Below are 52,954 nucleotides of genomic sequence, written 5' to 3'. Positions count from 1 at the left end.
GGCTAAGTTTTCCGTTGCAGTTTCCTGGGGTGGTGTAGTGATGAATTCTTCCCCTGCATACTCCCAAACAGGTACATCTGTATTATTGGTTGGATGTTCTTGAGGTATCGTCCGAACTACAAATTCTTCCCCTGTATATTCCCAAATGATTTCTTCGACATTTTCTGTGGAAACTTCATCAACTGCGTTTGCTGGCGGTTGTGCAGTTGCTGGAGGCGCTAATTCGTCATACTCCCACAACGATTCACCCAAGTTACGCAATAAATTTTGTCCCGGAGTATTTAACATCGGGTCACTTTCTTGAGTCTCCGCAATGGCTTGTTCCCATTCATCCGTATCTCGCGTTATTAATCGGATACCAATGTCATAAGAAAGTTCACCAACTTTGCCAATGTTGAGTTCCCCAAGTTGTACCAACTGCGTTGCTAACTGCTGATTAGGCGCAGGTGAGATTAACAATCTTTCACCAAAACTGAGCAACCAATCTATCCAACGCTCTGTACTAATCCGGTCTTCCATGCGTTGAAGATATCTGATAGCCCATTGTTGTCCCCGTCCTTGATGTACCCCTTCTAGCAGTTGGGTAAACAGAAGTTCCAAATCAGCATTAGTTAATTCAGGAGGTGGTTCTACCATCTCCTGTTCCCTAAAGGTTTTTAAAGTCTGTTTACTACCAGTGGGCTGGTTTGAATGTGTTTTAAGCCACTGCCATAGCTGCGTGAGCATCTGCACATACTCTGAAGGTTTTGTTTATCCTAGATTGTAGCGATCGTTATGTCAAAAAAGCCTAGATTTGCGTGAAACCCACTGCTATTAACGGGTTTATCTGGTAGATGTTTAGCAAAAATATACAAAACTTTGTTAGTTGTTATCCATTGACTCAAGCTGGCGCTTCATCTGAAGTTGAGTTATTAGGCATATAGTATTGATTCACCAACTCTTTGATAATTACTTCTGGATCGTCAGATTCAATTCCCAGTTGCTGAGAAATTTGCTGGCGTAAGTTGTGATCTTCCTGCATCATGCCAAATAACTGCTCTAAGGTGACAGTTTGATAATCTCCTTCTGAGCCATTGTCAACGGTTTCTGTGTCTTCTGGTTCTACGTAGTTTTCTAATGATGGGAATGTGCTGACAGCATCTGGCCCGTCATATTCCCAGATAGATTCACCCGAATTACCAGAATTACGGGTCAACAGCTGCATCCCAATTTCGTAAGCCTCATTACCAATTTCGCCGACACCTAAATCACCCAGTTGGACTAACCGCGCGGCTAACTCGTTATTTGGTGTAGGTGCTGCTAGTAATTTTTCGCCAAAGCGGCGTAACCACTCTATCCAACGTTCTGAAGAAACACGATGTTCAATATTGTGCAGCCATTTGAGCGCCCAAGCCTGTCCTCGCGCCTGATGTACTCCTTCTAAAAGTTCGGTGAACAGAAATTCTAAATCTGTATCACTCAGAGGCGGTGCTGACTCTTGTTGGACATTTACCTCGGCTTTTTTAGAAGTCGATTTTCTCCCAAACAAACTCTGGAAGAGGTTTTTGAGCCATTGAATTAACCGCTTGAGCATTTGTCGCACCATAAAGTGTATTGTCTACCCTAAGATTGTAGCGATCGCTCTGGACGATGGCGTTGGTGCAGTTAAGAAAATGTACATTCTGAAGTGTGAAGTCTGAAATCTTAAATTCAGACTTCACACTTCAGACTTCAGACTTCATATTTTTATAGTTCAAATGTACTATAATAAAAACAGACACGCTGCGTTTAAAATATGTGAACGCCAAGTTAGGCGTTTAATCTCAAATTTATTCTGAAAATGGACTGACATTTTCCTTCCATGCCTTACGAACCCCTGCACCACAAGTATCGTCCAAAAAGTTTTGCTGAACTAGTGGGGCAAGAGGCGATCGCTACCACCTTAATTAATGCTATCCGTACAGCTAAAATTGCCCCGGCTTATTTATTCACCGGGCCAAGAGGTACGGGTAAAACATCTAGTGCCAGAATTCTGGCTAAATCTCTCAATTGTCTCAAAAGTGACAATCCAACAGCCGAACCTTGTGGTGTTTGCGATGTCTGTCAGGGAATCACTAAAGGCTATTCTTTAGATGTAATTGAAATTGATGCTGCTAGTAATACTGGTGTCGATAATATCCGCGAACTCATCGAAAAAGCACAGTTCGCCCCAGTGCAGTGTCGGTATAAAGTGTATGTAATAGACGAGTGCCTCACAGGAGATTCTCTGATATTGACTGATGAGGGACTCTTCAGAATTGACGACCCCAAACTTAAAGGCAAGAAAGTTCTTAGTTATAACGACTTATCAGGTCAATGGGAGTTCAAAAAAGTCCTGAGATGGTTAGACCAGGGACAACGTCAGACTCTGGTCATCAAAACAACTAAGCGTGTAATTAAATGTACAGGTAATCATTTAATCAGAACAGAGCAGGGATGGATAGCAGCAAAGAACATAAAAGAAGGAGCGAAGATACTATCCCCTGTGAATGTGGCTGTGGAAACCTCATTTACAAATATGGAACGGATGGGCGCATCCGCCGATTTGCGAGAGGCCACCAGTTTAAAGGCAACAAATACGGACAAAAATCTTACGACCTGGAATCTATTCTTCAAGCAGCAGAAGCGTTACGACCCTTGTGTGCTTGTGGATGTGGAGAAAAACTCTCTATTCCTGACTATTTACAGCGTAAAGGCAGAGGAATCGCCAGTATACAATCTTATTGGCAAAGACACCCATACCAAAAAGGACACGGAATTTGGCAACTCAGAACAGAAAAATTTCTGGCAAATGCCGCTGTTCTACAACCAGAAACATTCGGACTTATTTACGGAACTTTGCTGGGAGATTGTGCCATCTCTTACCCCAACAAACACAGTAGATTTCCAAGATTGTGTTGGACACATGGTGAAAACCAGCGAGAATGGCTGGAATACAAAGCACATCGCCTTCAACAATTGTGTCCCAATCTGGGAATTACAGATAACAAAGGATATGGAAACATATCAGTTACCTGTAAGACCATGTGCCATCCTCAACTCAGGGATGTTTTTGAAATCGTCAAATCGAACAGCAACAGAAAAATTGTTTCGATGGACTGGCTTAATCGAATTACCCCAGAAGGACTTGCTTGGTGGTATTGTGACGATGGGTCGCTCAGTCTTACACCAGCAGGTAGCCCCCAAATTCAGTTACATACAGAAGGATTTTCAGAGCAAGAAAACCAACTTATTGCCAATTGGCTTACAAATATGGGATACCCAGCAAAAACAAGGTGTTACATCAGAAATAGTACAGGTAAGCAATACCACTATATTTGGATGGGCGCAAATAGCAGTAGAAAATGGCTGGCAGAACTCAAACAATATTCCATCCCCACAATGGATTACAAGTTTGGAAACGGTAGAATCTGTTCACCTCGATGGAATTGAGCGAGTTTATGATATTGAAGTAGCTGACAATCATAACTTTGTGGCAAATGGACTGTTAGTTCATAACTGTCACATGCTCAGTACTCAAGCATTTAATGCGTTACTAAAAACACTAGAAGAGCCACCAAGACACGTAGTTTTTGTTCTCGCCACTACAGACCCCCAGCGAGTTTTACCAACAATTATTTCTCGGTGTCAGCGGTTTGATTTTAGACGCATTCAACTAGAGGCGATGGTGAAGCATTTAAATGCGATCGCCTGGAAGGAAAGTATTGAGATTTCCGAAGAAGCTGTCACCTTAGTAGCGCAAATATCCCAAGGTGGTTTACGGGATGCGGAGAGTTTACTAGACCAACTAGCCTTGTTATCTGGGCAAGTCACACCCGATAGAGTGTGGGATTTAGTAGGTTCCGTCAGCGAACGAGACTTGTTAGCATTATTGGGTGCGATCGCTCAAGATAATCCAGAAGCAATTTTAGACTGTAGCCGTTACATTCTCGACCGGGGTAGAGAACCACTAACTATTCTGCAAAATCTCGCCAACCTCTACCGCGACTTACTCATTGCCAAAACCGCCCCCAATCGCCAAGATTTAGTAGTTTGTACTGAGCAAACTTGGGCAGCCTTAATTGAATTGGCACAAAATTTACATATCAGTACAATTTTGGCAGGACAACAACACCTGCGAACAGCCGAAGTTCAAATTAAAAATACGACTCAGCCGCGTTTGTGGTTAGAAGTGACATTACTCGGATTATTACCCAGTGCCAGTATTCAGCCAGCCGCTACAGTTGTTTTACCAAAAGTCAGCATACCCACACCACAAAATCATCATCACCCATCACCACCAGCAACCGCAAAACCTGCTCCCCCACCTTTAAACGCGCAACCCATCTCACCGCAGCCTTTACAACCAGTTACCGCAGAAGTAATACCTTCAAACCCGCAACCCATCTCTCCGTCACCGCCTGTACAATCAATTACGCCTGAACCTGTCGCCCCAGAAGTCACATCAGAAACTGCACAACCAGACTTAACAGAAATTTGGCAGCAAGTACTGAGTAATATTCAGTTACTTCCCCGCCGCGCATTGTTAGGGCAAATGTGCCATCTGATTGAGTTTGATGGTAATAGTGCGCGTGTAGGTGTAAAACCTGCATGGTACGACAAAGTTAAATCTGATCTCATTATGATTACAGAGGCTTTTCAGCAGACTGTAAATCGCAATGTTGAAGTGAGTCTCGAAAAAGCTACTGCTGCAACTTCTTCTACCGCCAGAAAAGAACCCTCAAACAACGGTTCTAATGGTATTCAGCCGCCTGGACTTCCTAAAAACAACAACCATCATCCAGCACCAGCACCACAGGCGTTTACACCTCCACCTATACAAGTACAGCAACCACCTGTTACACCTCCACCCGTCAAAACTGAATTTTCCGCAAATGGCAATGGTAATAGTAACGGTACTGCTAACATCCAATCACCCCCACAACCCACACAAAATTCTTCTGAGGAATGGGAAGAAGTGACAAGAGCCGCCCAACATTTAGCACAATTTTTCGATGGGCAAATTGTCCGTTTTGCCGATGATAGCTCAGATTTATCTGGCTCCATCATGCCATCTGATTGGGTAGATGAAGCAGAAGTAGATGATTAGAAGGAAAAGCAAAAAGTAAAAAGGCAAAAGAAAAAATTCTTTTGCCTTTTTACTTTATTCAATTTTATTTTTCTATTCGGCGCTACCAGAATGCACTGTCTTTACCCATTTCAGGCGCTTTGGTCTGATGGACATCCGCGCAGTGGTACTACTCATGACTACTAACCAGTGCAACATATATAATGTGCCGCGCAGGGTTTGTAGTAGTAACACTGGATAGGTAGCAACGGTGAATTTTTGCTCTTGGCGTATCCGCCGCAATCCGGCAAACATCCCAAAAACAGACATAGACACAGATAAGGTCGTGACTGGGCCTAGCAGTGGTAGGCGATGCCGAGTAATTGCCATTAATAAATCTGGAATGGCAGCTGTTGGCAAGATGTACATGGTAATCATAAACATGAGCATATCCCACGTTTTGCGGGTACCCATGCGGTTTTTCAAAATCAGATCCCAGTAATCTAAATAACGCTGATAGCCACCTTCTGCCCAACGGTTGCGCTGATGCCAAAGGGCGATCGCATTGGTAACACCTTCTTCTTGCACGGCTGGGGAGAATACGCACTCAATATCCCAGTTGTCCAAGTGCAAACGGAAGGTCATATCCAGATCATCGGTGATGGTTTCCTCATTCCATCCACCACAACTGTCTAAGGCTGTGCGTCGGACGAATTGACCGTTACCTCGTAGTTCGCCAATGCCACCTAAAGCAATGCGCTGCTGTTGGAACCAAGTGTCCAGTGCCATTTCTGCCATCTGTCCCTTAGTCCAAAAATTTTCTTTGGCGTTGGCGATCGCTTTACGCACCTGCACCGCGCCGACCTTTTCTCTTTGAAACAAAGGTACTATCTGGAGTAGCAAGTCTGATGGCACTTGAGCATCAGCATCAAACACAGCGATAATTTCGCCTTTTGTTTGTGGCAAAACCTGATTTAAGGCTCCCGACTTACCACCACCAGCTTGGGGTGAACGCCGCAAGACTTTGAGTTTTTTGTATTGTTGTGCCAGTTCTGCTAGGATTTGCGGTGTTTTATCGGTACTGTTATCGTCAATTATCCAGACTTCATATTGCCCATCTGGATATTCCAGACTGCAAAGACTCTTGACTAATTTACCAATTACCGCTTCCTCATTTTTTGCAGCTACCAACAAAGATACAGAGGGTAATTCGCCCTGCATTTCTTTTTGATAGCGGCGGGGTCTAGAAAATACCACTACTAGGGCATGAAGTCCCATAATTGTGGTCAATCCTAGGACAAATATATAAGCCCAAGAAGCCAAGTGTAGAGCGATCGTCCCACTCCAAACTATTGACAAAACCAGAGCAGCTTTACGTCTACGTCCTTGAAACCGAGATGGTTGAGACAAATTGTTTGCCTCAACTAGTGACTCTTCTGTAGCTGATAGGTCAACTAACAGAGAGTCAAGCGGGTCAAGCTCTTTGTATGAATCGTGTTCAGGCCAGGAATTCGCTGGCATAGGTTACTTAATGCAATACCAGTATTTTTCTACACCCATGAATAAGCTGGGAATTATTTAACGTCAAACATTAACTCTGCTATCTGTGTTTATCTGCTGCATCAGCAATATGTTGCCTTGGGATGGCAACTGTAGATTAAGCAAAGTAATCGCAAGATAGGCACAGCTTATAGTTGTGAGACATTGCAATCAGCGCGTTTATTACCTAAATAGTAGGTTTTTTGTCGCTACTGCCCAGCTTTGAGAAAAGCTAATGCAGCCTTATTGTAACCGAAATTTTAATATTTCTTAGTAGTAACTTTTGTTGTGCTATCACAAAGTCAAAACTAAAAAGACAAAATGCAAAGAATTGCTTATTTTTTGTTTACATAAATTAATATTCTTTTTGCGTCATAGCATATTCTTACCCCTCCACCTCAGATTGGTTCGTTTGTAGTGTGTATTACAGCTATTTTTTTGGGAATACTATTGACAACTACTAATATCCCCAGTTTCAACTAACTTGAGGAATATTCAACAATGTCTATTGAGCAACTACAGCCTGCTACTCAGCAGCAAGCAAGCGTTTATTTGCCTTATATTCAGGGTACAAAGCGAAATTTCTTGCCCTATGCCATCAGTCTCTATCAAAAAGGCATTGTCGAAGGGCATCGCAAAATAGAAGCCAGCGACAATATTCCCTTTGTGGCTTCCTGGAATGTCGCCACCCTACCTTCAGACTTGACACGCTGCCGAATGCAGTTTGATGGTAATGCTGATCTCAATTATGAAGTAATGATGGCCAGCTTTGAGTTTATTGGTTTTTTAATTGAATTAATGGACAACTATAAACGTTATCGTGTGACAGACTTTTCCCAATCCTTTTACCGCAAGTTACTGCGGATTGATGAATAAAACAATTCCCTAAAAGTCTAGGGTATAGGATAGCAAGGGAAATTGTTTTCCCTTGAACCTAGCTCAGGCATTGAATATTGCAAACATTGATGTATGTTATATTTCATAGATTTATCATCAAGCCTAAAACAGTTAAAGCATTATTTTAAATACCCAGTAGTTAATAACTTTATAGAATAAATACTGTAAATAAAATCTATTTTTTTAACCAAAAAAATGTTAATTCTCAAAAACTATGCTCACTAAGAGCGTAAGTCTTCTGCTGGAACAAACTAAAATTAGGAAACACCTAGCTGGGTTCTACTTCCTTTTGAATTTAGGAGTGCATGTGTGCCAAAATCTGCTAAACATCTTCTGATTGGCTCAACCGAAACTTACAGTGGAAAATCTGCAACAGTTTTGGGTTTGTCTTATCAGCTACAGCAAAAAGGGCTGGATATAGCCTACGGGAAACCGCTGGGAACTTGTTTGAGAACATCTGGCGGCACCATAGTTGAAGAAGATGTCCAGTTTATTGCTTCTAGCCTTAACCTAGCAGCAAACCGCATTGCGCCTACTATGCTGGCTTTAGATGAAGTCAGTGTCCAGAAACGTTTAAGCGGCGAAGATAACAATAATTATCGGCAGTTGCTAGTACAGCAATATTTGCAAGTTGCTCGTGGAGATTTAGTCTTACTGGAGGGGCCAGGCAATTTAACAGAAGGGCATTTATTTGACTTATCGACTTTACAAGTAGCAGAAGAATTAGATGCTGCTGTCTTGTTGGTAACTCGTTACAACTCGTTACTGTCCCTGGATGCTTTATTAGCGGCTAAACAGCGTGTAGGCGATCGCTTGGTTGGTGTTGTCCTCAATGATATTCCAGCCAAGGAATTAGAGATGGTCAAAAATCTTGTTCGTCCGTTTTTAGAACAGCAAGGTATGGCTGTACTAGGAACACTGCCGAAAAATGATTTACTGCGGAGTGTCAGCGTAGGTGAACTAGTAAACCAGTTAAACGCTGAAGTTCTCTGTCGCAGCGATCGCTTAGATTTGATGGTAGAAAGTCTGGCAATTGGCGCAATGAACGTCAATGCAGCCGTCAAGTATTTCCGCAAACGGCGTAACATGGCAGTAGTCACAGGAGGCGATCGGGTAGAAATTCAACAAGCAGCTTTAGAAACCTCAACCCAATGTCTGATCCTCACAGGACAATTACCACCACCGCAATTTATTCTCAGCCGTGCTGAAGAACTAGAAATTCCGATTTTATCTGTGGACTTAGATACCCTCACTACTGTAGAAATTGTTGACCGAACTTTTGGTCAAGTCCGCGTTCACGAACCAATTAAGGTGCAGTGCATCCGCCAGTTGATGAATGAGCATTTTGACATTGAGCGTTTGTTACTTAAACTTGGCTTAAGTCCAGCTACAGCCTTGTCCTAGCCGCACAAAATGACCCAAGATGCCAGTTAGCTATGCAGCTAAATGTTGTGTTTTTGTTTCAAAACTAGCATTCGTCATGGTACTCAGTTTCTTTCTTCAGCAAGCTTGCGGAGTTTATCCATCACTTCTGGTAACACTTTTTGAAATTTTCGACCTAATAGGTTGCTGAATAAAAAAGACAAAATTCCAGTGAAGGAAATCTCATGTGTAAAGAATGTCTCGCTTTGGTTTACGGTGAGATAACGTCTAACGTTGAGCTTGCACAAAGGCAACTGAGTGGTAAATGTATAGCTCTTTTTTGACTCGAATTCCGAGATAAAAAACACAGACACAGGGGCATTCTTGGGTTTTAGCTTTCCTCTAGCATAGAGGGTAAAATCTCCTTCAATAGATGCGAACTCTAGTTCTGTATCCCATTTCTGCCAGTTATTCACATCAACCCATATCTCCCAGATTTGTTCCGGTGTGGCATTGGTTTTGACTGTTTGACTGAATTTCATATTTTCCAACAATACGTAAATGTAGTAAATTTCGCATTCAGGTTACCTAACTCCCCCCAGAAGGAATAAGTCAAGAGTCCAAAAAAAGGCTGATTTTGACCATTGACAGTTGACTATTGAGAGAATTATCCAGCTACTTAGTTAAATAATTCAAAAATTGTAGCCATCTATGACTTCATCTAGCTTCTTACCTACACTCTGTTTGGTAAAATATCTAGGTCGTTAAATTCTAATTAATTCTATCTTTGAGCCAGTCAATAGACCTGATTAACCTCGATACATTAGCGCAAGAACTGGCGACAATTCAGCAAACAGGTTCTAAGCGAATCGCTTTGCTGGGTTCTCGTCATGTGCCGATTACGCATCAAAATCTGATTGAAATGATGACATACGCTTTGGTGTTATCAGGCAATCGGATTATTACCTCTGGGGCTACGGGAACGAATTCAGCCGCCATCAAGGGCGCAATGCGGGCTGATCCCAATTTGCTGACTGTGATTCTTCCCCAAAGCTTGGAACGCCAGCCTTTAGAATCTCGGCAGCAGTTAGAACAGGTAATGCACTTGGTCGAAAATCCGAGTAATGATAACCTGTCTCTGGCTGAAGCGAGTTACATCTGTAACAAAGAGATTGTCTCGCGTTGTCAGCAATTAATTTGTTTTGCTTTTCATGACAGTCGCACTCTGCTACAAACCTGTGGAGATGCGGAAGAACAAAGAAAAGTAGTAACTTTGTTTTACTTTGATTAGTCATTTATCCGTTGTCATTTGTCCTTTGTCATTTGCAATTTACTAATGACCAATGACCAATGACTAATGACTAATAACTATGGACTATTAACTAATGACTATTTTTTTGTACTGTATTGCAGCGGCGGCTGTACTGATTTATCTGCCGTTTTTGGTGGTGGGTTATGCCCGTGTCAGTGTGGGATATGATATATCCGCGCCTCGCGCTATGTTTGATAAATTGCCACCTTATGCTCAAAGAGCTACTTGGGCGCATCAAAATTCTTTTGAAACATTTATGATTTTTGCTGTCGCAGCACTGATGGCCTATATAACTCAGGTTAATTCTCCTGTGGCGATGGTGGCGGCGATCGCTTTTGTGGTGGCACGTTTGCTATACTCTATCTTCTATATTTTGAATATACCGCTTTTGCGATCGCTGATGTTTGCTATTGGTTCTCTTAGCTCTGCAACTCTCATCTGCTTCAGCATCATTCAAGCAAATAATTAAGAGTAGGGAAGAGGAAAGAGAATACCAATTACCCATTACCTCATCCACAATCCCAAATCCAACATTTTCTATGGCTTCAACTTACTCCTTTGACATTGTGAGCGATTTTGATCGACAAGAATTAGTTAACGCTGTTGATCAAGTTGTGCGAGATATTACCAGTCGATACGACCTGAAAGATACTAAAACTACGGTTGAGTTAGGTGAAACAACAGTTACTGTGAATACAGACAGTGAGTTTACTCTAGATTCTGTACACAACATTCTGCGAGAAAAAGCTGCCAAGCGTAATCTCTCTCAGAAAATTTTTGACTTTGGCAAAGTTGAATCTGCTAGTGGTAATCGTGTACGTCAAGAAATTACCCTCAAAAAAGGTATCAGCCAAGATATTGCCAAGCAAATTTCTAAATTGATTCGTGACGAATTTAAAAAGGTACAAGCTTCAATTCAAGGTGATGCTGTACGAGTTTCTGCAAAATCAAAAGATGATTTGCAAGTTGTCATTCAACGGCTAAAACAAGAAGACTATCCAGTTGCATTACAATTTACGAATTATCGTTAGAAAATACCTAAATCTAGTTAAAGAGTTTTTCCAATAAACTGCCAGTGAGTTCTTGTTCGTTGGCAGTTTATTTTATTTTCAACGCCAAGGTATGCGGAATTTTTTTCAAAAAATTAGGTACATATTCATGGGGAATTGGTATAAGAATTAATATTGTACTTTTTCTGCCGTCTCAGCGGATTCATCCACACTTCTAATTTGCTAAATACTTGGGAAGAAAGCAGTGTCAAACACAAGTAAACTAAAGCTATACCGGCATAGATTTCAAAGGCACGATAGTTCCCGGCGATAATCAATTGTCCTTTACGTAGCAATTCTTCAAAACCAATAACTGAAACCAAGCTGGTATCTTTTAATAAGCTAATAAATTCATTACCCAAAGGTGGAATCATCCGCCGGAAAGCTTGGGGAAAAATTACATAAACCATAGTTTCTGTTGCACTTAAACCAAGTGATTGCGCGGCTTCAGTTTGTCCTGGTTCAATTGATTGAATCCCGGCGCGGACAATTTCGGCAATATAGGCGGCGCTATTTAAACTTAAAGCGAGTACTCCTGCAACTAAGGGGTTAAAGTTCAAGGTAAAACCAAGTTGTTGAGCAAGTGCTGGTATGCCAAAATAAATCATAAAAATCTGTACCAGCAAAGGCGTTCCGCGAAAGAAATCTATATATGCTCTTGCTAACCAACGCACAGGTTTAATCAGAGAAAGGCGAACAATTCCTATTAGGGAACCACCAACTAAACCCAGCACAACAGAAAGAATTGTTAATTGCAGTGTTACTAATGCACCTTGTAATAGTAGGGGAAAAGCCCGCCAAATTACATTTAATGAGGTGAATAAATTAGCTTTATTTCCATTAGCCTGATTTTCAAAAGGAGACTTGGTAGGTAATGATGGTGGTTCTGCTTTAAACCATTTTTTGTAAATTTGGGAATACTCGCCATTTTTGAGAACTCTATCTAAACCATCATTAATGAGTGTTAAATTTGGCGAGTTTTTAGCAGTGACAATTCCGTAATATTCTTCTGTGAGTAATTGTTGAATAACTTTAATACCCTGGAGATTGCCAGTATTAATGGCATATAAAGTTACAGGTGCATCATTAATTACCGCATCCACATTCCCATTAACTAATTCTTGCAAGGCTAGAGGTGCAGAATCAAAACTGCGAATCTGCACGCCGGGAATACTTTTAGCTTTTTCTGCGCCAGTTGTCCCAATTTGGACGGCTAGTTTTTTATTCTTGAGACTATCCAAACTAGTAATATTTTGATTGTTGTTACGAACTGCGATCGCCAATCCCGCTTTAAAATAAGGACGGGAAAAATCAACTGTCTGGGCGCGTTCTTTAGTAATGGTGATGGAACTAATCGCCGCATCTATGGTTTTGGCTTGAACGGCGGGGATAATGCCATCAAAAGGTATGCTTTGAAAACTTACTTTAAAATTAGCAGCAGTGGCGATCGCATTCATTAAATCATAGGAAAAACCTTGCAATTTGCCGCCTGCGCCTTGAAACTCAAAGGGTGGAAACGCTGGTTCAGTTGCTACCCGCAGAGTTTTGCCAGTACTATCATTCACACTACACCCAGTTAGTAAGGCACAACTCAAACCAACCACCAACAACCAGCGCCACCAACGCCTAAAATTTAATCTAATCATCTTTATTTATAATGGGCTATGAAAAATTCTAACCCTATCATTATTTTTGAAAATATTGAAAAAAACTTTGGTTCCCTGAAAGTTCTCAAAGGAATCACAGGCGAAATTCAATCAGGGGAAGTTGTGGCGGTGATTGGTGCTTCTGGTTGTGGTAAAAGTACCTTACTGCGATGCTTCAACCGTTTAGAAAGGATTGATCATGGTTCTTTGGTAGTGAACGGGATGGAGTTATCTCAACCGAATTTCCAGACTCAACAACTGCGCCAACTGCGAACCCAAGTGGGAATGGTTTTTCAACAATTCAACTTGTTTCCCCATCTCAGCGTTTTAGAAAATCTCACACTAGCGCCGCGAAAAGTTTTAGGCAAAACTGCCAAAGAAAGCGCCCAAATCGCAGGGTTATATTTAGAAAAAGTTGGTTTATTTGATAAAGCCTCAGCTTATCCCGAACAACTCTCTGGCGGACAAAAGCAAAGAGTGGCGATCGCCCGTAGCTTATGTATGAATCCCCAGATTATGCTATTTGATGAGCCTACCAGCGCTTTAGATCCTGAACTTGTCGGTGAAGTTTTACAAGTTATGCAGCAATTAGCCGCCGAGGGAATGACAATGGTAGTTGTCACCCATGAAATGCAATTTGCTAAAGAAGTCGCCCATCGGGTGATATTTATGGATAAAGGTGTTGTCGCCGAACAAGGCGCAGCTTACGAAGTGATCACAAATCCGCAAAGCGATCGCCTGCGTACCTTCCTTAGCCGCCTCGACAAAGTGTGAAGTATGAAATTTCATACTTTTACAAAAATTCCCGCAAAAAATCAAACGGATCATCTTCCCAACAAGGTTCAGGAGTCCTCAAGTGCAAATTGTTGTTGATGTCAGCTTCAATTTCGTCGCTATCTTCTCTGTCAAAAAGTTCTATCAACGCTTTCCAGTCGCGTTGTCTGAGGGAATTTAACACAGGTGCATACATTTGTAGATTGATTAGAGAGTTCACACGCAAGATTTGAGTTGATTCCTGTAACAAATTTGTCGCCTTGTTGGTAAACCACCATATTTTAACTTGGTTAGATATAGAACAAAGTCACATTGATGGATACTAAGTAGTATTTCAAACGAAATCAACTGTCACCAGAAAAAATTGTTAAATTGCAATTATTCAGTGGATTCTACGACATCAACACCAAACACATCTGCAAAACATTGAACAATATGAGGACGCACCTCTTCGCAGGTAATATCAGGAATCCATTCGGCTAAACTAGCGACTGGTTTATCTGCAATACCGCAGGGAACAATATGTTGAAAGCCTGTCATATCAGGACAAACATTAAAAGCAAAACCGTGCATGGTAATCCAACGGCTAACTTTAATCCCAATTGCCGCAACTTTGCGATTTTCTAACCATACACCAGTAAAACCAGTCAAGCGATCGCCAGTCAAACCATAAACTCTTAACACCCGAATAATCACTTCTTCCAGTTGACGCAAGTACCAATGCAAATCTTTACAATGACGTTGCAGATTTAAAATTGGATACCCCACCAGTTGACCGGGACAATGGTAAGTCACTTCGCCACCGCGCTCAACTCTGTAGACATTAAAATCACGGTGATCAAGGTCAAATTTGAGAAATTCTGGTGTCGCTCCCTGTCCCAAAGTATAGACAGGGGGATGCTCTAGCAAGATTAGCACATCATCTAGTTTAGGGTCTTGAATGCGTTCTGCCAGAAGCGATCGCTGCCATGCGTGTGCATCTGTGTAAGACATCAATTTTTTGTTATATAACAAACAGCGGTTAAGAGGTGGTCTAGTACTACGGATCATGTCAAAAATCAACTGGAAGAATAATGAAATATATTGCAAGTTAGATAGTTGCACAAAATAATTGTCAAGCTATGCAAAGGATTTTAAAGGAACATCAAGGGAACCTGCTACAGAAAATACAAAGTGCTAGTTTGAATATATAAATAACCGCAACGGTCTTAGGAGGAATTCTCTGCAATAAGCATCACGCCAAAACAAGAGGAAAGAATGAACTGGCTGATGACTCTAAGAATTAAGATACAAGCGCAGATATCCAGTGACGATATGAATCAAGGGAACGCGTGAAAATTGAAAGTAGCAAATTTAGAGCAAACTCAACAGTACATCAAACTACAACAAAACTTGTTTTGGCGACAGTCATAGACCTTACCGCAACTTCCTTTCTCACAAAAACAAACTCACATCACACATCACATATAGAGCGGGAGAGTTTACATGAAGCTTGTCATCCACGGCAAAAATATTGAAATCACCGAAGCAATTAGGGATTACGTGCATCAAAAGATAGAAAAAGCGGTTAGTCACTTTCAGAACATTACAAATGAAGTGGATGTCCACCTAAGCGTAGCCCGCAATCCCCGAATTAACCCGAAACAAGCAGCTGAAGTCACTATTTATGCAAATGGTAGTGTCATCCGTGCCGAGGAAAGCAGCGAAAACTTATACGCCAGCATTGATTTAGTCGCAGATAAAATTGCCCGTCAATTACGCAAATATAAAGAAAGGCGGCAAGATAAGAAAACTCATGCTCAATCTACAACCGAAGTAGTCGTACCAGAACCAGTTGTACCAGATTTAATTGGCGATCGCACTCCCGAATTACCTAGCGAAGTCGTCCGGACAAAATATTTTTCCATGCCACCAATGACTCTGGAAGAAGCATTGGAACAATTACAATTAGTGGGACACGACTTTTATATGTTCCGCAATGCCGAAACTGGAGAAATTAATGTGATTTACGAACGCAATCACGGTGGTTACGGCGTAATTCAACCGCGGAATAATAACGGCCATACCAACGGTAAAAACGGTAAAGCCGCCCACAACAACATCATTATGCAGGAGAAATCACACTCAGTTAAATAAATAGTCTTCATAGGGTGGGTAAATCCCACCCTTCAACCCTCAGTCCAGCAAGTTTGGATTTAGGATTCACTTAGCACTCATTTACTGAGAGTTTGCAAAGTTTTCAGCGCTTCTGTAACGTGTCCTTGAAAGTTCAACATCGAATCAAAGACATACTGCACTACTCCCTGTTGATCAATAATATATGTCACGCGACCAGGGAACAAACCAAAAGCCGCAGTTGCACCATATTGCTTACGAACTTGGTCTCCTTGATCACTCAAGAGAGTGAATGGTAAATTATATTTCGCTGCAAATCGCTGGTGAGATTCGCTGGAATCACCACTCACACCAATCACTTCAGCACCAGCATCTTTAAACACTTCATATTGGTCGCGGAAGGCACAAGATTCGGCTGTGCATCCAGGTGTGTCATCTTTAGGATAAAAGTACAGTACAACAGCTTTTTGACCACGGTAGTCTTTTAAGCTAACTGCTGCACCATTTTGAGCAGGTAAGGTGAAATCAGGAGCAATATCTCCAACTTTAACGGCCATAGGTATTTCAAAAATTGCGATCGCATATTTTTAACTATGAATGATATTATGCCGTTTTCCGAAGCATTGCCGACAAAGTTAGTGCTACTTGTTGAGGGAATCGCTCAATTGAGTGCCTGTGTAATTGGGAACCCAACCTTCCACGGAGGTAAAATAACGCACGGCTTTAAACTTTAATGACGCTGTCAGACTACACCAATGCTCTACACCCGCGGGGATAGAAATATAGTCTTGAGATTGAACTAAAAGCTGTACTTGGCTACCATCAGGTCTGACAAAGCCAAAAATCATCTCTCCTGCTAAGACATACAACGGTTCAACCGCAGTGTGTGTATGGTAACGACTATATGTATCCAGCAGCATCTTCAGATTAGGCACACCTGGATGCACATTTAGCAAATCACACCAGAGAGAACCATTTTCTTGTTGGAGAAATTCAAAGACACTGTTATGCAAGTCAACAATGTAGTCTTTCTCTAAAGCATTTAAAACATCCTGTTCTAGGAGATTGGCGAACAGCAGCGATGTTCCTGGATCATAATGCTTGAGATACACCCCAACAGGCGCAAGTTCACGCACTATCTCACTTAAATCGCTCTCGACTGTACCATCTTCTAGTAATAGGATCGCCATGACAAAAAAATTTATAATTAACTGTTAAAAAAAGTATACTCAAATTTGACACAATAAACCACAATTGCCTATCGGCATACTGTAGTATTTGTATCTATTATATAACTATAGAATCCTACACCAAAAGCGACCCATTCTTGATTTTAAATAAAACTAACCAACAAAAAAATAGATTAGGACAGTTTGAAAATCCCCAGATTCAGACACAGTAATATCCAAAGCGTGTCTTCTTGTTTTCTGCGATAAAATAACTGTGGTGGCGAGTTATGCTGATTCACATAACTATTACAGTGTGCTGATTAATTTTAAGCAGCCAAATCGATCTTGAAGTAAGTCAAGTTAGAGAAAATCACAGAATATACTTAGATGAGTTAGACTACGTTAAACTCATAAGCTCTGATTTTTTACCATTAAAACTTGCAAGATTTTAATAGCACTATCACGAGGAATATCTAAAGCCTGATAAAAATCGGTTAAAAAATTTTTTTCTTCTTCTGTGACTATACTTTGGGTCATTACCAAATCAGCAGCGACAGCGAAAGCTACTTCTCTGAGTTCTGGTGATAAAGATTCTTTAGCTGCATTAAATAAAGCATTAAAACCATCATACCGAAGAATATTGAGGTTTTTTTCTAACAGATTCTCAATGAGATCTTCGGAATAATTGCTAAAAAGCTTGAGTCGTGACAATACAGAAGATATACTACGCACTTGTTGTTCTGAAAGAAAATCCTCTGAAGTAACTGCGATCAAAGCAATAGCTGCAAAAGCTTCAGATGATGTCAATTTTTCTGGGGCTTGGTTTTCTTTCCTAAAGATTGTGTCTAATGAATTCATGGTTTTTGCTCCTGGATTTGGGTCTCAGTAGCGTACAGTTACCTGTAGGTTCTGAACTTGCAGGTAGTTCTGCAACGCTGTGAGACTTTCAAAATCTAGTGTTCCCAGGATTTCTTTATGGCGAACATTTACTTGCACTTGGTGATTTTTGGCAAGTAGTCCACCTGCAAGGTCAAAAGTTAGCGTTCTCCTGTTTTTTCAATTGTTTCTATCACTGCCAATCCTATACCAGAAGCTGCGATTAGCAGGACTGCTGATAGCAAATAGGCGTTAGTAAGCATCCGAAGGGCATCATCAAAGAAAATATAGGTGGTCATTGCGTCACCTTTGAACTCTGTGTGGCTAGTAGTACTTATTTTTCAACACGCTGACTATGATTCCCGCTGAAAAATTCCTAGCAATTGCATCTTAACAAAACTTTAGCTCCTCAGTCAGAGTTTTCTAAATTTTTCTTTCTGAAGATTCTGTAAATTTCAGCAGAATTTGGTAAATAAAAATACGGAAAATTTTTAATATAGAAAATTATGCTGTCTAAATAACCGCAAAATTAGCTATTAAATTAGTAAGTTAAATAACATATAACGTTTATTTGGGTATAATTTCCAGTTGCTAAATAACCATAAAATACCTCTTTTTAAAGCAATATAGACGTTAATACTACATAATATTGTCAATTACATACTGGTGAGCAAAGTTGTAGTAAATTAATTTTTAACTTTCAGCTGTTTTTTTCAATAAATTTTTTGATTAGTTCATTACTACTAGGGGTACAAAAGATGATTAAGCTGCTAGTCGTAATTTTGAACCAAATTTTGTAAAGAATTGTAAATAAAGTTGAGAGTAATGCCTGTCATTGAAGCGGTAAACCTGGATTTGCTAAGATTTCCAGTGCGTAAACTTTAAAACAGAGCAACTTTTCACTATCATGCCAACATCAACAATTGACGGTAAAGACGCAGCAGCTATCCAAGCCGCAAGAGAAGGAGTGGCTGTGTGCGATCGCTCTTTTTGGGGACGCATTCGCGTTGCAGATGACGACCGCATCCGCTTTTTGCACAATCAAACTACTAACGATTTTCAAAGCCTAAAACCAGGGCAAGGTTGTGATACGGTGATGGTCACATCCACTGCCCGCACAATTGACTTAGTGAGTGCATACATTCTTGATGATGCAGTACTGCTGTTAGTCTCGCCCAATCGTCGAGAGTTTTTAATGCAATGGCTAGATCGCTACATCTTTTTTGCTGATAAGGTGCAGTTAACCGATGTCACAGAAGAAACTGCAACCTTTAGCCTGATTGGCCCAAATAGTGATGCCATTATAGAAAAATTAGGTGCTGGGGCAATTATTGGTCAACCAGACAGCAATCATTTGTTAGTTGATAGTGGAGTGATTGTAGCTGTAGGTAGTGGCTTGGCTTTACCTGGATATACCTTAATTCTGCCAGCTACCGAGAAACAAAAAGTGTGGCAACAAATTTTAGAATTTGGGGCTGTAGAATTGAGCGATCGCGCTTGGGATACGTTACGTATTATTCAAGGAAGACCAATCCCAGATGCAGAACTAACAGATGACTACAATCCGCTGGAAGTGGGTTTATGGCAGACTATTTCTTTAAATAAAGGTTGTTACATTGGGCAAGAAACCATTGCGCGCTTAAATACCTATAAAGGAGTCAAACAAAACTTGTGGGGAATTCGCCTCAGCGCCCCAGTAGAAGTTGGTAGTGCGATCGCCCTTGGAGATGAGAAAATTGGTAAACTGACTAGTTATACCGAAACTAGTGAAGGTTACTTTGGACTCGGTTACATCCGCACCAAAGCCGGCGGTATTGGCTTAAAGGTAAAAGTGGGAGAAGTTGAAGGTGAAATTGTGGATATCCCATTCGTCTCTCATGAGTATCCGTAAACTCTTTGCGTGAGACTGAAAAACTAGGAATTATTTAAACGGAATTTTGTGGCGATTTGTCACTAACTGAACTGTAAAAGTAGACCCCTCATCTAGTTTACTTCTGACAGAAATAGAACCTCCACAGCGCCACAATAACCGCTTAACAATAGTTAAACCTAATCCAGCACCACTCAAGTCTTCAGTGGTTCCTGAACGCACCCGATAAAAGCAGTCAAAAATTTTGCCAATTTCGGTTTCCGCAATGCCAATACCTGTATCACGGAATTCTAACTGTACGTAATCTCCTTGAACACGCGATCGCACCCAAACTTGCCCACCTTTAGGGGTAAATTTAATGCTGTTATGTAGCACATTAATTACTATCTGTTTCAGTCCACCTGTGACACACCAAACGTCTGGTAGTTCTGTAGGTACAGTGTAGGCCAGCATAATGCCTTTTTCTTGAGCTACAGGCTGGTAGGTGCTAACTACTCCGGGTACAATATCCGCTAGACGGACTAATTCTAGGCTTGTGGCTTCTAAGTTATGTTCTAGATTAACAAGATCTAATAGACCAGTGATGAGGATACTCTGGCGATCGCACTGAGTATTCAGCATTTGTAAATATCGTTGTCGCTGGGGCGGTTTAAGTGTAGGAGAATTTAACAGCGACAATGCTGTTTTCATGTGTGTTAAAGGTGTTCGCAGTTCCTGACATACACTGCTTAAATAATCATCTTTGAGTTGCTCTTTATTTTGCAGCTTTTGATTTTGGACTTGTAACTTAGCAATACGTTTATTAGCAATTTGACGTTGAATGGAATTTTGGCGTTGGAGTTGTTTTGCCAATAGTTGACTGATGAGTGCTGGTTCGGTTGTACTTGGGTAAATCAATTCAGCCGGAAAAACTTCAGATGATTCCGGTGCAGCCACCTGTTTTAGACTATCTAAAACTTGCTGAATTATTCTGCCTTCCATTGTCATTACCGCTAGTAATGACGGAATTTTACTGGCCTTGGTTTTATTAGAGTGGCGGTTTTGATTTCTTTTTCGTGGTCGCCGCGCCACAATTAAACTACAAAATTGCGGCGAGGATACTATAAAAAAGTATTCTCGTCGTAATTGATAGTTTGATAATAGTTGTACCCAATTTGGCTGAGTTGGGATAGTTTCACCTGTAACTTTTTCTTCTTCCCCAGCATTTATTTTCTCTATTCGACAAATATTAATTACTCCAGTTTCACGCATCGCAGATTGATAACGTTTTAATTCTGCGTGCCAAATTTTTCCTGGTGGTAACTTAACCCAAAAAGTTGCGGTAATTTGCTGTTCAATCAATAAATCGATTTGCGACCTCAACAGCGATAACATACTCGCAGGATTGCTTGGCAATGGTTGAGGTGGTGTTTCCACTCCCAAAGCCAACTGATATACGGATAGCTCCTTACGCAGAGAATCATTCATGAGTCAAGCACAACAAGGAAGAAATAATTATGTCATTGATTGTCAATTTCATGTAAGTGATTGTTACAAAAAGACTACGTAAAATACATTAAGTTATAAACGAGTATTGGTGAGGAAGAAAGTATGAAGTGCGAAACAATGGCTAATGTGAATTAGATGGCGAAATCCGAGTAATTTCGTTGATGATTCTAACATTATGGTTTTGGACAAGCCCACAAGCCTGATTCACAATTTCATACTTCATACTAGCCTGCGGCAAGCCCTTCGGGTTCAGCAGTTGCTTCAAGTCGGGGAACCCGCCCAACGCACTGCTTCACCGCTAAAAGCGTCTACACACTTCACACTTCAGGTTTTCCTTATCTGGCCAATAAAGCCTCCCGTGCGTGTTCTCGGTCATCAAAGTGGATTTTTTCTGTACCGAGAATTTGATAGTCTTCATGACCTTTGCCCGCTAACAACACTCCATCACCCGGTTGAGCTTGTAAAATTGCGGTACGAATAGCTGTAGCCCGATCGCAAATTACAGTCGGTTGCACAGTGTCCGGAATTCCGGCTAAAACATCTTGCAAAATTTTTTCTGGGTCTTCGGTGCGGGGATTATCGGAAGTGACAACAGCCACATCTGCTAACTCTGCGGCGATTTTACCCATTTTTGGGCGTTTAGTGCGATCGCGATCGCCACCACAACCAAACACGCAAATCATTTTACCGGGAATAAACGGCCGTGCAGCTTTGAGTAAGTTTTCTAAGCTATCGGGGGTATGGGCATAATCAACAATCACGCTGATATCTTGTTGCGGACTGATTTGCACTCGTTCCATCCGTCCAGGAACGCCAGGAAAATCACCAATTGCAGCGGCGATTAACTGTAAATCTAGTCCTAAATGTAAAACTGCGCCCACCGCAGCCAAGACATTTTCTAAATTATATTGACCAACCAATGGTGAACGAAACGCAACTTCACCCTTTGGTGTATGAAGAATACCACTCACACCATTGGGCTGATAATTTAAATCGCTCATCCACAAATTAGCATGGCGATCGCTGACACTGTAACTCCAGACTTGTTCTGATGGTAATCGGGCGATTAATTGTTTACCGTAGGAGTCATCAGCGTTGATTACTGCCTTTCCCTTGAGATATTCGGGGCTAAATAACAACGCCTTCGCTGCAAAATAATCCTCCATATCGCTGTGATAGTCCAGATGGTCTTGGGTGAGATTGGTAAATACTCCCACCTCAAACGGACAACCCAAAACTCGACCTTGCGCCAAAGCGTGAGAACTCACTTCCATTGCGCCAAACTCACAGCCAGCATTGACAGCTGCTGCCAACTGCTGTTGTAGTTCCACCGCAAAAGGCGTAGTGTGAATAGCAGTCTGTACAAAACCCGGCCAGCGAGTGTATAAAGTCCCCATCAAAGCCGTAGCGAGATGAGCTTTATTCAGAAGAAATTCAATCAGGTGAGTAGTGGTTGTTTTACCGTTGGTACCAGTAACGCCCACTAATTTGAGTTTTTGTCCGGGATAATCGTAAAAAGCCGCTGCTATTTGCGCGCAAGCTTGAGTCATATCACTAGCACTAATCACTACAGCCTCCGGCGAGGGAGGATTTTTTTCGGCAGCTTCGGCAGAAACAATGGCCGCTACCGCACCAGAGGCGATCGCACTTGGCCAAAATTCGCCACCGTCTACCCGTGTCCCTGGCATTCCAATAAATAAATCTCCCTCACTGCAAGCATGGGAATTGGTTTTTAACCCCTTAACTTCCGCATCTGCCAAATTAGGATTGTTAGGCAATTGTGCCACATTGTTTACTGCTGCTAGTAATTCCCGCAATTTCATCTTGTGAACCTCGCCACACGCTTATCTTGCGCTTATTCTGCATCATTTTTTTTGATATTGGATAAATACTTACACAACATTTGCTGAATTTGCTGGACATTTGCACGGGGAGAAGGACGCGGTAGAGGTTGTTCAAAAGCTTCCGCACCGGGGAGATTGGCTAAAACCAGCACTGGGACTTCATATTGATAAGCTAGTAACCAATCTTCACGAGTTGTAATGTCACGAATCTCTAACTCTACAGTAGTAAAATTTTGTGTCTCTAAAATTTGTTCTAATTTTTCCTGTAAGCCCTCGCACAGATGACAACCGGGTTTACTGTATAAAATCAATCGCATAGAAATTATGAAGTATGAAGTGTGTAGACGCTTTTAGCGGTGAAGCAGTGCGTTGGGCGGATTCCCCGACTTGAAGCAACTGCTGAACCCGAAGGGCTTGCCGCAGGCTAGTATGAAGTCTGAAATTCTTACTAATCCTAACTCAGCACGAGCTAAACGCCCCGCTACCGCTAACAGCACCTTCAATTCAGCACCAGAAAAAAGCGAGTGTGGGTCATCTGCCTTCTAATATGGACTATAGTCAGTTTTTGTGGAGTTTTGGGAATGACCGCAACAGATCCTGTAAAGTTAATGAAGCAAGAGGTTGGTAAAGCTGCTGCCCTACTAGTAAAATCAGGTTCAATTGTCGGTTTAGGTACGGGTTCAACAACAGCTTATACAATTCAGTATTTAGGCGATCGCCTCAAATCTGGTGAACTTAAAGATATTGTGGGTATTCCTACTTCTTTTCAATCAGAAGTATTAGCCAAGGAATATGGTGTTCCTCTCACCACTTTGGATGCTGTTGACCACATCGATATCGCTATTGATGGCGCAGATGAAGTTGACCCCCAAAAGAATTTGATTAAAGGTGGCGGTGCAGCACATACCCGCGAAAAAGTGGTAGATTACTTAGCCAGTCAATTCATTGTTGTCGTAGACAGTGGTAAGTTAGTTGACCGCTTAGGTTCTGTGTTTGCAGTACCCGTAGAAGTTATCCCAATGGCAATTACTCCTGTTACCAATGCCATTAAGCAACTTGGCGGTAAACCAGAACTACGTATGGGTATCAAAAAAGCCGGGCCAGTCATCACAGACCAAGGTAACTTTGTCCTTGATGTCAGATTTGACTCCATTGACGACCCAGTGAATTTAGAAAAAATCCTCAATAACATTCCTGGCGTTTTAGAAAACGGTATCTTCGTCAACTGTGCAGATGTCGTTTTAGTTGGCGAAGTTATAGATGGTCAGCCAGTAGTTAGGCAGTTGTAATATTTTAGCTGGGTGTAAGGGTTTTTATAGTTGATGCAATGTGCAACTTATTTTTGAAACCCCTCTCCAAACCTCTCCCCTACAAGGAGAGAGGCTTTGAATCTTGCTCCCCTTCCCTTGTAGGGGAGCCAGTGCGTTGCGGGGGTTCCCCCCGTTGTAGCAACTGGCGTAAGGGGTTGGGGGTTAGGTTTGAGAGAAAGTTGCACACGGCGTTAGTTTATGCTTTTACACCCCATCCTTCCCTATTTTTAAATAGCCGATTCTTTACTCAGCACTCGAATTAAGCGTACTTATTAATTACCTGTGCAAAATCGGGTACAGCCTCTTCTATATAGGGTTTAACTGAACCTCTAAGTTTTTCATAAGTTCCCCGCACAATTGGCCGTGACACCTTCTTCGCTCTGGCATCAGTAATGCTCAATAGTGCGTCTGCTGTGCGAGATTTATTTGTAGCAAGGTGCGCCACTGGATCACCATTTTGTACGCCTTCATTCCACATCGGATCAAGGGCTGTAAAGCAGTCTGGTAAAAGTTGCTCAACGGCGTAGGCGATATATCCTGGCTTAACTCCTTTCAGCGCTGCATAAGCAGCTTTGAGTCCAATACCGCTAATACCTGACTTAGAAGTGAGTTGTGTTTCTAACAATTTGCAACAGTCATCAATAACCATTGCTCTCTTGTCTGAGTTTAAAAGTTTGTCGCTCAGTCCCATTTCACTCCTCCATGATGTTAAGGCGATCGCTGTTCTCTATTTTTCCCACAAGTAGGAAATTATAAAAAATGTTAACAGAGCCAGAGCATTTTCGTAGCCTTGCTTCTGTATGTTGACAGACTTGGGTGATTGTGAGTCAGAAATTTTCGCAATAACTTGATGAGCGATCGCTCTCTCATGTTTAATCAAGCTATGTACTAAAACACACATACTCTTCAGTAATATTATTGCGATCGATGTTTTAGAGTAATGAGCGATTTAGGTTTTGGCAAATTATATAATTAAATAATTACTGGCAAAATTATAAATCAATGACATTACTTAACGCACGTAATTTATCTTTAGAAGAAGTTCATCGTTTGTTTGGCTTTCAAAAGCAGTACAATGATTCATTTTCTAACCTATTATCTTTAGAATCTCTGAGCCAAGAAGAACAGCAAGAACTAAAGCAGATTCAAAATGATTTTGATAGATATCTAAATACAGGTAAAGTTTCCGAAGGGCAAGTCAAGTTTCTTGCAGTTGCGCCTTTACTGCGATTAGCTGGCTTTTATCGCTATCCCATAGAGATTGTTTTAGAAGAGAACATTGCTGATATTGAAGTAGAAGATGAAGACACAATAACTAAAGGCAGATTTGATATTTTAGCGATTAGTAAAGCCAAAAATACAAAACCTCAAGCATATTTCTGGTTGCTATTAATTGAATCTAAAAATAGTCAAATTGATATATTTACTGGATTACCTCAATTACTAACTTATGCTTATAAAAGTTTAGATAATCAAAAATCAGCTTGGGGTTTAACGACTAACGGTAGGAGTTATCAATTTGTCTATATCGAACAAGGCAACCCGCCAGTATATCAACTACTGCCGTTGTTAAATTTTATGGAATCGATGCGGGCAATGGAATTATTGCAGGTTCTCAAAGCAATTTGTCAGTTATAAAGTTACTAATATTCAGCCAAAGCTTTTGGATACGCTGAAAGTGCGATAGCTTTAAAATGTCATGTAAAAACCTTTATTCAAAGCTAAAGCCTCTGTCAGCATTTTTTATAGGATTGCTATATATAGTATTCAAATATAAAAAATAAATTCACTATTATTGATTTTAATATTTTTAATTTTCTCGATTATATTCATTAAATTTGAGTTTTCTGTACCATTGAAACCGTGACTAAAAACTTGTAGCAATAACTTAGATTGAATAATTGGATATTCTATAAAATTTTGCCTAGCTTTAGGTATTTCTTTATTATGTCTAGCCATAATTGAACTTTGTTCTATCAGTCCACCATTTTTGAAAATAAAATCAATATATTTAACATCATTAATACATCTATAACGATTAAATGGCCAAGGAAAAACTACTCTTCTTTCTATAATCTTGTTTTCTGTAATTTCATAATATTCTGGTCGTTTCAATGACTCTATGTTAGGTTCATGACCTTTATTGCGAAGACAATTTAAATCATTAGCAGTTAAATGTAATTCAAAGGTTCTGTTATTATTACAAGCCTCTATAAAGGCAGCAATGCGGATTTTAACAGATGAATATTCTTCTGGTGTAGAGGAATAAACAGGGAAATTAACTAATTCTTCAGGTAGTTGAGATTGATGCAGAGCCTTATTTAGTTTATTTACAGTTGTGAAATATAAATAAGCTATATACACGATGAGAATTAGTAAAATCCCCAACAAAATTAAGGATAAATAAGCTAAATAATTTGGCATTTTATGAGTATTTTTCGGTTTATTTCAGTTCTGCTAATAATTCTACTGTTTGCGATCGCTCCACCAAGCTATTTGCACATAAAATACCAGAAGCGGCAACTGCTGGTACACCAATTCCTGGCATGGTGCTATCACCGACACGATATAAACCGGAAATTGGCGTGTGTGTACTCGGAAACATCCCTTTACCCGCAGCAATAGCCGGGCCATAGGTTCCCTGATATCTTCGTAAATAATGGCTATGAGTTAATGGTGTCCCGATAAGTTCTAACACTACACGTTCTCGAATATCGGGGATAATTCGCTCTAAGGCGTGGTATAAAGTTTGGGCTTTCTCTTTTTTCTGCTGTTCATAATTATTATTTCGTTCCCAGCCAGCAAACGGTTCCAGGGTGTAAGCATGAACTACATGATGTCTCTTTGGTGCGAGGGTTGCATCCCACACACTAGGAATAGAAATCATGCAAGTATTACCTGGTGTGGTGATATCTTGCTGAGAGTCGTGAACTACAACATGATGTCCTGTTAAATTTTCTAAGCCATCGCCACGAATACCCAAATGTAAATGGATGAAACTATCAACTGTGGGTGTATGTAGTGCAGTTTGACGGTAAGCTGTGGGTAAATCTTCAGGACGCAGGAGTTGATTGTAAGTATCCCAAATTGTGGCGTTGGAAATAACAATCGGTGCTGACAGAATTTCGCCGTTTTTTAACCGCACACCTACAGCTTTACCAGATTCCACGAGAATTTGCTCAACGTGACAGCCTACGCTTAACTTGCCACCCCAACGTTCTAATCCACGTACTAAAGCATTGACAATTGCGGCGCTTCCTCCAACTGGGTACTCTACGCCACGCCCACGTTCACCCAACATAAAAGCAACTTCTGGGGCAATTGTACCCTCTGCCTTTAAGCCAGACAGCAAAAAGCATTCTACATCGATGAGTCTGCGTACCCAAGGGTCTTTAACTGTCGCATCCATAACAGCGCCAGCCGAAGACTGCACCAAAGGCAAATACGGTAACATTTTAGCCAGCGATCGCGCATAATTCAGTAATACAAAAATTACCTGCCAATCAGCCCGTAAAGCCAAAGTAGGTATATCTTTCATCCCCTCATACAAGCCTAACAACCGGGCGGCAAAATTCTGAAACTCTGCTGCACCTTGGGGTGTAATTGTTTGTAACTCCTGATGCAATCTTTGAAAATTGCTGTAAATTGCAATACTAGCTTCAGGAAAATGGTAGTGTCCTAAAGGATCATAAGGTATAACTTGAAGGGATTCCCCTAGAACATCCAGAATTTGTTTTACCGGGTTCAAACTATGGGTTCCTGAGAGTCCACAATAAAAAGAGGGGCCAGAATCAAATTCAAATCCTCGTCGTTTAAAGCTATGGGCTGCACCACCGGCAATTGTATGGCTTTCACAGACAATTACCCGCTTGCCATACCGCGCAAGCAATGCCGCAGCACATAACCCGCCAATACCGCTACCGATAACTATGACATCGTTGTTTGTCATTTGTACTTTGTCCATTGTCATTTGTCTAAATACTAATAACTTTTGACTTTTGACTTTTGACTTTTGACCCTTGACCCTTGACCCTTGACTTTTGACTAATGACTGAACCACTAATTGAACTGAAAGGCGTTTCTAAGTCCTTTGGTAACAATAAGGTTTTAGATAATGTGGACTTGACAATTTACCGAGGCGAAGCACTAGGAATTATCGGCCCTTCCGGGACTGGGAAATCAACAATTTTGCGAGTAATAGCGGGACTAACTAACCCGGATGAGGGCGAAATCTATGTCCAAGGAGTCCGGCGTGAAGGGTTGATAGAAGATAGTGCTGACCCCATTGGTATTGGGATGGTGTTTCAGCAAGCGGCGTTATTTGATTCTTTGAATGTGGATGAGAACGTGGGATTTTTACTGTATCAAAATTCCAAGTTACCGCGATCGCAAATTCAAGAACTAGTCAAAGAAAAATTAGACATGGTGGGTCTACCAGGAATCAGTCATCTCTACCCTTCGGAACTTTCTGGCGGGATGCGGAAACGGGTGAGTTTTGCCCGTGCGATTATGTCCAACCCCGAAAATCCCAAAGAAGGGCCAGAAGTTTTACTTTACGATGAACCCACAGCCGGACTAGACCCGATTGCTTCGACAGTCATTGAAGACTTGATTCGTGATTTACAAAGTATGCACGGAGTTTGTAGCACTTATGCCATTGTTACCCACCAAGATAGTACGATTCGCCGGACAGCTGATAGACTAGTGTTTCTCTACCAAGGTAGAGTGCAGTGGCAAGGTACAGTTAATGACATGGATAGCACCGACCACCCATTAATTAGACAATTTGTGAGTGGGAGCGTGCAAGGGCCGATTCAGGTTGTTGGTTAGGTGGTTGGAGGAACAAATGCGAGAATTTATCACAAACCGCTTCACTTCTAGACGAACGCTCAGAGAAGGTTCAGTGGGTTTATTGCTCTTGCTAGGACTGGGTTCCTTTGGGGTGATTATTCTGTGGTTGAATGGAGTTAGTGCAGCACGTAGCTCGTATAAATTTGTTGTCGAATTTGCCAACGCCGGAGGAATGCAAAGAGGTGCATCAGTTCGTTATCGTGGCGTGAAGGTCGGCAAAATTTCAGATATTCGTCCAAAGTCAAATGCTATTGATGTAGAAGTAGAAATTGCTCCAGCTGATCTAATAATTCCCAATGATGTCAGCATTGATGCTAACCAAAGTGGATTGATTAGTGAAAGTATTATCGACATTACACCAAGAACATCACTTGTCGCTGATGTGAAGGCTAAACCTTTAGAAAAAGGCTGCAATCCAAACTTAATTGTTTGTAATGGTTCTCGTTTAAAAGGTCAAATTGGTATTAGTGTTGATGACCTGATTCGCAGTAGCACTGAATTAGCTACCTTATACAACGATCCGAAATTTTATCAAAGAGTTAACCGACTTTTAGAAAGTTCCGCCGCCGCCGCTACCAGCGTTGCAGCCCTCAGTCAAGATGCGAGAGGTTTAACGAAAGGCTTTCAAGGACAGCTAAGTACATTTGGTGCAACAGCTAATTCTGTACAACGCGCCACAAATGAACTCACTGCATCTACCACTAAAACAGCAAATCAGTTAAGCGTAACTGCTAATCAATTTGGTGCAACAGCTAAAGAATTTGGCTTAACAGCGAATAAGGCCAATCGTTTGCTGACTAACTTGGATGATTTGGTAACTACTAATCGTTCATCCTTAGTTGGCGCTCTGAATAATATTACCGAAACCAGTAATCAATTACGCGCTACTGTCACCAATTTATCACCATCACTTAATCGCTTAACTCAAGGAGAAGTGATTAAAAATTTAGAAGCACTTTCAGCTAATGCAGCCCAAGCTTCTGCTAATTTACGCGATGCGACAAAAACTTTAAATGACCCCAAAAATGCTTTACTACTACAACAAACTTTAGACTCAGCTAGAGTCACTTTTGAAAATACCCAAAAAATTACATCTGATTTAGATGAGTTGACAGGTGATCCAACTTTTAGAAAAAATCTTCTTCAATTGGTCAACGGTTTAAGCGGCTTAGTTTCTTCTACACAACAAATGCAGCAGCAAGTTCAGTTTGCCGCAACTTTAGATGCTATGAAAGTAGCAGCTATCAAACAAAATATCGTTTTTCCTACACCAGTCACTAGCGAACCAACAGGTGTAATTAATCCCGCAACTACTGTTGTGAAAGGTGTAGATAAACAGTCTCAAACTACTGATTACGTAACTTTGAATTCGTCCCAAGAAAAGTTATTGCAGCAATTACGAGAACATAGTAAAAAAAGGGAAACAGAGCAGTAAATAACTATCAATTGACCAATAGTAGATTTATCATTGCATCCATTACTGTCCAGATGTATCTACTTGCGGCTATATTTTTTGTTGAATTTGAGAGGATTGGGATAAAATACATCTCAAGACATAGAATTAATTTAGTTTTTTTGCTTGAAATCTCTTCTCAAGATAGTAGATATACTATCTTCAACATCCTACTCTAGTTCTCGAAGCTATTGAACAAAATACTTTTCTTTAAATTCGAGGACATGATTTATGGCTAATGAAAAATTTAAAAAAGCAGTAGATTCATCTGAAAGAGCAGAAGTAGATACGTATGACAGAGGGATTGTTCCTGCTGAAACTGCTGCTCGTAAAAAAAGAGAGGGAGAATTATATAAAACATTACCCACAGAGCAAAGAGAAGCAGATGCGCCTACTGACGACCAAACCGATGCCGAAAGCATCCACACTACAGACGGTTACACTGTAGATAAAGAAGGTTTGTTAAATAACTACGCAATTGAACCAGAAATGTACTATGAGGTTCCCGGTGATGCGCGTCAAGAAGTTGTAGAAGATACTGCACAACGCGTAGAGGAACTTCAAGAAGTCAAAGAAGATAAGGAAGGCGAATTAACAGAAAAAGGTGATGAACGCGGTAGAGGCCCAGGAATAGTTTAGTCATTGAAGAATTTAGCAGCAATATTCTGACTTTTAAATTCTATGTAGATCACTCTCACTCGCCGATTCTTTCATAAAACTCCACCCATAACCTCTCTTAAATTTTTTAAGAGAGGTTTTATTTACCTTACTCAGCACTTTTACATATCTAATGCAGCTTTCCCTAATGATTGACAAATCACGTCATTTTGTGGCGTGTGAATACGGCTGCATAAAACGTCACGATAGTGTCGTTCTAAGGGATTCTTTCTTGTTAATCCTGGATTACCAATAAGTTGCAAACCAATTTCTACAGCACGGATTGAATTAGTTGTGCTGAGATATTTTACAGCTTGTGCTTGTAATTCTACATTAGGTGCAGACTCACTTTTATCCAGTTCTTGTGCCAAGTTGTAAATTAGTATGCGGTTAGCATATAGCAGTGCTTCGATTTCACCTACTGCTGTTTGAAAGCGTGACAAACTGGCGAGTGGTGTTCCCAAATTTGACGGAGTGCGATCGCCAAGATATTCTATTAACCAGTCTCGCGCAGCTGTGGCAACTCCTAAATACAATGCACTCAATGTCAAACTGTTCCATACGGCTGTCATCGGGTCTGGTGGTGATTTAATAGAGACAGGACGAATATCTAACGCATATTCATCGGGAATTAGAACATTTTCTAAAATTAAATCATGACTCCCAGTCGCTCTCATCCCTAAATGATCCCAAGTTTCGACAATTTGTACCCCAGGTAAGTCACGAGGAACTAAAAAATTACCAACTTGGGGTTCATCTTCGGTTTTTTTCGCCCAAACCACAAAGTAGCGCAGAATTGGACTACCTGTTGTATATTGCTTATGCCCACTTAACAACCAACCTTGTGCTGTTTTTTGGGCTGTTGTTGCTGGTAAACCGCCTCTAGCTGGTGTACCTAACTCTGGTTCTACACGGGCGGCGTTGATGAGGGCGGAGTTGGCGATCGCTTCCCGACAAACTTTCTTGTATACTTCAGGATGCCAGGAACGACTACGATTAGCTTTAGCGTGTTGTAAATAGTGCATGTTCAACACTAACGCCGTAGAAGCATCACCACAGGCTATCCCCTCAATAACTTGACAAATACTAGCCAGCCCTAAATCTTGTCCACCCAAATCACGGGGAATAGTTAAACCCAAAAGTCCCGCTTGATGCAGCGCCGTAAAATTTTCAAAAGGAAATGAACCATCTTTATCATGCACTGCGGCGCGAGTCGCAAAATCTTGCGATAGGGTTTTAACTTGATCAGAAAGTGACAAAGAAGTTTCTAAGCCTTGATTGACAAAGGTTTTTAATACTACTTGCTTCATTTTAATTCCAGCTAAAAATTGACTTAAAAGTACAGATAATAGTCAATAAATTGCAAATAACTATGCACCCTATATTAAAAGTTGATATTTCTGAACTCACCATATCTGAGCGAATGCAGCTTGCAGAAGATTTATGGGACAGCATTCTGACTGATAGTAATGCAGTAACTCTGAGTGAGGAGCAAAAAGAAGAACTGCATCGACAAAACCCAAACCAGGGTTCATGTTGGGAGCAGGTTAAGCAGCGACTTGGTTTTGCTCAATAATAATTTCTACTCCTCACTCCCTATTTTTGAGCTACCGCCACATTCAAATAGATGTAGACATAACTGCTGGGAAAGTGCTTGACAGACTTCGACTCCACGAACACTGTTACCACGCGCATCTAAGGGTGGCGAAAATACTCCTATACCCATTTGATTGGGGACAACTGCAAAAATTCCGCCGCAAACGCCACTTTTAGCAGGAATACCGACTGTATACGCCCATTCGCCAGCAAAGTTGTACATTCCACAGGTGTACATAACGCTGAGAATATCCTTTATATATTGATGGTCTACAGCTCGTTCGCCTGTGATGGGGTTTATTCCTTTGTTCGCCAATGTCGCGGCCATCACGGCTAAGTCGTGACAATTCACTATCACGGCACACTGCTTAAAATAAAGGTCTAATGCTTCTTCAATATTTTGGTCAATCATACCAAAGTTCAGCATCAGGTGTGCCATTGCACGGTTACGATGTCCGGTGCTGCGTTCGGAAGTAAATATAGACATATCGACAAATACATCATGACCAGTGTAGCGGCGGAACATCTCTAGGATGCGGTTGAGGCGTTCGGTTGCACCCTCTCCTTTAATTAAGCTGGTGGTGGCGATCGCTCCAGCATTTACCATTGGGTTATATGGTCGCTTTGATCGCTCATCTAAAACAATTGAGTTGAATGCTTCTCCTGTTGGTTCTACACCCACTCTTGTCAATACATAATCTCGCCCATGATCTTCTAGGGCTAGTCCGTAAGCAAAGACTTTAGACATGGACTGGATAGTAAATAGCTGCTGGTAATCTCCAACTTCGTAAACTTGACCATCTACAGTCACGATGCAAATGCTAAATAAATCCGGGTTTACCTTAGCTAATTCTGGAATATAGTTTGCGACTGCACCCTCTTGCAAAGACTTGTACTTAGAATGCAAATCTTGGAGAACAGATAACAATGATGATGAAACTATTTCTAAATCTACTGAATTTGCTTGTTTTGCCATGAAGCTGATAGTTTATTTGAGAAAATCATAGATGATTAATTATTTCGGGTAGTCGATTTTTATTGTAATTTTTGCTACATTGCTAAATTCATAAATATACGTCCACTGGTATTTTTTAATTTTCTCATTCTTATTTTTCTTTTAATTGTAAAAAATATTAGTTACAAAAGCACCCAATTTTTTCGCCCATGATTGCGAATATTACTGGTTTTTAAAATTACTTTTTATAAAATTTAAATAAGTATATTTACTTGTAATTATACACTATATAGATTTTTTTTAAACATCAATTATTGCTGCTAATCAAATAATATATTTTGGCTATAAGCTTTACCATAAAAGACTTTTAGCTAATTACAAAAACTATATCAATATAGCTTAATTCTGTGTAGATAACAGTTTTTCTCCTTTAATATATTTAAAACTTATAACCATGATTTCAAAAAACTATATGTTCTATAACATACATATTTTTTACTGAAATCAACGGGTAAATCGAGTAAACTTTGCCAAAATCTAATCTGAGAAGCGTGTAAAGTTTTAATAAGAAAAATGTTCGTAGCCGAAAAAAACGCTACACACCTAAAATCCGCATTTGAACAAGGTTTCACTGTTTTGATCGGGATTTAAATTTGCGAAATTGAGGTTTGATTACGCTAAAACCCTGATCCCCAAGTTCAAAAGTTCGTGTTAGTCTGTTGCAGTTATGAAAAACAAAGTGAAAGCGGAACGAGTTCGATTTTAAGGAAAACTTTTGCTCTTTTATGGCATTAAATTCCGTTAATCAAAAAAACTACTGTTCTACAGTCGCTTGAAAATTGGACGCATGAACCAAAGACATTTGTGGACTACTGTCGCCTTGTTTGTGACTCTTACCGGGATACCCTCAATGGGTCGCACTCAAACTACAATTCAAACCGCCAAGGAAACTCATCCAGTTTCCCAAAAATCATCAACTGGTGATGTGGTTAAAGTAGGTGAGTACCAATCCCCTACAGAGAAACAGAACTCGGATGCTGTGATTACAAGCATTCATTCTCACAGTATTGGAGGTCGTCAAGCGGCAACCCTATACATCCGGAATATACCAGTACTCACTTTTGTGAGTTCTAAGCAAGTTGCGAATGTTGAGACAAAACAAGGTGTTGTAGGAGAAATAGGGGGCGTGCAGTCGTACGCCCTTGTTGCTACCAACTCAACTAAAGTGGCAAGTACTGGCAATGTAGTAAATTCTGGAAACCAAGTCGGCTCATTAGAAAATGACCCTGTTCAACGAGCTAGTGTGATAGCAGCTAAAATCAACCAGCTGATTGAAGACAACGTTGATGCCAAGCAGATTACGGTCAGTTGGAAAGATGAGAGCAAAACTGCTAATCAACCCCAAGATAAAAGCTCTGCTGCACAGCCTAGCGATCGCTATACAATCAAAATCAAAGACCAAGAATTGGTGGAAATCAACGAAAATACCCGCCTAGCAGACACCACCAATAACTTGGCACAAGACGCATTACAAGCAACCAACCGCCTACGCAGACTCATTGGTAACGCATCTCCTATTGATAACATTGCTAACTTACCAGTGCGATCGCCATTGTCATTACCAAGACTGCCGCAGCAAATTGCCGTTGGTAATATCAGACTTACCTTTAGAGGCATGGCCTCCTTTTATGGCTATGATGGCTCAGGCAGTATGACTGCTAGTGGCCAGAGATTTAATCCGGAAGCTATGACTGCTGCACATCGCAGTTTGCCTTTTGGGACAAAAGTTCGTGTCACCAACACCAGTAATGGTCGCTCTGTCATAGTACGCATTAATGACCGCGGCCCGTATATCCGTGGCCGAGTCATCGACTTATCTATTGCTGCGGCCCGCACTATCGGCATGATTGGTAGTGGTGTTGCGCCAGTACATATCGAGGTGTTGGGACGATAAGTTTTAGGTAATTTGCAGGATTAAAGGATAGTTTAAATAATTTTTGGATTGCTCTATTACCCAATCCAAAATCTAAAATCCCAAATTTATCGGCTTGTTCGGCGTAGTGTTTTCCCTCAACGCGCTTGGCGCGAATTAATGACCACGGCTAAATCTCCATCTCAAACCTGATCCTTCATCCTGCAAATTCACCTAATTTCTATATTCCCCTAGTTCTCGCATCTTTTCCCCAGTTTCAGATATAAACTAACGGGGGAGGGTTAGAAGAACTAGGGGAATTTTGTGCGCCTGTTGACAACAGTCGCAGCTTTACGCTGCTATTTAAATAAACTTCGCTCGCAAAGCCAACTGACATTACCAGAAGATCTGGTCGCAGATGAAATGAGCAGTTGGGATCGGACAGCCGTCGGTTTGGTACCGACAATGGGGGGTTTGCATCAAGGTCATTTAAACTTAATCAAACGAGCAAGGCAAGAAAACTCAACGGTGATTGTCAGTATTTTTGTCAATCCCTTGCAATTTGGCCCTAACGAAGATTATGCACGTTATCCGCGAACTTTAGAGCAAGACCAAAAATTATGTGAAGACGCGGGAGTTGATGCGATTTTTGCTCCTACTCCGGAAGTGATGGGAGTACCCGCGAAAAATATACAAGAATCTTTGATGACCCAAGTCATCCCACCATCTGCTATGATACTAGGTTTGTGTGGACGTTCTCGGCTAGGTCACTTTCAGGGTGTAGCAACGATTGTGACGAAGCTTTTGAACTTAGTACAGCCTGATCGCGCCTACTTTGGGCAAAAAGATGGTCAGCAACTGGCAATTATTCAACGACTAGTGGCTGATTTAAATTTGCCAGTAGAAATTGTTGCTTGTCCGACAGTCCGAGAAGCGTCAGGTTTAGCTTTTAGTTCTCGCAATCAATATTTGAGTGCGACAGAAAAAGAGCAAGCAGCAGTTTTATATCGAGGATTAAAAAAAGCTGAAGCTGCTTTTAAATCTGGTGTGCGTAACAGCAATCAGTTAATAGCAGTGGTACAACAAGAAGTGGCTAAGGTGAGTACTGTTTTCTTGGAATATATTGAATTGGTTGAACCGACTACGTTAATGTCATTAGAAACAATTGAGGAGGAAGGAATGCTGGCGATCGCAGCTCGTCTTGGTTCTACACGTTTGATTGATAATACCATCTTGCGCGATCGCCAACCCATCATCGCTATTGATGGGCCAGCCGGAGCCGGAAAATCTACGGTAGCACGCCAAGTAGCAGCAGAACTAGGGCTAGTTTATTTAGATACAGGTGCTATGTACAGAGCGATGACTTGGCTAGTAGTCCAAAAAGGCATTGCTTTGGATGATGAATGTGCGATCGCCGAATTAGCTCATACTTGTAACATTGAACTTACACCCAGTTCAGATTTAAAATCTCCTGTGCGGGTTTGGATTGATGATGTCGATATTACCCAAGAAATTCGCACAGTTGAGGTAACATCTAAAGTATCTGCGATCGCCGCCCAAAGTGCTGTGCGTCAGGCCTTAGTTAAACAGCAACAAAACTGGGGTAAAAAAGGTGGTTTAGTCGCCGAAGGCCGGGACATTGGTAGCCATGTCTTCCCCGATGCTGAAGTGAAAATCTTTTTAACCGCATCAGTAACCGAACGCGCTCGTCGTCGTCAACAAGACTTCAAAAAACAAGGTCAACCCGAAGTTAGTCTAGAACAACTAGAACGGGACATCGCCGAACGCGATTGGAAAGATAGTACTCGTAAAGTTTCCCCCTTACAAAAAGCTGCGGATGCAGTGGAACTCCAAACTGATGGGATGAATATATCTGAAGTAGCTGCACAAATCATTAATTACTTCCATCAACGCTTATCTCAATGGTAATCAGAGAGATACGCTTTTAGTTTTTCTTCCTCTGAGTGGTGAGTAACTGAGTACCTACCCACCACTTGTAAATCAGACTTTTAATTAATTAAATTAGCTTAGTAGATAACATTTTATAGACTGAAAAAATTTATTCATCTAGCTTAAGACTGACTAATAATATTTATGATGACTATGCCTTAAGGTAGAAGTATTCAAGGTTAAGAATTCGCTAACTAGTTATTATCAACTCTGGCTGCAAAAACCAAAGTTCATTGCCAAAGCATACCTCTTTTCATTCCCCCTCATGCAGGGGGAATATCTTTCTGACTTATTAAGCAGGATAGAAGATTTAAGGGGTAATAATCTGCTAGGATAACCAGGGAAAATAAACGCCTTATTTACAATGGCTGTAACCCTTGCAAAAAGCCAGCGAAAAATTATAAATTAAGTCCAACACTACTAATTGCTAATCGCTAAAATACTTTGGTGATCAAATATTAGTTGTTTTTATTTATAATTCTTCTGCCATCGGCATTTGACTTATCAAAAAAGTCTTTTGTTTTCATCATCACTTTGGTAGTAGAATGACGATGTTAAGTTTTATGTTTCCTTAATTCAAGGACATCAAAACAACTAAACACAAAACCTGTAATTTTCTAAGCTTCGGTAATAGCTTTAGGCCGGGAAACAGTAAAGAGAGGATTTCATAAAATGGCATTTACACAGCCCCCCTTACCCTTTGACATTAATGCTCTAGAGCCGTATGGCATGAAAGCTGAGACCTTCGAGTATCACTATGGTAAGCATCATAAAGCTTATGTCGATAACCTCAACAAGCTAACCGAAAATACAGAACTTGCTAATAAGTCTCTAGAAGAAGTTATCCAAATATCCTTTAAAGATTCTTCCAAAGCAGGTATTTTCAACAATGCTGCTCAAGTTTGGAACCACACCTTTTTTTGGAATAGCTTGAAGCCAGGTGGTGGCGGCGCACCCACTGGTGAACTCGCAAGCAGAATTGAAAAAGACTTTGGTAGCTTCGACAAATTCAAAGAAGAGTTCTCGAATGCGGCTGCTACTCAGTTTGGTAGTGGTTGGGCTTGGTTAGTTGATGATGGTGGTACTCTTAAGGTAATTAAAACACCTAACGCTGAGAACCCCTTAGCCCACGGCAAAAAAGCATTGCTCACCCTTGACGTTTGGGAACATGCTTATTACATCGACTTCCGCAATGCTCGTCCTGCATTCATTAAGAATTTCTTAGATCAGTTAGTCAACTGGGACTTCGTTGCAGAAAATCTGGCTAAAGCATAATATCTATCAGGCAGAAAGCGATCGCTCACATCTGCCAAATTTCTCAAGTATAGATATTTAGTTGCTCTCCAAAATATGATCAACAGTCACGACTCTCTATTCGTGGCTGTTTTTGCTTCAATTAAAAATTTTGTCAACACGGTAGTAGCGATCGCCTCTCTGAACTATCTTGAAAATAGGGAGTCCGTGAAGCCAGTCAATATTCTTTTTGCCTAAAAAAACATAAAAATCTAAAATATATGGATAGCAAACAATTAGCACAATACCTTGAAGCCACAGATAGCATCACCAAACCGTGGCTATTGGTACAACTACGTCTGAAAAAATTACAAGAACGCCGAGATACAATTTCTGAAGATACCTACGCTGATGAGTTAGCAGACATTCACCAAGATTTAATGAATTTAGGTGAATGGTGGCGAAGCATAGAAGATCAGGTCTTTTAATGAGGTAATATCAATAGTCCAGAGTCAATAGTTTATAGTCCATTGACCATTGACTATTGACCCTTGACCATTGACTATTAACTAACTCTTATGGATTATCGGGATGCAGGGGTTGATGTTGAGGCTGGTAGAGCCTTTGTCGATCAAATTCGCAATTTGGTTCATAGCACCTTTAGGCCAGAAGTACTCGGCGGACTAGGTGGTTTTGGCGGTTGCTTTCAACTACCCACAGGTTACAAAGAACCTGTGCTGGTTTCGGGAACGGATGGTGTAGGTACAAAGCTAAAAATTGCCCAAATTCTCAATCGTCACGATAGTGTGGGGATTGATTTAGTCGCTATGTGCGTGAATGATGTGCTGACATCTGGTGCAGAACCCCTGTTTTTTTTAGATTATGTCGCCACAGGTAAGTTAGATAAAGAGCAGTTAACCCAGGTAGTAGCAGGGATAGCTGCTGGCTGCAAACTAGCTGGTTGTGCCTTATTAGGCGGAGAAACGGCAGAAATGCCTGGTTTTTACCAAGTCGGGGAATATGACTTGGCTGGGTTTTGCGTGGGAATTGTCGAAAAAAGTCAGATGTTGGATGGTTCTCAGGTACAAGTGGGAGATGTAGCGATCGCTCTAGCTAGTACTGGTGTACACAGTAATGGTATCAGCTTAGTCCGCAAGATTGTCAGTGATGGGGGTTTTGCTTGGAGCGATAGCCCAGATTTATTAGCTGGTGAAACTATTGGAGAAGCTTTTCTCCAACCTACGCGCATTTATGTCAAACCAGTTCTCGCCGCCCGTCAAGCTGGTATAGAAATTCATGGGATGGCGCATATTACAGGTGGCGGTTTACCAGAAAATTTACCCAGATGTTTAGGTAAAAATCAAACAATTAAAATTAACCCCAACAGTTGGAAAATTCCTGCTACATTTCAATGGTTAGCGGAAGTCGGTGCAGTAAGCGACGAAGCAATGTTTAATACATTCAATATGGGGATTGGATTTGTGCTGTTAATACCGCCTCAGCAAGTAGAACAAACAATTTCCTTTTTTACATCACAAAATATTCCCGCCTTTGCAATTGGTGAGGTAATTCCTGGTGCAGGTACACTGGAGGGATTATTTAGTTAAACGTAGGTGTAAGGGTGTAGGTGAGAACAAGTAATGACGTGTTTATTTCATTTATTGCCAGTGGTGTGATGTCCTTCCCCTTTTCTTAACAAGCACAGGATGTTCCTTATACCCCTACACGCCTATTCCCTCACAAGTGTAGGTTTTTAACAAAGTGATGAGTAATGACTCTAAAAGTCACGATTTAATCAAACTTCTATCACTCCCATACCCTTACATCCCCATACCCTTATTTCCCTGTATTTATGGAAAGGGAAGAGAGGTTTTTTTGCTTGTGGTATAGTGAAATCTTCTGAGTGAGTAACTGAAAAAAATTTCTGATTGTTGAATCAACAATACTATTACCTATTCCCTAGGCGCTTATTCATAAAATTTGTATCAGTATTTACTTGAATATTTGAGAAAAATTTTTGACTTGCGCTTATTAAAGCAATCGAAAATACTCATGCCCATTATCATTGAGATTTGCTAACGTAGTCTTAACATATTGAAAAATTTAGCTGAGTAAGCTAATTAAATACCTGCTGGCACTAATGATACGTGCTAGTGCTTTCTTATCTATAGGTGTGGCGTTTTGGTGTGTGAATAACTGCGTATATTTGTGCAGAGGGTAGTATGGTTATGAATTGTACGCGGACATCGACTTCTTGCGAACTTTTAAAACAAGTATTCCAGAAGATTGATGCCCAAAGCTGTCCGAAAGTATTTAATTTTCACATGCACACCGTTCATTCAGACGGAAGGTTGCAGCCTAGTGCATTGATGGAACAAGCGATCGCTATTGGCTTAGAAGGATTAGCCATTACTGACCATCATAATATTGGTGGCTATTTAGCAGCGCAAGCTTGGTTAGAAGACTGGAAGTGGAAAAATCCTCACAGTAACATTCCTTATTTATGGAGTGGTACAGAAATCAATGCTAACCTTTTGGATAATGAGGTTCACATTTTAGCTTATGCCTTTGAGCCAAGTCACTCTAGCATTAAACCTTACTTGCAAAAAAGTGCTGTCACAGGTATAGAATATCAAGCAGTCAACGTAATTGCGGCGATTCATGAAGCTGGTGGACTAGCAGTTTTAGCGCATCCCGCGCGTTACAGGCGATCGCATTTTGATTTAATTGCGGCTGCGGCTGAACATGGTATTGATGGTGTGGAAAGTTTCTACGCTTATAATAACCCCAGCCCGTGGAAACCAAGCCCGACAGAATCACAACAAGTGCAACAATTAGCTAGTGATTATGGCTTGTTCAATACCTGTGGTACTGATACTCATGGTTTAAATTTACTCCAGCGATTGTAAATGTATATTTAATTGCGTTAACTACTCCTGGTTTCATCAGCCAGGGGGTTATCTCATACCATTTTGGATTTTGAATTGTGGAATGCTTTACTGGTAAGCTGTTCAGAAACACATTTGTCCCAATCATTTTTCAAATTGGTATTACAGCGAAATTTTTAAAAGCTACTGTGTTGACATCTACAGTTAATTTTATTAATTACACTCTCCTAAATTAGTTTGCTCAAACCACTACATATAATTAAAAGCTTCATATCCCCGACTTCTTATCAAAGTCGGGGATTTTGTTGTTGAGAGACTGTAACAACACATACATTCTTCTACCTGGATTACAATATATATTTCAAAAAAACATATATACACAGATGTATAAAACATCTATCCTAAGATACAATTAATTTCATTTGCTCAATAAAAATTCTTCGCAAGGCTTAACTGCCAATCACAAGACTTCTCATCTTTTTAGGTAAAACAATCTTTTGCCTGACTACAGTTAATTTACCCAACAAGTCAGCCTTAAGTATTGAAGAAGTCTTGGAAATGCTGACTCACTGCGTATTAATCTCACAGTTTTTCCTCGACACAATCACCACTTCAGAATCAGAAGCTAAAGGATGAGACACTGGATCGCAAAATTAGCAATCTGTACAATATTGCTATACAATTTTTTTCTAAATAATAGTTGGGCAAGTGCAAATCAACTGACAGAACCTGATGTTCAGCAGTTAAACCCAATTCCAGTAGTTGAAAACTTAGCGGTTGCTAATAATTTTGGGGAGACTAAAAAACAAGAACTGCGCCGTTATCGGGAAACAGTTAAAGGTGTCATTAAACAAGCAGGGCTATTTACACTTTATAGTCAAGAAGAATCAGGCAAAGTTTATTTAGAGATCAAGCCAAAACAGCTAAATAAAAGTTATCTCGCCACAGTTACTTTAGAATCTGGTCTGGGTGAAAGTGGAATTTATAGCGGATTACCTCTAGCTGAGTTTCTCTTCTATTTTCGCCGCGTAAATAACAATTTGCATTTTGTAATTCAGAACGTCAAATTTCGGATAAAATCAGGGGAAGCAGAAGAGCGATCGCTGGCTCGTTCATTTAGCGATTCGGTGCTTTATTCGGTAGCAATAGATAGTATTGATCCACGTAGTAAAAATCTTATCATTAACCTAGAAGAACTGCTACTACAGGATTTTCCGGGGTTAACTACTTTATTAAAATACTCATTACAGGCAGATTACCGCTTAGAAAGTAGTAAATCTTATTTTGGTAATGTTAACAGCTTTCCGCAAAACGTAGAGATTGATGCAAATTATGGTTTCTCTTCTCCAGAAGGCGCAAATCTCATTACATTACCCGATAGCCGCGCCCTTAGCCTGAAGGTACATTATAGTTTTTCGCAATTACAAGAAAACAACGGTTATATTCCGAGAATTGCTGATGACCGAGTAGGTTATTTTATTACTGCTTTTCAAGATTTTTCTGACAATAACCTTCAAGAACCATTTGTTAGGTACATTAATCGCTGGCATTTAGAACCATCCGACCCCACCGCACCTTTATCTCCACCAAAAAAGCCGATTGTATTTTGGATTGAAAATGCTGTTCCACCTATATACAGAAATGCCATTCAAGAAGGCGTTTTGATGTGGAATCAAGCATTTCTCAAAGCTGGATTTCAAAATGCCATTGAAGTGCGACAAATGCCAGATGATGCTGATTGGCATCCCGCAGATGTGCGCTACAACACTATTCGCTGGTTTAATTCTTTAGATGCTGGTTTTGCTAGAGGGCCAATGCGGGTTAACCCACTCACTGGCGAAATCTTAGACGCAGACATTATTGTTGATGCCAATATGGTGCGCTCAATTCAGCAAGAATATCATGCACTGATAGAGGCTTCGTCAATGTGTCAGGCAGAAGGCAGGAGGCAGGGGGCAGGAGGAATAGAATTTTCTACTCAGCACCCAGCACTCAGCGAGAACTTGCGTGCGCGGGGAACCCGCGTTGAGCAAAGTTCGGTGACTCAGCACTTTCAAGACACTGATACTTGCTACGGTGCAGAATCTACAGAACAAGTCGCAATGGGGGCGTTAGCATTATCACTGCTGCAAAATACTAAACCCAATAGTGAAACGATGAAGGAGTATGTGCATCAATATTTGCGTTCTGTAATTGCCCATGAGGTTGGACATACTCTCGGTTTGCGGCACAATTTTCATGGCAGCACTATGTTAGCGCCGCAAGAATTAAATAACACGGAAATTACCCATACCAAAGGTTTAGCGGGTTCGGTGATGGATTATTTACCTGTGAATATTGCCCCTCAAGGAGTGCAGCAAGGTGAATATTTTCCTAGTGTAATTGGCCCTTATGATGAATGGGCAATTGAATACGGTTACAAAAAAAATCCTGATGTAGCCGGTGAGGGAGTCACGCCGGAAGCAGAAAAAAGCTTTTTAGAGGAAATTGCTTTAGCATCGCCGCAACCAGAATTATCTTATGCAACTGATGAAGATACCCACGACATCAACCCACTAGCAAATCTCTGGGATATGAGTAGTGATGTTTTGGTGTACTCTCAATGGCAAATGGATAACGCTCGTGTAATGTGGCAACGTCTGGATGAGGGTTATTTACCCAAGGGTGAAAGCTATAGTAGCTTGCGGGTTTTATTTAATCGAGTGTTGAGATATTATTTTCGCAATGCCAGCTTACTTTCTCAGTATATTGGTGGGCAATCATTCCGACGGCTTCATGCTGGTGATGATAATTCTTGGGCTTTTGTTCCCGTTTCACTAACGCAACAACGTCAAGCATTAGCGAAGCTGCAAGAATATGTCTTTGCTGAAGATGCTTTTAGTTTCTCACCGCAATTGTTAAATCAACTTGCACCTTCACGCTGGCAACATTGGGGTAGCCCGATACATCATAGCCGTCTTGATTATCCTATTCACGATCGCATTCTCTCTTTTCAAAGTGCTATATTACGATCGCTGTTAGATGGCGATCGCTTAAATCGTCTGCGAGATGTAGAATTAAAATCTCAACCTGGGCAAGCCCTTTCTCTGCCAGAGTTATTTGAGACGCTGCAAACAGGCATTTGGACAGAAGTTTTCACCCAAGAAGAACCAAAACCAATTTCTAGCATTCGTCGTTCCCTACAACGAGAACATCTAAATATTTTGCTAGAGATGGTGTTGAATACAAATGATCAACTAGAAGATGGGCGAACGCTGGCATGGTACAAATTACGCCAACTGCAAACAGCAATTAACACCAAGCTACAACAATTCGGCACAGCATTAGATATGTACACAGTAGCCCATTTAGAATTTGCCGGCGATCGCATTACGAAGGCGTTAAACGCGCAGTTGCTTTCTAAATGAAGGCAGGAGGCAGGAGGAGTAGAATTTTTTACTCAGCACTCAGCACTCAGCACTCAGCACTTAGAACTCAGCACTTTTTCACTCAATTTCGCTTGAATATCTGCCCACTTCACCCCAGCTAGGCTAGGTAATACAACATCGGCTGCGCCAACGCGTTCGACTGGCCCTAGTCCTACTGCCCACATACCGCCTGCTAAAGCGGCTTCCACTCCGGCTGCGGCATCTTCGACGACTACACATTGTTTGGGTTGTAGTCCGAGTTCTTTAGCGGCGTATAAAAATAAATCAGGTGCGGGTTTGGGTTGTTTTACACTGTAACCATCAGCGATCGCATCTACTTTATCAACAATCCCCAATAACTCAACTACAGTCTGAGCATTTTTACTGGCAGAACCGATGGCTGTTTTAATTCCCGCTTGGCGTAATTCTTCCAAAAGTGCGATCGCACCTGGTAATAAATCTTTTGGTGTTACATGGTGAATCAGTTCTATATAGTAGCCATTTTTACGCTCCATCATTTCTTGGATTTGCGCTTCGGAATATTTGCGATCGCCAATAATCAACATTAAAGATTCCCGGCGAGATACCCCTCGCAAGGCTTCATTTGCTTGGCGATTAAAAGGTATACCTTCTTCATCAGCTAACCTTTGCCAAGCTTGATAATGGTATTCTGCTGTATCAGTCAGTACACCATCAAGGTCAAAAATTACTCCGCGAATGTCGGGGGTTGGGGATTGGGTAAATTTTTCCATTGTTTTTTGTTGTGGTTGCAAATCAAATTCATGCCATTTACCACGCCAGTGGAGTTTGAATTTGAGACGTGTCCAGTGAGAAGGTAAATGAGGGTTAGCTACGGGGCCATTTTCCGTTAACTGAATTCCCCCAAAGCCAAAAATCACTGCTTGCCAAACACCGCCAGCACTAGCACCGTGAATTCCGTCGTTGGTGTTACCTCGGCTATCTGACAAATCCACCATTGCTGCTTGCATAAAGCGTTTGTAGGCTATGGTTGATTTTCCTAAATCTGAAGCTAGAATCGCGTGAATTGCTGGTCCGAGGGATGAACCGTAGGTAATATCTGTGCGTGGTGCGTAGTAGTCCCAATTTGCTTGTAAGGATTTTTGGTTGTAAGGAAAATCTGCCGACTCCCGCATTAAATAAAGCAGCATCAATACATCTGGCTGCTTGAGGACTTGCCGCTTGTTGCATTCTTCTATTCCTAAAATAGCTTGGATAGAACGATGACGTGGTTCGTATTCTTCTAAGTTAATATCTTGAAGTTGAAAAAATCCCTCAAATTGCTCGATTAGTCCGGTTTCTGAGTCATAGGGAATCCAAATTTTATCGATGATGTCTTGCCAATGCGATCGCACTTCAGGTGAAAGTTGTAGTTTCGCCTCTAATTCAGTCGCGCGTTGGGGGAAGTTTTTTCGCAGCCAATCATCAACAAACAGTGCTTTTTCTAAATGCCATTGCACCATACGATTGGTGAAGGTGTTGTTGTGAACCAATTCATGATATTCATCTGCTCCAATTACACCCCGAATTTCGTAGCGTTGTTGTTGTGGATTATATTCAACTCGACTTCCCCAAAAGATAGCAGTATCTAAGACAATCTCTGCACCGCAATCTCTCATCCAATCATCATCACCAGTTACTAACCAGTAATACCAAACGGCATAGGTAACATCTGCACTTATATGAATTTCGCGATCGCGGCACCAAATTCTTATATCCTCACCATAATAATCATTGGGAAGTGACCACCGGGGTGTAACTTCATCTCCCGTATCCGCGCTTTCCCAAGGATACATTGCGCCTTTATAGCCAGAATGCAATGCTTTACGTCTGGCTCCTGGTAAAGTATGGTATCGATAACTGAGTAAATTCCGAGCGATCGCTGGTTGGGTAAATGTAAAAAATGGCAGGATAAAAATTTCTGTATCCCAAAAAACATGACCGCGATAACCAAACCCAGAAAGAGTTTTCGCGGGAATACTCACTTTATCGTCATACCGAGGCGCAGCAATTAACAGCTGAAAAATATTGTAACGAATCGCAAAAGCCGCTGTATTATCGCCTTCTAGCAAAACATCACTCTGCTGCCAAACTTCATCCCAAGCTTGAGTATGAGCGTTACGTATCGCTTCGTAGTCTGAAATTTGAGCAAGTTTTTCCTGCGCGGCGTGGACTGGTTGATCAATTTCCCGTGAGGTAAACACTGTGACGATTTTTTCTACTGTCACAGTTTGGTGTGACCTTGCCATAAAGGTGGCACTTAAGGTGGGATAACCTGGTGCAGTGTTAGCTTGGATGGATGCGTCTGTGCCTAATACGGCCATCTTTGCTGCCATACCAATCGTAATTCGGGAAGTACGGGTGCGGCTATGGAACCAGATGCCTTGGTCAGTTTTTCCTTGATCTAAATCTATCCAATGATTGAAGCCTTGGTTTTCAGGATAGCCATTGATGCTACCTTGCACTTCAATCACCCCGTCAAAATCTAGCGGTGTTAACTGACAGCGTTGTGCCAAAATATGCTGGTCTGCAAGACTAGCGAAACGTTCAAAGTGAATATTTATGGTTTTGCCAGTAGGAGTACGCCAACATAAAGAACGGCTGAGGAGTCCATGACGCACATCCAGCACTCGCTCGTAATGGGTAATTTCTCCTTCGTTGAGGCGGAAGCGATCGCCATCAATCATCACTACCATTGGTAGCCAATCGGGACAGTTGGCAAGTTCTGTATATACTACAGGCACATCATCATAAACACCGTGGATAAAAGTAGCCGGTAATTCACGCGGATAGTCTCTTTCAAAACTACCGCGTGTGCCTAAATAACCATTGCCAATTGTGAAAATAGTTTCTCTAGAATGTATCTGATCGGGGTCAAACTGGGTTTCAGTTAACGTCCAGTCTGTATAGATAAAATTATCAGTAATACTTTTTGTATCCATTGTTAAGCTAAATTCCAAATGCGAGGTTTAGTTTTGGATTTAGATAGTTAAAAAATTAGTTACTTTTACTGGTGTATATGTTGTTCTAAAATCTTTTCTGCTCTGGGTTTAAAGATGAGATGGAACAAGCTTTCCATATAGCGATCGCGTGCTTCATTATTTTCTGGCGCGACAAAGTTCCAGAAGCTAAACATTTTCGCCATTAATAATAATTGGCTGGTGTGTGATGACCAATTATATTTATTAATAATGCGCTGAATCATCCATTCAGAAACTTCCTGCCAATGTTGTGGATGATTTTCCCATTCATCCAGGAAGCTGAGAATTTTCTGTGCTGTTCCTTCTAAATCAGTCGGGTTAATAATAAAGCCATCTTCTTGATTTTCAATAATTTCTAAAGCTCCCCCAAATTGAGTTGCAAAAGTTGGTAAACCAGAGATCATCGCTTCTAAAATGCTTCTACCAAAAGATTCAAACCGAGCAAAATGTACATAAATTCCTCGGCGATCGGCAATTACACGATAGGCTTCGCCAATATCTCTACTAGGAATACGCATACCCAACCAGCGAATTTGATTTTGTAGATGATATTGATTGATAATGTCATGTAGCTTTTGAATTTCTGCCGCCTCTTCTGAATTAGCCGCTTCTTCTGGATGCAGTTTACTTGTTAATAGAATTAAATTACACCGTTTTTGTAGTGCCTGGCTTTGACCAAAGCATTCTGTTAAACCAGTGAGATTTTTAATAGATGATAGGGTAGCTACAGCAAAAATAGGTAACTTGTTTAGATTGTCTAAATTACCTAATATTTGAGCGTCTTGGCGGTTAAATAGTAAGTCTTCAACTTGTTTACTTTGCTGAATATTCCTATTTTCTTTTTGGGTATATGGAAAGAATATTTGTTGATTAACTCCTGGCGGTACTAAGTTAAATTTAGGGCTGAATAAGTCAATACCATCAACTACATGATATAGCTCAGGCATCGTAAAACATTTATAAGATTCATACTGTCCCATACCGTCGGGTGTACCGACAATTTCTTGATAAGATGATGTAATAATAAAATCGGCAGCATTCATACTAATTAAATCAGCAGTGAATTGTGCCGAAAAATGATATTTTTCTTCTAGATTATGCCAATATAAGTTACTAAATAAATATTTGGGCTTTTCTAAAGAATGAGCAATGTTGCATTGAGTAACTTTTAAACGACGAGATAAAAGGGAGGCAACTAAATTACCATCACTATAATTACCAATGATTAAATTGGGATGACCTTTAAATAAAGTCAGTAATTCCTTTTCCGCATCATTGGTAAAACTTTCTAAATAAGGCCAAATCTCAAATTTAGAAATCCAATTATTCGTAATCTCTGGATTAAATTCCCCAAAAGGAACGCGTAAAATCCAAGCATTTTCTGTATCCTCAACTTTCTCTAGGCGTAGTCCGCAGGATGTACCTTCACAGTTGGGAATCAGTCGAGTCAGAATGATCACATGGGGTTGAATACCTAATACATCAAGTCCAGCGAGTGCGATTTCTTCGCGGAGTTTGTTTTCTAAGCTGCGTGCTTGTTCCAGCACATAGACGACTTGACCTAATGTTTCATCGCGTCCCATCACATCTTGTTGTCCTACCCAACCGTGAATAGAAATCAAGACGACGCGAAAAACCACAGGAACACGCGCCACAAATGCTTCTAAAATGGCAGGTTGGGGAGTATCAATCAGCCGATCAAGTAATGATAGCGTTTCACTAACTCGCGCTGCTGTGTTTCCCCATCCTGGTTCTAAACCCAGGTCTTGGAGATGAAAGTGAAATTTCTCGTAGGGTTCCTTGGCTGGTTTGTCACTTAAAAACTTGATTGCTTGCTTGATTTGTTTGGCGAATTCTCTACCTGAAGAAATGCGATCGCCAATTAACAAGCGCTTCCCATCATATTGCACTCGCCGCAATGCTTGAAACAATACTTCTAACCAATGTTGTGGATCATTTACCAACTGATCGCACAGGTAATGATTAAGAAAGGCTAGACCTTGACCAATATTTCTGGGGTCATCAATAGAAGGAGAATCTGCGTAAAATGGCGCGAGGTCAATTTCCAGGATATGGGGTTGGTAGCGATTCACTAAGCGATCGCTCTCATCTAAATAAGCCTGGGGTGTCATCAATTCACACTCACTCAAGTCAGCATTCAACCGCCAGACTTCTTGACTAGCAATCTTGGGTCGAATCACAAACCAAGCATTATCCTCTGACCAAATTATTTCATGGGTATAGTGAATGAGTTTCCCAATAAAGGAAGAGTAGTAAAAATAAGCAGGCTTTTGGGAGTTATGACAATAATCTGCAAACACTTGCAGAATTTCATTTCTCAAAAAGTATTGTTTACCTGAAACAGTTAATGAAAATATCAATTCCTGTAACGCAGCTTTTTCCTCACTGTTCAGCACAGCTTGCAGCAATTCATTCATAATGAATTCCACCACCTAGTAGGTTACAACCTCATTTTTATCTCCTCAACAATGGCAATTTTATTTGTAGGGTGTTAGAGGTATATTTCCCTTGTTATCTTTTTTATGCTAGATGACCCTTTCCGTCTTTGCCTTCTAGCTCTGGTATGAATAATGTAAAAAATCTTGGTGACATATCAATTATCTTTAAAATCCTAATTCTTCTACCTGTACCTAATCTCACTCATCTACTCTTTTTTCAGTAAAAATGCCATTTTGGCTAGACTAAATACAAATTAAGAGTATTATTTCTACTAGTAGGAAAAACTTTAAACATAGTTATTTGCATTAACTTCAAAATGATTAGATTAATAAATTCATGTTCTTCAGGACATTTTATGGAGCAGAATAATAAATAAAACCCAATTACAGGCTGAATTACTTGCTGTGAATGGATTTTAAGTTTTTGAGGCTTCTGTAAAACTGGTAGTTTAATGCTGTAATATAAAACCACCGGAAAAGCCTAAATTAATGACTAATTTAGGTATTTATCTCAAAAATATTTATTGTAAACAAAAGTGTTTACTTCGTTAGTTAAGCTTAATCAAAACAACAAAAATATTAATTATTGACCAGTTTCTATGAAATTATCATACAAATCTCTGATACACATCACAGGGTCTCCGCTTACAAGTTCTGAAGAATTTATAGATGCTAGTACTGAAGCCGCTTTATTATTTGGTGGTACAGCGACATCTGTAAAAGTTATTGCCGAAGAGCCTGCTGCTTTGCCAGAAGGCAAATTAGTTGATGCTGATACATCACTAAGGTTACAGACGGCTACTATCCAAAGTGATAGGTGGTCAACATCTTTGCAGACATTAATTGACCAACCGCCTTCATATTTTCCTTATCAACTCATTGCAGGCGGAATTGCATTTTGTATAGCTATTATTACTTGGGCAAATTTGGGACACATTGACGAAGTTGGTAAAGCTAGAGGGAGATTAGTTCCTTTAGGAGAAGTATATAAAGTTCATCCTGTAATTTTTGGTAAGGTTGCTCGTGTTTATATTCAAGAAGGTCAAACAGTTAAAGCTGGTGAAGTCATAGCGCAACTAGATCAAGAAATTGCCTTGAATGAATTAGAAAGGTTCAAACAAGAACTAACAGCTTACCAAACTCAAGTTCTGCAAACACAAGCCTTGATTGATAAAACTCGTTTAGAAACTAAAACGCGAATGGTGATTAATCAGGCAGAAATCCAAGGACAAAAAGCGACGATCGCTCAAGCAATCTCCAAAATTCAAAGTCAAAAAGTAGCGATCGCCCAAGGTGAAGAAAAAGTACAAATCAGTCAAGCACTGCTCGATCAATTGTATACAGATGCCACAGCCCAAAAAGAACGATTACAAAGATTAAAAGTCTTAGTAGAACAAGGGGCGCTTTCCCAAGAACAACTGTTTCAAGCTCAACAAAATTTGAGCGATCGCCAGCGTACTATCACCCAACAAAGTGGTGATATCAAACAAACTCTGGCAGAATCTCAACGAGAGCAAATGACTCTGCAACAAGTTTTGGCAGAATCACAGCGATTGCAAGCTGAGTTAACCCAAAAGCAAGCCGAAGGTAACACAGTAGAGTTACAGTCTGAGCAAACAATTCAAAAACTGCAAGTCCAAAAAACTCAACTGCAAGCTCAAGTCCAACAGACTGAAAAACTTATCCTAGAAGCGAAAACTAAGTTAAAACAACTTGCTCTCACGGCTCCTGTTGATGGCACAGTTTTATCACTCAACGTCCGCAACAGTGGAGAAGTAGTTCAATCAGGGCAAACAATAGCTGAATTAGCACCTGAAAATGCGCCACTGATTCTGGAAGCTACTTTACCTACAAAAGAAGCAGGCTTTGTCAAAGTTGGAAACGAAGTCAAAATTAAATTTGATGCGTATCCTTATCAGGACTATAGTATTATCTCTGGCAAGGTAATATCAATTTCACCAAATAGCACAGTTAATGAACAACTTGGTGCAGTTTATCGGTTAGAAATTGCGCTGGATCGTAACTACGTCAAAGCTAATCATCAAACAATTAAATTTCAGGCTGGACAGACAGCTACTGCTGAAATTATCATTCGTCGCCGACGCATTATAGATATTTTGCTTGAACCACTGAAAGAACTGCAAGCAGGCGGAAGCACTTTGTAATGGTCATTCTTGTAGATTGGGCATCTTGCCTATCCTATAAATTTACGTGAATTTGACAGACCTCTCCCTCTCAGCCTCCCTCTCCTAATACCAATTCACGAAAAATTTGATTC

43 protein-coding genes and 1 pseudogene are annotated in these 52,954 nt (G+C 40.7%); 23 read left to right on the top strand and 21 right to left on the bottom strand.

The window, feature by feature from the left end; all coding sequences use genetic code 11:
* Together NCWK1_RS04090 and NCWK1_RS04085 are read right to left on the bottom strand one after the other, a co-directional pair.
* Positions 1-726, bottom strand: a pseudogene (locus NCWK1_RS04090) (hypothetical protein); the annotation flags it as partial.
* A 154-nt stretch (positions 727-880) separates the two neighbouring features.
* Entirely contained in the window at positions 881-1,585 is a 705-nt protein-coding gene (locus NCWK1_RS04085) for a hypothetical protein (RefSeq protein WP_096579993.1), read from the bottom strand.
* Between the two features lie 255 nt (positions 1,586-1,840).
* Here NCWK1_RS04085 and dnaX point away from each other — a divergent pair, with 255 nt between their 5' ends.
* Entirely contained in the window at positions 1,841-5,107 is a 3,267-nt protein-coding gene (gene dnaX, locus NCWK1_RS04080; RefSeq protein WP_103123808.1) for a DNA polymerase III subunit gamma/tau, read from the top strand.
* 72 nt (positions 5,108-5,179) lie between these two features.
* Here dnaX and NCWK1_RS04075 read toward each other — a convergent pair whose 3' ends face one another.
* The gene (locus NCWK1_RS04075) at positions 5,180-6,586 is read right to left on the bottom strand and encodes a glycosyltransferase family 2 protein (protein WP_096579997.1); all 1,407 of its coding nucleotides are present in this window, start codon (positions 6,584-6,586) and stop codon (positions 5,180-5,182) included.
* A 519-nt stretch (positions 6,587-7,105) separates the two neighbouring features.
* Here NCWK1_RS04075 and ebsA point away from each other — a divergent pair.
* Complete coding sequence (ebsA, locus tag NCWK1_RS04070; RefSeq protein WP_015112342.1) at positions 7,106-7,480, top strand: type IV pilus biogenesis protein EbsA; 375 nt, start codon at positions 7,106-7,108, stop codon at positions 7,478-7,480.
* Positions 7,481-7,810: 330 nt separating this feature from the next.
* Entirely contained in the window at positions 7,811-8,905 is a 1,095-nt protein-coding gene (locus NCWK1_RS04065) for a phosphotransacetylase family protein (RefSeq protein ID WP_096579999.1), read from the top strand.
* 83 nt (positions 8,906-8,988) lie between these two features.
* Here the strand turns inward: NCWK1_RS04065 and NCWK1_RS04060 are convergent, their stop codons facing one another.
* A complete protein-coding gene (locus NCWK1_RS04060) occupies positions 8,989-9,405 on the bottom strand; it encodes an SRPBCC family protein (protein WP_103123807.1) in 417 nt (138 codons plus the stop codon).
* 245 nt (positions 9,406-9,650) lie between these two features.
* Here NCWK1_RS04060 and NCWK1_RS04055 point away from each other — a divergent pair, with 245 nt between their 5' ends.
* From NCWK1_RS04055 to NCWK1_RS04045, 3 genes are all read left to right on the top strand, one after another.
* Positions 9,651-10,154, top strand: coding sequence for a hypothetical protein (locus tag NCWK1_RS04055; protein ID WP_015112345.1), 504 nt, complete (start codon positions 9,651-9,653; stop codon positions 10,152-10,154).
* A 94-nt stretch (positions 10,155-10,248) separates the two neighbouring features.
* Positions 10,249-10,644, top strand: a complete 396-nt coding sequence (locus NCWK1_RS04050; protein WP_096580003.1) for an MAPEG family protein — start codon at positions 10,249-10,251, stop codon at positions 10,642-10,644.
* Positions 10,645-10,714: 70 nt separating this feature from the next.
* Positions 10,715-11,206 (top strand): YajQ family cyclic di-GMP-binding protein, encoded by a 492-nt coding sequence (locus NCWK1_RS04045; RefSeq protein WP_015112347.1) that lies wholly within the window; start codon positions 10,715-10,717, stop codon positions 11,204-11,206.
* 125 nt (positions 11,207-11,331) lie between these two features.
* On the opposite strand, the gene NCWK1_RS04040 is transcribed toward NCWK1_RS04045, so the two are convergent.
* The gene (locus NCWK1_RS04040; RefSeq protein WP_103123806.1) at positions 11,332-12,870 is read right to left on the bottom strand and encodes an ABC transporter permease subunit; all 1,539 of its coding nucleotides are present in this window, start codon (positions 12,868-12,870) and stop codon (positions 11,332-11,334) included.
* 18 nt (positions 12,871-12,888) lie between these two features.
* Here NCWK1_RS04040 and NCWK1_RS04035 point away from each other — a divergent pair, with 18 nt between their 5' ends.
* Positions 12,889-13,644: an amino acid ABC transporter ATP-binding protein gene (locus NCWK1_RS04035; protein WP_096580007.1), complete on the top strand. Its 756-nt coding sequence runs from the start codon at positions 12,889-12,891 to the stop codon at positions 13,642-13,644.
* A 19-nt stretch (positions 13,645-13,663) separates the two neighbouring features.
* On the opposite strand, the gene NCWK1_RS04030 is transcribed toward NCWK1_RS04035, so the two are convergent.
* Both NCWK1_RS04030 and lipB read right to left on the bottom strand, forming a co-directional pair.
* A complete protein-coding gene (locus NCWK1_RS04030; RefSeq protein ID WP_245894818.1) occupies positions 13,664-13,864 on the bottom strand; it encodes a hypothetical protein in 201 nt (66 codons plus the stop codon).
* 158 nt (positions 13,865-14,022) lie between these two features.
* Positions 14,023-14,694, bottom strand: a complete 672-nt coding sequence (gene lipB, locus NCWK1_RS04025) for a lipoyl(octanoyl) transferase LipB (protein ID WP_103123804.1) — start codon at positions 14,692-14,694, stop codon at positions 14,023-14,025.
* Between the two features lie 435 nt (positions 14,695-15,129).
* On the opposite strand from lipB, the gene hpf reads away from it, so the two are divergent.
* Complete coding sequence (hpf, locus tag NCWK1_RS04020; protein WP_096580013.1) at positions 15,130-15,780, top strand: ribosome hibernation-promoting factor, HPF/YfiA family; 651 nt, start codon at positions 15,130-15,132, stop codon at positions 15,778-15,780.
* Positions 15,781-15,857: 77 nt separating this feature from the next.
* On the opposite strand, the gene NCWK1_RS04015 is transcribed toward hpf, so the two are convergent.
* From NCWK1_RS04015 to NCWK1_RS29370, 4 genes are all read right to left on the bottom strand, one after another.
* On the bottom strand, positions 15,858-16,316 hold the full coding sequence (locus tag NCWK1_RS04015) for a peroxiredoxin (RefSeq protein WP_103123803.1): 459 nt from the start codon (positions 16,314-16,316) through the stop codon (positions 15,858-15,860).
* A gap of 84 nt (positions 16,317-16,400) precedes the next feature.
* Positions 16,401-16,949: a 1,2-dihydroxy-3-keto-5-methylthiopentene dioxygenase gene (locus tag NCWK1_RS04010; protein WP_096580017.1), complete on the bottom strand. Its 549-nt coding sequence runs from the start codon at positions 16,947-16,949 to the stop codon at positions 16,401-16,403.
* Between the two features lie 387 nt (positions 16,950-17,336).
* Positions 17,337-17,786, bottom strand: coding sequence for a tellurite resistance TerB family protein (locus NCWK1_RS04005; protein WP_103123802.1), 450 nt, complete (start codon positions 17,784-17,786; stop codon positions 17,337-17,339).
* Between the two features lie 179 nt (positions 17,787-17,965).
* Entirely contained in the window at positions 17,966-18,103 is a 138-nt protein-coding gene (locus NCWK1_RS29370) for a hypothetical protein (protein ID WP_062294792.1), read from the bottom strand.
* A 608-nt stretch (positions 18,104-18,711) separates the two neighbouring features.
* Here NCWK1_RS29370 and ygfZ point away from each other — a divergent pair.
* A complete protein-coding gene (gene ygfZ / locus NCWK1_RS04000; RefSeq protein ID WP_103123801.1) occupies positions 18,712-19,695 on the top strand; it encodes a CAF17-like 4Fe-4S cluster assembly/insertion protein YgfZ in 984 nt (327 codons plus the stop codon).
* A 30-nt stretch (positions 19,696-19,725) separates the two neighbouring features.
* Here the strand turns inward: ygfZ and NCWK1_RS03995 are convergent, their stop codons facing one another.
* The 3 genes from NCWK1_RS03995 to NCWK1_RS03985 form a co-directional block, all read right to left on the bottom strand.
* Complete coding sequence (locus NCWK1_RS03995) at positions 19,726-21,141, bottom strand: DICT sensory domain-containing protein (protein ID WP_103123800.1); 1,416 nt, start codon at positions 21,139-21,141, stop codon at positions 19,726-19,728.
* Positions 21,142-21,497: 356 nt separating this feature from the next.
* On the bottom strand, positions 21,498-22,985 hold the full coding sequence (locus NCWK1_RS03990) for a UDP-N-acetylmuramoyl-L-alanyl-D-glutamate--2,6-diaminopimelate ligase (protein WP_103123799.1): 1,488 nt from the start codon (positions 22,983-22,985) through the stop codon (positions 21,498-21,500).
* Positions 22,986-23,017: 32 nt separating this feature from the next.
* Positions 23,018-23,323 carry a glutaredoxin family protein gene (locus NCWK1_RS03985; protein WP_096580027.1) on the bottom strand — a complete coding sequence of 102 codons (306 nt, stop codon included), beginning with the start codon at positions 23,321-23,323 and terminating at the stop codon, positions 23,018-23,020.
* A gap of 264 nt (positions 23,324-23,587) precedes the next feature.
* Here NCWK1_RS03985 and rpiA point away from each other — a divergent pair, with 264 nt between their 5' ends.
* Entirely contained in the window at positions 23,588-24,295 is a 708-nt protein-coding gene (gene rpiA / locus NCWK1_RS03980) for a ribose-5-phosphate isomerase RpiA (protein WP_096580028.1), read from the top strand.
* A gap of 280 nt (positions 24,296-24,575) precedes the next feature.
* Here the strand turns inward: rpiA and NCWK1_RS03975 are convergent, their stop codons facing one another.
* The gene (locus NCWK1_RS03975; RefSeq protein ID WP_103123798.1) at positions 24,576-25,007 is read right to left on the bottom strand and encodes a DUF6918 family protein; all 432 of its coding nucleotides are present in this window, start codon (positions 25,005-25,007) and stop codon (positions 24,576-24,578) included.
* 311 nt (positions 25,008-25,318) lie between these two features.
* On the opposite strand from NCWK1_RS03975, the gene NCWK1_RS03970 reads away from it, so the two are divergent.
* Complete coding sequence (locus tag NCWK1_RS03970; RefSeq protein ID WP_103123797.1) at positions 25,319-25,954, top strand: restriction endonuclease subunit R; 636 nt, start codon at positions 25,319-25,321, stop codon at positions 25,952-25,954.
* A gap of 129 nt (positions 25,955-26,083) precedes the next feature.
* Here the strand turns inward: NCWK1_RS03970 and NCWK1_RS03965 are convergent, their stop codons facing one another.
* Positions 26,084-26,740 carry a hypothetical protein gene (locus tag NCWK1_RS03965; protein ID WP_103123796.1) on the bottom strand — a complete coding sequence of 219 codons (657 nt, stop codon included), beginning with the start codon at positions 26,738-26,740 and terminating at the stop codon, positions 26,084-26,086.
* A gap of 19 nt (positions 26,741-26,759) precedes the next feature.
* On the bottom strand, positions 26,760-28,265 hold the full coding sequence (locus NCWK1_RS03960; RefSeq protein ID WP_103123864.1) for a phytoene desaturase family protein: 1,506 nt from the start codon (positions 28,263-28,265) through the stop codon (positions 26,760-26,762).
* 98 nt (positions 28,266-28,363) lie between these two features.
* On the opposite strand from NCWK1_RS03960, the gene NCWK1_RS03955 reads away from it, so the two are divergent.
* The 3 genes from NCWK1_RS03955 to NCWK1_RS03945 all read left to right on the top strand — a co-directional run bounded on the left by NCWK1_RS03955 (position 28,364) and on the right by NCWK1_RS03945 (position 31,259).
* Positions 28,364-29,146, top strand: coding sequence for an ABC transporter ATP-binding protein (locus tag NCWK1_RS03955; protein ID WP_096580036.1), 783 nt, complete (start codon positions 28,364-28,366; stop codon positions 29,144-29,146).
* A gap of 16 nt (positions 29,147-29,162) precedes the next feature.
* Complete coding sequence (locus NCWK1_RS03950; RefSeq protein ID WP_103123795.1) at positions 29,163-30,602, top strand: MlaD family protein; 1,440 nt, start codon at positions 29,163-29,165, stop codon at positions 30,600-30,602.
* Positions 30,603-30,851: 249 nt separating this feature from the next.
* Positions 30,852-31,259 carry a hypothetical protein gene (locus NCWK1_RS03945; RefSeq protein ID WP_096580040.1) on the top strand — a complete coding sequence of 136 codons (408 nt, stop codon included), beginning with the start codon at positions 30,852-30,854 and terminating at the stop codon, positions 31,257-31,259.
* A gap of 140 nt (positions 31,260-31,399) precedes the next feature.
* Here the strand turns inward: NCWK1_RS03945 and NCWK1_RS03940 are convergent, their stop codons facing one another.
* Positions 31,400-32,587, bottom strand: a complete 1,188-nt coding sequence (locus NCWK1_RS03940; RefSeq protein ID WP_103123794.1) for an acyl-CoA dehydrogenase family protein — start codon at positions 32,585-32,587, stop codon at positions 31,400-31,402.
* 62 nt (positions 32,588-32,649) lie between these two features.
* On the opposite strand from NCWK1_RS03940, the gene NCWK1_RS03935 reads away from it, so the two are divergent.
* Positions 32,650-32,853: an addiction module protein gene (locus NCWK1_RS03935; protein ID WP_103123793.1), complete on the top strand. Its 204-nt coding sequence runs from the start codon at positions 32,650-32,652 to the stop codon at positions 32,851-32,853.
* A 6-nt stretch (positions 32,854-32,859) separates the two neighbouring features.
* Here the strand turns inward: NCWK1_RS03935 and glsA are convergent, their stop codons facing one another.
* A complete protein-coding gene (gene glsA, locus NCWK1_RS03930) occupies positions 32,860-33,849 on the bottom strand; it encodes a glutaminase A (protein WP_103123792.1) in 990 nt (329 codons plus the stop codon).
* Between the two features lie 826 nt (positions 33,850-34,675).
* Between glsA and NCWK1_RS03925 the strand changes: the two genes are divergently transcribed.
* From NCWK1_RS03925 to NCWK1_RS03895, 7 genes are all read left to right on the top strand, one after another.
* A complete protein-coding gene (locus NCWK1_RS03925) occupies positions 34,676-35,782 on the top strand; it encodes a septal ring lytic transglycosylase RlpA family protein (protein ID WP_103123791.1) in 1,107 nt (368 codons plus the stop codon).
* A 282-nt stretch (positions 35,783-36,064) separates the two neighbouring features.
* Positions 36,065-37,669, top strand: coding sequence for a bifunctional pantoate--beta-alanine ligase/(d)CMP kinase (locus NCWK1_RS03920; protein WP_096580050.1), 1,605 nt, complete (start codon positions 36,065-36,067; stop codon positions 37,667-37,669).
* A gap of 693 nt (positions 37,670-38,362) precedes the next feature.
* Positions 38,363-38,965, top strand: coding sequence for a superoxide dismutase [Fe] (gene sodB, locus NCWK1_RS03915; protein WP_103123790.1), 603 nt, complete (start codon positions 38,363-38,365; stop codon positions 38,963-38,965).
* Between the two features lie 239 nt (positions 38,966-39,204).
* Complete coding sequence (locus NCWK1_RS03910; RefSeq protein WP_103123789.1) at positions 39,205-39,411, top strand: hypothetical protein; 207 nt, start codon at positions 39,205-39,207, stop codon at positions 39,409-39,411.
* Between the two features lie 90 nt (positions 39,412-39,501).
* On the top strand, positions 39,502-40,530 hold the full coding sequence (gene purM, locus NCWK1_RS03905; protein WP_103123788.1) for a phosphoribosylformylglycinamidine cyclo-ligase: 1,029 nt from the start codon (positions 39,502-39,504) through the stop codon (positions 40,528-40,530).
* Positions 40,531-41,145: 615 nt separating this feature from the next.
* Positions 41,146-41,832, top strand: coding sequence for a PHP domain-containing protein (locus tag NCWK1_RS03900; RefSeq protein ID WP_103123787.1), 687 nt, complete (start codon positions 41,146-41,148; stop codon positions 41,830-41,832).
* A 611-nt stretch (positions 41,833-42,443) separates the two neighbouring features.
* Entirely contained in the window at positions 42,444-45,218 is a 2,775-nt protein-coding gene (locus NCWK1_RS03895; protein WP_103123786.1) for a zinc-dependent metalloprotease, read from the top strand.
* A 53-nt stretch (positions 45,219-45,271) separates the two neighbouring features.
* Here the strand turns inward: NCWK1_RS03895 and pgmB are convergent, their stop codons facing one another.
* Positions 45,272-48,178, bottom strand: coding sequence for a beta-phosphoglucomutase (gene pgmB, locus NCWK1_RS03890; protein ID WP_103123785.1), 2,907 nt, complete (start codon positions 48,176-48,178; stop codon positions 45,272-45,274).
* Between the two features lie 65 nt (positions 48,179-48,243).
* On the bottom strand, positions 48,244-50,655 hold the full coding sequence (locus NCWK1_RS03885; RefSeq protein WP_103123784.1) for a sucrose synthase: 2,412 nt from the start codon (positions 50,653-50,655) through the stop codon (positions 48,244-48,246).
* Positions 50,656-51,275: 620 nt separating this feature from the next.
* Here NCWK1_RS03885 and NCWK1_RS03880 point away from each other — a divergent pair.
* On the top strand, positions 51,276-52,841 hold the full coding sequence (locus tag NCWK1_RS03880; protein WP_103123783.1) for a beta-barrel domain-containing protein: 1,566 nt from the start codon (positions 51,276-51,278) through the stop codon (positions 52,839-52,841).
* Positions 52,842-52,954: the final 113 nt, after the last annotated feature.

Source organism: Nostoc cycadae WK-1, from assembly GCF_002897135.1.
Lineage (GTDB): Bacteria > Cyanobacteriota > Cyanobacteriia > Cyanobacteriales > Nostocaceae > Nostoc_B.
This window is presented reverse-complemented; position numbering and strand designations above follow the sequence as displayed.

Excerpts from the sequence above, each read along its gene's own strand:
- NCWK1_RS04085 (WP_096579993.1), bottom strand. The coding sequence starts at position 1,585 with ATGGTGCGACAAATGCTCAAGCGGTTAATTCAATGGCTCAAAAACCTC.
- dnaX (WP_103123808.1), top strand. The coding sequence starts at position 1,841 with ATGCCTTACGAACCCCTGCACCACAAGTATCGTCCAAAAAGTTTTGCT.
- NCWK1_RS04075 (WP_096579997.1), bottom strand. The coding sequence starts at position 6,586 with ATGCCAGCGAATTCCTGGCCTGAACACGATTCATACAAAGAGCTTGAC.
- ebsA (WP_015112342.1), top strand. The coding sequence starts at position 7,106 with ATGTCTATTGAGCAACTACAGCCTGCTACTCAGCAGCAAGCAAGCGTT.
- NCWK1_RS04060 (WP_103123807.1), bottom strand. The coding sequence starts at position 9,405 with ATGAAATTCAGTCAAACAGTCAAAACCAATGCCACACCGGAACAAATC.
- NCWK1_RS04050 (WP_096580003.1), top strand. The coding sequence starts at position 10,249 with ATGACTATTTTTTTGTACTGTATTGCAGCGGCGGCTGTACTGATTTAT.
- NCWK1_RS04045 (WP_015112347.1), top strand. The coding sequence starts at position 10,715 with ATGGCTTCAACTTACTCCTTTGACATTGTGAGCGATTTTGATCGACAA.
- NCWK1_RS04040 (WP_103123806.1), bottom strand. The coding sequence starts at position 12,870 with ATGATTAGATTAAATTTTAGGCGTTGGTGGCGCTGGTTGTTGGTGGTT.
- NCWK1_RS04035 (WP_096580007.1), top strand. The coding sequence starts at position 12,889 with ATGAAAAATTCTAACCCTATCATTATTTTTGAAAATATTGAAAAAAAC.
- lipB (WP_103123804.1), bottom strand. The coding sequence starts at position 14,694 with ATGATCCGTAGTACTAGACCACCTCTTAACCGCTGTTTGTTATATAAC.
- hpf (WP_096580013.1), top strand. The coding sequence starts at position 15,130 with ATGAAGCTTGTCATCCACGGCAAAAATATTGAAATCACCGAAGCAATT.
- NCWK1_RS04015 (WP_103123803.1), bottom strand. The coding sequence starts at position 16,316 with ATGGCCGTTAAAGTTGGAGATATTGCTCCTGATTTCACCTTACCTGCT.
- NCWK1_RS04010 (WP_096580017.1), bottom strand. The coding sequence starts at position 16,949 with ATGGCGATCCTATTACTAGAAGATGGTACAGTCGAGAGCGATTTAAGT.
- NCWK1_RS04005 (WP_103123802.1), bottom strand. The coding sequence starts at position 17,786 with ATGAATTCATTAGACACAATCTTTAGGAAAGAAAACCAAGCCCCAGAA.
- NCWK1_RS29370 (WP_062294792.1), bottom strand. The coding sequence starts at position 18,103 with ATGACCACCTATATTTTCTTTGATGATGCCCTTCGGATGCTTACTAAC.
- ygfZ (WP_103123801.1), top strand. The coding sequence starts at position 18,712 with ATGCCAACATCAACAATTGACGGTAAAGACGCAGCAGCTATCCAAGCC.
- NCWK1_RS03995 (WP_103123800.1), bottom strand. The coding sequence starts at position 21,141 with ATGAATGATTCTCTGCGTAAGGAGCTATCCGTATATCAGTTGGCTTTG.
- NCWK1_RS03990 (WP_103123799.1), bottom strand. The coding sequence starts at position 22,985 with ATGAAATTGCGGGAATTACTAGCAGCAGTAAACAATGTGGCACAATTG.
- NCWK1_RS03985 (WP_096580027.1), bottom strand. The coding sequence starts at position 23,323 with ATGCGATTGATTTTATACAGTAAACCCGGTTGTCATCTGTGCGAGGGC.
- rpiA (WP_096580028.1), top strand. The coding sequence starts at position 23,588 with ATGACCGCAACAGATCCTGTAAAGTTAATGAAGCAAGAGGTTGGTAAA.
- NCWK1_RS03975 (WP_103123798.1), bottom strand. The coding sequence starts at position 25,007 with ATGGGACTGAGCGACAAACTTTTAAACTCAGACAAGAGAGCAATGGTT.
- NCWK1_RS03970 (WP_103123797.1), top strand. The coding sequence starts at position 25,319 with ATGACATTACTTAACGCACGTAATTTATCTTTAGAAGAAGTTCATCGT.
- NCWK1_RS03965 (WP_103123796.1), bottom strand. The coding sequence starts at position 26,740 with ATGCCAAATTATTTAGCTTATTTATCCTTAATTTTGTTGGGGATTTTA.
- NCWK1_RS03960 (WP_103123864.1), bottom strand. The coding sequence starts at position 28,265 with ATGACAAACAACGATGTCATAGTTATCGGTAGCGGTATTGGCGGGTTA.
- NCWK1_RS03955 (WP_096580036.1), top strand. The coding sequence starts at position 28,364 with ATGACTGAACCACTAATTGAACTGAAAGGCGTTTCTAAGTCCTTTGGT.
- NCWK1_RS03950 (WP_103123795.1), top strand. The coding sequence starts at position 29,163 with ATGCGAGAATTTATCACAAACCGCTTCACTTCTAGACGAACGCTCAGA.
- NCWK1_RS03945 (WP_096580040.1), top strand. The coding sequence starts at position 30,852 with ATGGCTAATGAAAAATTTAAAAAAGCAGTAGATTCATCTGAAAGAGCA.
- NCWK1_RS03940 (WP_103123794.1), bottom strand. The coding sequence starts at position 32,587 with ATGAAGCAAGTAGTATTAAAAACCTTTGTCAATCAAGGCTTAGAAACT.
- NCWK1_RS03935 (WP_103123793.1), top strand. The coding sequence starts at position 32,650 with ATGCACCCTATATTAAAAGTTGATATTTCTGAACTCACCATATCTGAG.
- glsA (WP_103123792.1), bottom strand. The coding sequence starts at position 33,849 with ATGGCAAAACAAGCAAATTCAGTAGATTTAGAAATAGTTTCATCATCA.
- NCWK1_RS03925 (WP_103123791.1), top strand. The coding sequence starts at position 34,676 with ATGAACCAAAGACATTTGTGGACTACTGTCGCCTTGTTTGTGACTCTT.
- sodB (WP_103123790.1), top strand. The coding sequence starts at position 38,363 with ATGGCATTTACACAGCCCCCCTTACCCTTTGACATTAATGCTCTAGAG.
- NCWK1_RS03910 (WP_103123789.1), top strand. The coding sequence starts at position 39,205 with ATGGATAGCAAACAATTAGCACAATACCTTGAAGCCACAGATAGCATC.
- purM (WP_103123788.1), top strand. The coding sequence starts at position 39,502 with ATGGATTATCGGGATGCAGGGGTTGATGTTGAGGCTGGTAGAGCCTTT.
- NCWK1_RS03900 (WP_103123787.1), top strand. The coding sequence starts at position 41,146 with ATGGTTATGAATTGTACGCGGACATCGACTTCTTGCGAACTTTTAAAA.
- NCWK1_RS03895 (WP_103123786.1), top strand. The coding sequence starts at position 42,444 with ATGAGACACTGGATCGCAAAATTAGCAATCTGTACAATATTGCTATAC.
- pgmB (WP_103123785.1), bottom strand. The coding sequence starts at position 48,178 with ATGGATACAAAAAGTATTACTGATAATTTTATCTATACAGACTGGACG.
- NCWK1_RS03885 (WP_103123784.1), bottom strand. The coding sequence starts at position 50,655 with ATGAATGAATTGCTGCAAGCTGTGCTGAACAGTGAGGAAAAAGCTGCG.
- NCWK1_RS03880 (WP_103123783.1), top strand. The coding sequence starts at position 51,276 with ATGAAATTATCATACAAATCTCTGATACACATCACAGGGTCTCCGCTT.